The following is a 57671-nucleotide window of genomic DNA, read 5'->3' on the forward strand; positions in this document are numbered from 1 at the left end:
CACTGCGAAAGAAGAGTAGTGACAGCTTCTGTAAATCACGTTTCATTCGATCATCCGATTCCGGAAGGAGGAATTGTAGTGATGGAATCTAAAGTTTCCAGAGCTTTTTCTACTTCAATGGAAATTTATGTGGATGTCTGGTTGGATGATCCTATCAATCGTAAAAAAATTCAGACCAATAAAGGTATTTATACTTTTGTTGCGGTGGATGAATTCAACAGACCAATTCCGATTCCTGATATGGAGCCAGAGACAGAACTTGAAAAAGAAAGATTTGCCGCAGCTTTAAGAAGAAAAGAGTTATCATTAATTCTCTCAGGAAGAATGAAGCCAACAGAATCTGTGGAACTGAAAAAACTTTTCCAGGAAGAACCTAAATAATTTCTTTTATAGAAGTGCCGCAAAAAATTAACGTAATTATTACAGATAGAACCGACAGAAATATTTGTCGGTTTTTTATTGCCTCCTCAAAAGAGTTTTCTAAGAAATCTAAATGGTCGTCGGATTTTTTAAACATTTTCTGTGGGAAAAATATAACCATTCCTATAAAAGATAAAATGATGGCATTAATTTCAACCTCTAACCATAAAAACATTTTATTTCCAAATCCGTCTGCGCCTTCTGATGAATAGTGAATCGGAATGGTTTCCTGAATGTACGGAAATTTAATAATCAAAAAAGCAATATAACCTAAAAGCAGTAATACGGAAAAGCTGAAAATAATTTTATGCAGATTCATGAGATCAGAAATTGAAAAATTCTATCCTGCAAAAGCTTTTAATAATTCTTTGAAACTTACCTTTGCACAAACAAATATAAGAATTATGCCTTCTATGAGAATATTACTCCTCGATAAAAATCATCCGCTGATTACCAAGCAGCTTTTAGCCAAAAATTGTGTTTTGGAAGAAGATTTTACATCTTCATACGACGAGGTTTGTACAAAAATTGGAAATTATGATGGAGTTATTATACGAAGTAGAATTCCTTTAGATAAAAACTTTTTAGAACAGGCAAAAAATCTGAAATTCATCGCAAGGGTAGGGGCGGGAATGGAAAATATTGATATTCCTGTTGCTGAAAAATTAGGAATTCAATTGATAAATTCTCCTGAAGGAAATAGAGATTCTGTAGCGGAACATGTTGTTGGAATGTTATTAATTTTAATGAACCGACTTTTCATCGCATCTCAGGAAGTGAAAAATGGAATTTGGCTTCGTGAGGAAAACAGAGGTGACGAATTGTTAGGAAAAACTGTTGGTTTAATTGGCTACGGAAACATGGGAAAAGCCACTGCGAAAAGACTTTCAGGTTTTGGCTGTAAAGTGATTTTTCATGATATTCTGCCCAATCTTTCAGATGAATATGCAACTCAGGTTTCTTTGGAAGAATTGAAGGAAAAAGCTGAGGTTTTAAGCTTGCATATTCCTTTGACTGAAGAATCTTATTATCTCATCGACGGTCCGTTCATTTCTGATATGAAAAATGACTTCTATTTCGTGAATACAGCGAGAGGAAAAAACATTGAAACTAAGAGTTTAGTTGAAGCATTAAAAGCTGGTAAGGTAAAAGGTGCCTGTCTTGATGTTCTTGAATATGAAAAGGCATCTTTTGAAAAATTGGAAACAGAAAATGAAGATTTAAAATATCTTCTGGATTCTGAGAAAGTGATTGTTACGCCGCATATTGCAGGTTGGACGGTTCAGAGTAAAGAAAAATTGGCGCAGGTAATTGTTGATAAAATCATAGCTTCTTTTATTAATTAAACCCGAATCAGGATTATATGAATTTAACCTTTGAAAGATTATGTTAAATAATTCATAATATATACTCAAAGAGTAAAATTTATTTTGAGTTTTATTAAATTGCCGCTCATTTTGAAACCCATGCAGATGCGTAATTTTATACTTCTTTTAACTGTCTTTTTATCCCTTTTTTCCTGTAAAAATAAATCTGAGAGCAAAGAAGCTGTCGTAGAAAATACGACCAATCTTCCCAACTACGGAAATGTAGATTTGGCTAATGTTTTTACAAAGGCGGATAATCAGTTGTCTGACAAAGCGTCTCTTGTACAATACATTGATCATTATTACAAAAAAGTTTGGGATGGAGGTAATTTAAGTGGTGGAATTCTGGTGGCAAAAGGAGATGATATTCTGTATGAAAATTACAGAGGTTTTGCAAGAGAGGGCAATCAAAATCCGATTAATAAAGATACTCCACTTCATGTAGCTTCGGTTTCAAAAACATTAACGGCGATGGCAATGATGAAGTTGATAGAAGCTGGGAAAATAAAATTAACGGATCGGCTTACTCAGTTTTTTCCGGGATTTCCTTATCCGAATGTCACGGTTAAAACACTATTGTCCCAAAGAAGCGGTCTTCCGAAATACGAATATTTTATTACTAAAATTCAGCCGGCTCCGGCGGAACTTTCAAAGAAATTTATTACCAATCAGGATGTATTAAATATGCTTGTTAAATACAAGCCCGATCTGGCGAGAGAAACCGATACGGGGTTTATGTATTGTAATACCAATTTTGCATTGTTGGCTTTGTTAATTGAAAAGGTTACCAAAGTTTCTTTTCCTCAAGCAATGCAGGAAATGGTTTTCACTCCTTTAAAAATGAAAAATACCTATATTTTTCAAGAAAAAGATATTCCGACAGCTTCTCAGTCTTTTTATTATGGAGGAAGCAAGCTATATCCCTTAGACAGACTGGATCTTATTTATGGTGATAAAAATGTGTACACAACGCCGAGAGATTTACTTAATTTTTCGAAAGCAATGTTTTCAAAGGATTTTTTAAAGCCTGATTTGAAAGAAATGATTTTTACACCCTACAGCAATGAAAAATTCGGGATGAATAATTACGGGTTTGGTTTCAGGATGAAAATTTTTGATAATGGTGAAAAATTGACTTACCACAACGGCTGGTGGCACGGAACCAATTCTGTTTTTGCTCATTTGCTTAAATCTAAAGTGACAATTATTGCGATTGGTAACAAATATTCAGGAAAAGTATATTCTGCGCTGGCATTATCAGGATTATTTGAAGATTTCCCGCCTCAGAAAGCAAAACTTCAAAGTGTTATGAATGAGGATAAAGATACATTGAACGGTCATGGTGAAGTTTTTGGAGAATAATGTTTACTTTTGCCTAAACATCTTCATGAAAAGACTTCTTCTATTATTTGTTATCGGATTTCTTGTACAGTCTTGTGCGAGAGTAGGTTCTCCCGTTGGCGGACTGAAAGATACGATTGCCCCAAAATTTTTAGGATCCAATATTGATACGACAAGAATTAATGTTCCGAGAGATATTAAAGAACTGCGTATTGATTTTGATGAATATATAACGCTGAAAGATGTCAGCAAAAATCTAATTATTTCTCCGCCCATTAAGAATATTACAAGAATTATTCCTTCCAATATTGCGAATAAGTTTGTTTTAATTCAGTGGAGTGACACGTTGCAGGCCAATACAACCTACAATTTCAACTTTGGAAATTCTATCGTTGATAATAATGAATCGAATATTTTGCGTTATTTCAATTTTGCTTTCTCTACAGGTGAAAAGCTGGATGACCTTTACATCAGTGGTGAGATAAAAGATGCGATGGCGATCAAAAAAGCCAGTGAAAATAAGCTTGTTGTCGGTTTATATCAGGTAAAAGATACCATTAATTATAAGCAAAAACCTTATTATATCACCAAAGTTGATGATGATGGCTATTATGAACTCAATTATCTTTCACCCGGAAAATACAAAATTGTTGCTTTTGATGATGAGAATGGAAATTCTATGTATGATCAGGGGAAAGAAAAAATTGGTTTTCAAAAAGAAGCTGTAGATGTTGAAAAATCTATTTCAGGATTAAATCTGAAAGTTTATCCGTCAAAAAAGCCTTTAAAATATGTTGAAATGAAAGAAACTCCGGGAGGAGTTTTAATGACATTTGAAGGTAAACCGGATGATGTGAAAGTTCTTTCCATTAATGATAAACTTAAGGACATTAAAGTTACACACCGCCCAAAATCTGATTCTGTAAATATCTGGTTTGATGCTGTGAAAGACGATATCGGACAAACCGTAACGGAGAATTTGAAATTCAGTTATGATACTGGTAATAAGCAGGATACCGTTTCTGTTTTTTATAAGTACAATAAAAAGAATACAATGGATATCAATAATGATATTTCGGGAACAATGGCACCGTTCAGTGATTTCAGATTAAATTCTAACTATTATCTTGATAAACTGAATACAGATAAATGGACTTTAAAAGTGGCGGGAGACAGTATTAATACCATTCCTTTCACGGCAAAAATATCAGAATCAAATCCTTATCATATTTTAGTGAAATCAGAATTTATGGAAGGAAAAAAATATCAACTGACCGTTCCTAAAGAAACTGTTTCTTCTTTTTATGCTAAAAATTATCAGTCCAAACGTTTTGATTTCGAAGTTGATAAAGTAGAAAATTTCGGTAATGTAAAGTTTATCCTGCAGAATGCTCCGACTACAAGCTATTGGTTACAGTTATTGGACAGCTCTGAAAAGCCGGTCTATCAAAAATATACGAAAGGAAGCGAGGTACTGTTTCCTATTCTTAAACCCGGCGAATATATTGCAAGAATTCTGGTCGATCATAATGAAAATAAATATTGGGATGAATCTGATTTCCAAAATGAAATTTTTGCCGAAGATTCTTATATATATTACAAGCCTGTTATCGTACGTCCGTTGTGGGACAGTAATGAAACTTGGGATCTAAAAGATACGAGAACGCTGGATACATCAAAAATGACAACACCGAAAGCAGTAGAAACTCCTAAAAAGCCTCTTAATAAGCTTGGAACCGACAATGAAATGCTGACACCCGTTAAATAAATGAAAACATTTAAAAAAATACTTTTCTGGAGCTTGGTTGGTTTTGCTTTAATACAGTTTATTCCTACAGATAAAGTCAATAAACCGATTAATCACAAAGTAAATTTTGTTGAGGCTAAAAAAACGCCGGAAAAGATCGCCGGACTCATAAAATCTGCTTGCTATGATTGTCACTCGGATGAAACAGTTTATCCTAAGTATGCCTTTGTTGCTCCTATTTCATGGTCGGTAAAAAGTCATGTCAATGAAGGCAGAGAACATTTGAATTTTTCTACTTGGGACACTTATAATAAGGATTTAAAAGAAAGTATGCTCAACAGCGCAATTGCAACTGTGCATAATAAAACAATGCCGATGCCGGGATATATTGTGTATCACAAAGAAGCTAATTTGTCTGAAGCCGAAAGAAAACTACTTACAGATTATTTCGAAGAAATGTTGAAAACAAAAACGTATTAGTTAAATAAAAAATTCCCACAAATTCATTAAATCTGTGGGAATTTTATTTTAGTATATTGATTAAATATTCTTTAGATATTCTTCAAAAAACCTTTTCTGAGAATCAAAAGCGAGATCATTAAGATTCAATTCTTTTAAAGGAATCCAGATTGCTTCTGAGATTTCAGACAGTTCAAGATTTACCTTAAATTTGTCTGAAACATTATATTCATAAAAAAGATCAATCGTATTGTAATCTATTTCTTTGTATTGATATACGTTTGGAAGGCTTGTTAAATACTTTAAATTTGAAATATCAACATCTAGCTGCAATTCTTCGAAAAGCTCTCTTTTACAAGTTTCTTCTGCACTTTCTTTAGGATCAACAAAACCTCCCGCAAGATCGAGTTTTCCTTTTTTAGGATCTCTATTTCTTCTCGTAAGATAAATTTCATCATTATGTCTGATAACAACAGCAACCGCACCGGCAACGTTGTTGTATAAAGAGAATTGGCAGTTGGGGCAGCTCCATTTTTTTTCACCATCCCAATGTAAAGTTTCTTTACCGCAGCTTGGGCAATATTTCAATATTTTCATTAAGCAATATTAATGTTTCTTGGGTGATAAGTCAATATCACATCACGAAGTTCTTCTGTTTTCAGATGGGTGTAAATTTCCGTACTGGTAATACTCGAATGACCGAGCATTTCCTGAATATAACGAAGATCTGCACCGTTTTGAAGCAAATGCGTTGCAAAAGAGTGTCTGAATGTATGCGGAGAAATTTTCTTGCTTACACCTGCTTTATCAGTCAGTTCTTTTATAATTAAAAATACGATTACTCTGGACATCGAAGTTCCTCTGCTGTTAAGGAACAATGTATCCTCATACTTTTTATTGATTTTATTTTTCGGACGTACTTCTTTGATATAATCACGTAGCAGGTCTGCAGTATATTCCGCTAAAGGGACAAAGCGGGTTTTATTTCCTTTTCCGTTTACTTTGATATACTGTTCTTTAAAATTAATATTGGAAATTTTAATATCAATCAACTCAGAAACACGAAGTCCACATCCGTAGAGTACCTCTATAATACATTGGTTTCTTCTTCCAAGATCACAGTTAATTTCAATGGCGCTGATGATTTTATTAATATCAGGAAGGCTCAAGATATCAGGAAGGTATAATCCCAATTTGGGACCTTCAAGCAAGGCTGCGGGATTATCCTCACGATATTCATCCTCCAACAAGAATTTGAAGAATGCTTTAATAGAAGATATCCATCTAGCCTGAGACCTTTCGCTGAATTTTTGTTTTGAAAGGCTGAAGATGTACTCCTGGAGATTGTCATAGCAGATTTTATCCGGGCCGATATTTTCCAGAGATTCTTCTGCGTATTCTTTTAGCTTTTTAATGTCGCGTACGTAGGCGTCAAGTGTGTTTTCTGAAAAATTTCTTTCGAAACGAAGAAAAATTTCAAAATCTTTAATTTTTTCATCCCAAATCATTGTGTTTTATTTTTTTAGTTCACATTCCGAAATTTGTTCTATTTCAATATTATGGCCTCTTAAAAACGATATTCCGTCGTCGTCTGAATATTCATTAATGTACACTAATCTGGTAATTCCCGCCTGAAGAATAAGTTTACTGCATTCTTTACAAGGGGAAAGCGTTAAATATAACGTTGCGCCTTTTGCAGATTGTGTAGAAGCTGCTAATTTTAAAATAGCATTTGCCTCTGCATGCAGTACATACCAATGTGTTATTCCCTCTTCATTCTCACAGCAGTTTTCAAATCCTGAAGGAGTACCATTATAACCATCTGAAATAATCATCCTATCTTTTACAATAAGAGCTCCTACCTGCTTTCGTTTACAGTAGGAAAGTTTTGCCCATTCCTGAGCCATTTTTAGATAAGCTTTATCAAACTTATTCATACCGCTACATTGTTTTTTCGAAATAATTTGTATTAAAGGGTTGATAAATTAGAAGTTAGGTTTTCTTTTCTCTAAAAATGCAGAAACCCCTTCCTTTTTATCCTCCAGATCAAAAAGTTCTCCGAAATATTTAATTTCAGTTTCAAAACCTTTGTCTGTATCTGACAGATTAACAGCACTTATTGCTTTGGAAATCGCTAATGGCGAATTGCGGGCAATTGTAGTAGCTAATTCTTTTGTCTTTGTTAATAATTCTTCAATCGGAAATACCTCATTTACCAGTCCGGTTTCTTTTGCACGTTGTGCAGGAACCATTTTGGCAGAAAAGATCATTTCATTGGCAATACCTTTCCCTACAAGCTTCGGAAGCCTTTGAGTTCCGCCGTAACCGGGAATTAATCCCAATGTTACTTCCGGTAATCCCAATTTGGCATTCTCCGATGCATATCTGATGTGGCACGCCATGGCAAGCTCCAGACCTCCACCCAATGCAAATCCGTTTACGGCTGCAATTACAGGTTTGGTCATATTTTCAATTTTATTGAATAGCGTATTTTGTCCGTTTCTGGCAAGTTCTTCTGCATTTTCCTGTCCAAAATCGCTGAATTCTTTAATATCAGCTCCCGCAACGAACGATTTTTCTCCACTTCCTGTAAGAATAATTACTCTGCAAGAATTGTCAGCAGCCAATCCGTCCAATACTGAACTTATTTCACTGATTGTTTTAGCATTAAGCGCATTTAAACTCTCAGGTCTGTTTATTGTAATAATAGAAATTTTATCTTCCCTATTTAATAATATATTTTCGTAACTCATGTTTCCACATTAAAATATTATTCCGTGCAAATTATACATTTTTTATAAAAAAAAAGGAAAAAAGTTAGTATTTTTTTCCTTTTATCGAATTTATTCTATAGGATAGTTATTTCGGGTGATTCATCATATTAGCATCAATAACGACATTCAGTTGAGAAGCTACTTTCATACCAAGTTCAATATTAGCCCTGAAGAAATGGCATAATTGGCGATTAATGATCTCGTCTTTTTTAGGTCCGTCGATGCCTTTCATACTTTCTATGATATTATTAACAAGATTCTCCCTATCTTCTGCATTCATGGCTTTAGAATACAATAATCCAGGCTGAGTGTAGTGATCGTCGTCATTTTCATTTCTGTTGTAGCTGGCAACGTGGGCGCTATCCAGTTCATATTCATAGTTTTTATAAGAAGGATCAGGTTTAATATCATCAAAACTGTTTGGATGGTAATTTGGTTTATCCTGATATTCACTAGAATCTGCCATAAAACCGTCTCTCTGATAATTATTAATAGCAAAAGGACATCTGTTGACTTCCAGATGATGAGCGTTAACACCAACTCTGTAGCGGTGCGCATCCGGATAAGAAAATAATCTTCCCTGAAGCATTTTGTCTGGTGAAAAACTAATTCCGTTGATTAAATTACTTGGTGAAAAAGTAGACTGTTCCACATGAGCAAAATAATTTACAGGAACTTCATTCAGTTCCATTTCTCCCACTTCAATTAACGGAAAATCTCCCTGAAACCAAACTTTCGTTATGTCAAAAGGATTCCATCTGAAATCTCTCGCCTGCTCTTCGGTCATTACCTGAATATGCATTGTCCATTTCGGAAAATCACCATTTTCAATAGCATTGCAAAGATCTTCCTGCGCAAAATCTGGATTTTCACCCGCCATCTTTACAGCATCATCATTTGTGAAATTCTTAACTCCCTGTTTTGTTTTAAAATGAAATTTTACCCAAACTCGCTCATTTTTATCATTAATCATTGAGAATGTATGAGATCCGAACCCGTGCATATGTCTATAACCGTGCGGTGTTCCTCTGTCTGACATTAAAATTAAAACCTGATGAAGCGATTCAGGATTCAAGCTCCAGAAATCCCACATCATGGTGGCACTTTTTAGATTCGTTTTCGGAACTCTTTTCTGAGTATGAATAAAGTCGGGGAATTTTTTAGCATCTTTAATAAAGAACACGGGTGTATTATTACCCACCAAATCCCAATTTCCGTCTTCTGTATAGAATTTTAAAGCAAATCCTCTTGGGTCTCTTGCGGTATCAGCACTTCCTTTTTCTCCTCCAACAGTAGAAAAACGGGCAAACATTCTACATGAATTTCCTACGTTTGAAAATAATTTTGCCTTTGTATATTGACTGATATCGTGTGTCACAGTAAATGTTCCATATGCTCCGCTTCCTTTGGCATGAACAATTCTTTCCGGAATTCTTTCTCTTACAAAATGCGCAAGATTTTCCTGGAGTATAAAGTCCTGAAGCAGAACCGGACCTCTCGGTCCAACCGTTTGTGAATCCTGATGTTCATAATATGGAGCGCCATTGCCTAACGTTAATTTTTTAGAATCCATAGGGTTGTAATTTGTATGATTAATTTCTTGTTTAGGTTGTATTATGTAAAGGTACTAATTATCAAAATTACTTGAATTTTTAATTGCCAATAGCAAAAACATTTTATCTTTGTAATAGATAATATTAATCAAATGAACATTCAGCAACTGGAGTATCTTATCGCTGTAGATAAGTACAAACATTTTGGTAAAGCGGCACAGGCGTGCTTTATTACACAACCTACTTTAAGTGCAATGATACAGAAGTTTGAGGATGAACTGGATGTAAAGGTTTTTGACAGAACAACTCACCCGATTCGTACTACAGATGTCGGGCTTCAGATCATCGACCAGGCAAAGGTTATTATAGAATCTGTCAATGAACTGAAGAACAAAGCCAATTTGTTAAATAATATTTTGGGAGGAACGATTAATCTTGGGATTATTCCAACGGTTTCTTCTTTCATTTTACCGACTGAAATTTTCAAGTTTCTGGAAGATAATCCGAAAATTCAGATGAATGTAAAGGAAATGACGACTGATAATATCATTAAAGCTTTAAAAGCAGGAGAGCTAGACGCTGGAATTATTTCTACGCCTTACGATACGGCAGATGAGTTTTATCAAGATTTCTTATTTAATGAAGAATTAATGATTTATAGTTCTAATACTGAGGCTAATAAAAAGAATTCTTATGTAGTTCCGGAGGATCTTAATGTAGAAAAAGTTTGGTTGCTTGAAGAAGGGAACTGCTTAAGAAATCAATTTGAAAATATCTGTCATTTAAAGGAAAATACGTTGAAACCGAAGAATTTGGATTTCTTAGCTTCCAATATTCAGACGTTGGTTCATATGGTAGATAAAGTAGGCGGAATCAGTATTCTGCCGGAGCTTGCTTTAAGTCAGCTTTCAGAGCTTCAGAAGGAAAATGTTTTCAGATTCAAAAAGCCTTTCCCTTACAGAGAAATAAGTATTATTTACTACAAACCCACATTTAAGCAGAAAATTATTGATGAATTATCTCATTCTATAAGAATTTCATTACAGAAAAAACTGAATTATAATGAAAGTCCAAAAGAATTCGTAAGCATAAAACCGCAATAAATTTTCATGGCTAAGTGCTTTATAATTAGATAATTTAAAGAAAATTATAATTAGTAAACAAATATTTTTGAGTATTAAAAAATAGTACTTAAATTTGCAACTGTTTACGAACGAGGAAAAATTTGACCTGATTGCAACCTCTATAAAAAAATGCTAAAACAGTATTACTCTTTTTAGACATTCTTGCAATTATTCTTTTTTTTCTTCGTGATTTTTAATCTAAAAAAACAAATAGAATAATATGTCTTATTTATTTACATCTGAATCTGTTTCAGAAGGACATCCGGATAAAATCGCCGATCAGATTTCCGACGCACTAATCGATAACTTTTTAGCATACGACAAAACTTCAAAGGTGGCTTGTGAAACTTTGGTGACAACAGGGCAGGTAGTTTTGGCAGGTGAAGTAAAATCTGATGCTTATTTAGATGTTCAGACGATTGCAAGAGAGGTAATCAACGGAATCGGTTATACAAAGGGTGAATATATGTTCAATGGTGATTCTTGTGGAGTTATTTCTGCGATTCACGAGCAGTCTCCAGATATTAATCAAGGTGTAGACAGAGCCGTAACTGATGAATCTTTCGAAGCTAAAGCAAACGCACAGGGAGCTGGTGACCAGGGAATGATGTTTGGTTATGCAACGAACGAAACCGCTAACTACATGCCTTTGGCTTTAGATCTGGCACACACTATTCTTAAAGAACTTTCTGCGATCAGAAGAGAAGATTCTGAAATTAAATACCTTCGTCCTGATGCAAAATCTCAGGTGACTATTGAATATTCTGATGATCACAAACCGGTAAGAATCGATTCAATCGTAGTTTCTACTCAACACGATGATTTTGCAGCTGAAGAAGAAATGCTGAACAAAATCAGAGAAGACATTAAAAATATTTTGATCCCAAGAGTTGTAGATTTACAAACTGAAGAGATCAAAGCGTTGTTTAATGATCAGATCAAATATCATATCAACCCAACAGGAAAATTCGTAATCGGTGGTCCTCACGGAGATACGGGTCTTACGGGAAGAAAAATCATCGTTGATACATATGGTGGAAAAGGAGCTCACGGTGGTGGGGCTTTCTCCGGAAAAGATCCTTCAAAAGTTGACAGAAGTGCTGCTTACGCTACAAGACACATTGCTAAAAATTTAGTGGCTGCAGGAGTTGCTGACGAAGTTTTGGTACAGGTTTCTTATGCTATCGGTGTGGCTGAGCCTTGTGGTTTGTACATCAACACATACGGAACTTCTAAAGTTGATCTTCATGATGGTGAAATTGCTAAAAAAGTGTCTACAATTTTTGATCTTAGACCTTACGCAATCGAGCAAAACCTGAAATTGAGAAATCCGATTTACCAGGATACGGCTTCTTACGGTCATATGGGAAGAGAGCATTATGTTGCTGATAAAACGTTCAACAAAGGTCACAAGAATGAATTAACACTTACAGGATTAGAATTCTTTACTTGGGAAAAACTTGACAAAGTAGACGAAATTAAAGCTTCTTTCGGAATTTAATTTTTAAACTTATAGAATAATGACTGCTTTATCTTTTCGGTAAGGCAGTTTTTTTTAATTTTACATGAAATAAATAGAAGATGAACTACGCTAGACTTGCCATTACAATCCTTACCCTATTTTTTCTGAACACTTTTGCCAAGGCACAGGTGACGGTGCATAAAATGGTGAGCGCAGGATATACCTATCAAAACCAGAGTTTCGGTGAATTGGGCGGTAAATTGCTTTTCCTGAAAAATGATGATGTTATTTACCGCTTGGGAGGCTCTGCCTTGATGGGCTCTGCAAATTCGAAGTTTGCCATTATGCCGAAGCTTTCAGCTGATGTATTGTTTAACTTTCAAAAAGATGTTGATTTCTATCATTCTTACTACTTTTTGATCGGGGCAGAAGGCACAAATAAATATGTTGCACCAAAAATCGGCGTTACTCTTTTCGGAATGCTGGATCTTACCGGAGGATATGCTTTTCCAATAAACGATTTAAACGGTAAAGAATTGAAGGGTCTGAATATTAATTTTACACTAAATATCCCCACTGTGTTCATTCACGATATGTTTAATTAAATATTATTATCTTTTTCGTGTAAAAAGTTAATAATTGGTTAACAGTTATTAAAATTTTATTATATTTACAACATATAAAATTGTACACGCCTATCGATTGACTTTACTCTGAAGAATTGTTTTGTATTTACAGCTGAGACCAGATAAAATATCTGGATTTAAAGATTGTCAGCAAAAATATTTATTGAGAAGAAAGTTATGAAATCAAAAACGGATAGTTTACTAATTTCCCTTTATCAGAAAGGAGACGAACAGGCGTTGTCAACCCTTATCCACCGCCATCAGAGAGAACTGTTTACATTCATTTTTTATAAAATAAATGACGAAGATCTGGCAAACGATGTTTTCCAGGATACATTCATGAAGATTATTGTGATGTTGAAAGAAGGACGCTACAACGAAGAGGGCAAGTTCATTCTTTGGGCAAAAAGAATAGCATATAATCTTATCATAGACCATTTTAGGGCAAAATCTAAAAATATTAAAGTTTCGGAAACTACTTTCGAGACCGATGAATATTCTATTTTTGACTTGTTGAGAGAGCCTTCTGAAAATATTGAAGATCAATTGGTATCCAACCAGATTCAGGAGGACTTAATGAAAATGTTGCAGTTTCTTCCGGAAAATCAGCAGGAAGTGATCAGATTAAGATTTTTTGATGGGCTAAGCTTTAAAGAAATTGCCGATCATACGGACATGAGTATTAATACAACCTTAGGGAGAGTGCGTTATGCATTAATTAACCTGAGAAAAATCATGGAAGAAAATAATATTATCTTGACGAGATAGATAATAATTTCATAAAATTCTCGTTTTAAGGAAAAAACTTTTATTTGCCTATGAGAAAAAATGATTCCTTAAAAGTGAAAACTTTGAAACCTAAGAAACAAACGATTGATTTTCTGCTCAGCTTTTCAAAAAGCTTGGAAGTTGTAAAAACAAAGAGCAAGAATTACCCGATTTCCAAAAATTAAAATTACTAATTTTGTGCTGTATGAAAATTCAGCACATTTTTTTTGATCTCGACAATACGCTTTGGGATCACCGTAAGAACGCTTATCTTACCATCAAAGAACTTTTTGAAAAAGAAGAAATCAATTTAAAATACAATATCAATTTTGAAGAATTCCACTCTGTTTATCATGAGATTAATGAAAAACTTTGGGAAAATATTCGTGACGGAATTATTGATAAAGAATATTTAAGAAAACACCGTTTTTATGATACGTTCAAAAATTTTGGTGTTGATGATGAAGAATTGTCAATGTATTTTGAGGAGCATTTCTTAGATAAAATTCTCAATCATAATGAATTGGTAGAAGGTGCAACATATATTTTAGAATATCTTAAAGCTAAAAATTATACTTTGCATATTATTTCCAACGGATTTAAAGAAGTAACTGAAAGAAAGTGTATTTTGTCGGGAATTGACAAATATTTTCAAACCATCACAAGTGCAGATTCTGTTGGGGTAAGAAAACCCCGCCCTGAAATTTTTGAATATTCGTTAAGTCTTTCTGACGCTACAAAAGAAAACAGTATTTTAATTGGCGACGATTGGATTGCGGATGTTGTCGGCGCTCAAAACTTTGGAATGGATGTGATTTTCTTTGATGTTTATCATGAAAATAGAAAAGAAGAAGGCTTGAAATCAATTCAACATCTTTTGCAGATAAAAGAGTATTTATAAGAGTTTCGGCGGCACCAAAGGTGCCGCCGAAACTATATTATTAAGTTTAAAATTAAATTCCCAAACTTTCTCTTACTCTTTTCATTGTTTCTGTTGCAATAACTTTCGTTTTCTTTGCACCTTCCTGAAGTTTTGTTTCCAATTCATCAAGATTGTTCATATAATAAGAGAAAAGTTCTCTTTCTTTTTCAAATCTGGCTAAAATTAAATCTAAAAGCTCTTTTTTAGCATGACCATAACCGAAGTTTCCTGCTAAATATTTTGCTCTTAATTCTTCTGTCTGTTCGGGAGTTGCGATCAGTTGATAAATTGCAAATGTTTTATCTGTCTCAGGATCTTTTGGTTCTTCTAAAGATTTTGAATCAGACTCAATGCTCATAACCTGCTTTTTCAATTCTTTTTCAGGTAAGAAAATATTAATGATATTTCCTCTTGATTTAGACATTTTATGACCATCAACTCCGGGAACATATTTTGTGTCTTCCTGAAGTTCAGATTGTGGTAGTACAAAAACTTCACCCATCTGATTATTGAATCTTGAAGCGACATCACGCGCAATTTCCAAATGCTGAAGCTGGTCTTTTCCTACCGGAACAATTTCCGCATCGTACAGTAAAATATCTGCAGCCATCAAAATAGGATACGTGAACAAGCCTGCATTCACATCCTGCAAACGGTCTGCTTTATCTTTAAATGAATGCGCCAAAGTCAATCTCTGATAAGGAAAAAAACATGATAAATGCCAAGAAAGTTCACAGGTTTCAGGAATGTCGCTCTGTCTGTAAAAAAATGTTTTTTCGGTATCTAATCCACAAGCAAGCCAAGCCGCAGCAATCTCGTAGGTATTCTGTTTCAGTTCTTTCGCATCTTTAATCTGGGTAAGAGAATGAAGATTTGCGATAAATAAAAATGATTCATTTCCTTCCTGTTTAGATAATTCTATCGCAGGAATAATAGCACCCAACAGGTTTCCCAAGTGTGGTGTTCCGGTGGCTTGAATGCCGGTAAGAATTCTTGACATTTGTTTAAAATTTATATTTAAAAATTAATGAATTGCAAATTTAGTTAATTCTCCAGCAGATTTCACGAATTTACAAGGATGATTGTGTTTTTTATTCTTTGTGATATTGGTAAATATTTTTGCCGGGATAATTTAAACGCAAAGATTTAATTATTAATTTTTTTATTTTAGGATGCAAAGTCAAATAAAGTTTGCTTCGCAAAGCTTGAAAATAAACCTTCATCAAATCAACTTGTTGATTCACCTTTGCTCACTTAAAACTATTTATTATTTAATTGAAAACTTTGCGTCAAAAAATCTACGTAATCTACAGAATCTGCGAGACAGAAAAAACTAAGGAATCAAAATCTTTTTTCCTCCGAATTTCGGTTCAACTCCCAAAATCAAATCCAGATATGCTTTTGTTTTGGCTAAATATTCTCTCATATTGGTTTTAAAACCGGCATATTTATTAACGTCCTCAGCATTATATCCGAAAGCTTCAATACCGTTTTGTTTGGCTAAAAATACCGCTCTTTCATTATGGAACTTCTGAGAAACGATAACGATTTTTTGCTGTCCGAAAATTTCTTTCGCCCTTACTATAGAATCTAGAGTTCTGAAACCCGCAAAGTCCAGAAAGATATGATCTTGTGGAATTCCGTATTTCATTAATGCCAGTTGCATATCTTCAGGTTCGTTGTAATCTTTGGTGCTGTTATCGCCGCTTACGATGATGTATTGTATTTTTCTGCTTTTGTATAAATCTGCGGTTGCCTTAATTCTATTGTCGAAATAAGCGTTAGGAGAGCCATTATTTAAATTTTTGCTTGTACCTAAAAGTAAAGCGGTTTTTGTGTCAGGAACGTCTTTGATATTATAAGAAATGAAGCTTTCACTACTTTTCTTAATGCTGTAATTTGCCCAGACCATAAAAATAATTCCTGCAACAAAAAGAAGCAGGAAAATTTTAAATAGAGTTTTAATTAATTTTTTCATTCGTGTGAAATAGTTTAAAATTCCAGACCGTTCGGGAAAGCTTTTTTTCTGAAAGTTAACAGCAAAATTGCTCCAACCGTAATCGCCGAATCTGCAACATTAAAGATATACTTGAAAAACTCAATATGTTTTCCTCCAATTAAAGGCCAGCTTTCAGGAACATTCCAGTCTACCAAAGGGAAGTGGAGCATATCTACCACGCAACCTCGCATGAAAGTAGAATATCCGTGTCCGAAAGAAGTGACTTTGGAAATTCCGCCATAACCAATCCATCGGTCGATACTTGGATCATAAACCGTTCCGCTGTCGAAAATCAGACCATAGAACATTCCGTCAATTAAATTGCCGATAGCTCCTGCAAAAATCATCGCCATAGGAATCAGCAGATAATTAGATTCGCCTCGCTCTAACCATTTTCTGAATAAATAAATCATTCCGCCAATCAGAATAACTCTTACAATTACCAGGAAATATTTTCCGATAACGCCGCCAAAATGAAGCCCGTAAGCCATTCCAGGATTTTCTACAAAGGTTAATTTAAAACCCGGTAGAACAGAAATGCTGTCGTCTAAGTTGAAATGAGTTTTTATGTAAATTTTCGAAGCCTGATCAATCAATAAAATAAGAAAGGTTACCAATAAAATCTTTTTCATTACAGGTTCGTCTTTGGTTTGTCTTTAAAGTTTTTCCCCGTATTTTCTTTTTTGGCAGGAGTGCGTGGCTCGAAGGTTTGAGTTTTTGCTCCTCTTGTATGAAATTTTTCGTAACGAATTCCCATATCTTTCATCACACTTTTCAGTGCGTTCAGCTCCATTTGGTTCTTTGGGTGTACAATTAATGCCTCCATCTTTATTTAATTTATTTTTTTTTTTTTTGGACAATTCATCCAATCTTTTTCTGTCTTTTGCAGACAAATCATTGATTCCGTTTTTGCCCATTTTGCTTAAAAGACTGTCGATTTCTTTTTCCCTTTCCCGTTTATCAGAATTAAACTTATCATCAATCGTATAATTTCTTTTTTCATCGGGGAATAATCTGTTTTTGATCCATTCTCTGTTGAAAAATCCTACAATAGCAACGATGATAATTAATAAAATTAATAATTCGCTCATGGGTATATATTAAAAATTAGGTTTATAAAGTATTCCATGAAATACAATATAAACCCAAATTTATTCTAACTAACCTTTTACGGTTATTTCTGCATATTTTTCGCTTCAATGCTCAGCGTAGCGTGAGGAACGGCCAATAATCTTTCTTTAGGAATCAGCTTTCCTGTTACTCTGCAAACACCGTAAGTTTTGTTTTCAATTCTTATTAAAGCATTTTTCAGGTCACGTACGAATTTTTCCTGTCTTCCCGCCAAAATAGAATTCTGTTCCTTGCTCAACGTTTCAGCACCTTCTTCAAACGCTTTGAAAGTAGGAGAGGTATCATCTGTCCCGTTATTTTGGTCATTAATAAAACTTTCTCTGATCAACTGTAAATCTTTCTCAGCTTTCTCTATTTTTTCTTTAATAATTGCTTTAAATACTTGTAAATCAGCATCACTGTATCTTACTCTTTCGTCTGACATGTTCGTTTCTCTTTTTTAATAAAATTATGAAATGGGATTTGAATAAAAACCAACTGTATGTTAATTCTTTTCAACATTTATCTTAAAATTAACCTCATCAATTTCGATTTCGTTAAAATTTGAAAGTGAAGATACAATTTCTATTTTATTTGACAAGACTTCTGAAGAAATATATTCTTCATTCTTCTTGATGTCATTCAAGAACGGAGAATTTTCTTCCAATTTGATATTTATTCTGTCTGTTAAATCAAAGTCTTTCTCTTTTCTAAGGTTCTGAACTCTGTTGATAAATTCTCTTGCAATTCCTTCAGATTTTAATTCCTCTGTTAGCGTCAAATCTAATGCCACAGTTGTTTTCCCGTCAGAAGTTACGGTCCATCCCGGAATATCTTTTGTTGAAATTTCTACATCATCCAATGTGATTTCGTATCCTTGGATTTCAATTTTTCCTTCTTTCTCTAAACTCGAAATTTGTTCTGCAGAAAGATTAGCAATCTCACCACCAACCACTTTCATATCTTTTCCAAGTCTCGAACCTAACGTTTTAAAGTTTGGTTTTATCTGTTTTACAATTAAATGTGATGCTTCTTCAGCGTTAATTAATTGTAATTCTTTAACATTTACTTCCTGTTTAATTAATTCTGCAACCGCAGAAATTTGCTCCTCAGTTTTCTTGTCTAAAACAGGGATCAAAACTTTTTGTAATGGCTGACGAACTTTTACGTTTTCTTTCTTTCTCAAAGAGAAAACCATACTTGTAATAGATTGTGCTAAATGCGTTTTCTCAACCAAATCCTGATCGATCAAACTTTCATCTGCAACAGGGAAATCTGTTAAGTGAATAGATTCCGCAGTTTCTTTTCCTGTTACTTTATTTAAATCTTGATACAACTGATCCATAAAAAACGGAGCAATTGGTGCAGATAATTTAGCAACAGTTTCTAAGCAAGTATATAAAGTCTGATAAGCCGAGATTTTATCTTCTGAATAATCTCCCTTCCAGAAGCGTCTTCTGCACAATCTTACGTACCAGTTTGATAAGTTATCGTTCACGAAAGTGTTAATTGATCTTGCCACTCTTGTAGGCTCGTAATCTTCGTAAAATGCTTTTACTTCTTTAATTAATAAGTTTAATTCAGACAAAATCCATCGGTCGATTTCCGGTCTGTTTTGAACCGCGGGTTCAGCGAATTTAAATCCATCAACATTTGCGTATAAAGCAAAGAATGAATAGGTATTGTAAAGTGTTCCGAAGAATTTTCTTCTCGTTTCATCAATTCCTTCGATATCAAACTTTAGGTTTTCCCAAGGATTTGCATTCGAAACCATGTACCAACGTGTAGCATCAGGTCCGTAAACTGCTAATGTTTCAAATGGGTCAACTGTATTTCCTTTGGATTTCGACATTTTCACGCCGTTTTTATCCAAAACAAGACCGTTGCTCATTACATTTTTATAAGCAACTGAATCAAAAACTGCTGTTCCAATAGCATGAAGTGTGTAGAACCAGCCACGGGTTTGGTCAACTCCTTCCGCAATAAAATCTGCAGGGAATGCTTTATGATTGTCAATTAATTCTTTATTCTCAAAAGGATAGTGAAGTTGTGCATAGGGCATCGAACCTGAATCAAACCAAACGTCAATCAGGTCGCTCTCACGTTTCATTTCTCTTCCTGAAACTGAAACCAATACCACTTTATCAACAATGTTTTTGTGTAAATCAACTAAAGAATAATTTTCTTCAGACATATTTCCAATCTCAAAGCCTTTGAACGGGTTTTCTGTCATGAATCCTGCTTCAATAGATTTTTCGATCTCGTTATATAATTCTTCTACAGAACCAATGATGATTTCTTCTTTTAAATCTTCAGTTCTCCAAATTGGCAACGGAATTCCCCAGTATCTTGAACGGGAAAGATTCCAGTCATTTACATTTTCCAGCCAGTTTCCAAAACGTCCTTCTCCGGTTGATTTTGGTTTCCAGTTGATTCCTTTATTTAAATCTACCAATCTGTCTTTTACAGCGGTCATTTTTACAAACCAGGAATCCAATGGATAATATAAAAGAGGCTCATCAGTTCTCCAACTGTGTGGATAGCTGTGAACATATTTTTCAACTTTGAAAGCCTTATTTTCTTTTCTTAATTTTAAAGCAATTCTTTCATCAACAGAAAGATAATTTTTTAAATCTGCAATGATTGATTTTAACTGCTCTTTCTGAATGTTGAATTCCTTACTTTTTTCTTCGTCATTAAGATATTCTGCTTTTACATATTCATTGGCAAAACCGTAGACTTCATCTTTTACTAAAGACAAAAATCTACCTTGTAAATCTACCAAGGGAACAGGATTTCCATTTTCATTTAAAACTAACATTGGTGGAACTTCAGGTGTAGCTTCTTTCGCTACTTTAGCATCATCAGCACCAAACGTCGGAGCGGTATGAACGATTCCCGTACCGTCTTCTGTCGTTACAAAATCTCCTGAAATTACTCTGAAAGCATTTTCGGGATTTTGATAAGGTTTAGCATAATCTAATAACTGCTCATATTTGATTCCAACCAAATCAGAACCTTTGAATTCTGCTAGAATTTTATAAGGAATAACTTTGCTTTCTGAAGTATAATTTGAAAAATCTTCGTCAGTCCCTTCACTATATTTTTTCGCAAACTGCTTTCCAACCAAAGCTTTAGCCAAAACAACATTAATCGGCTCAAAAGTATATTGATTGAACGTTTTAACTAAAACATAATCGATTTTTGGTCCTACAGTCAAAGCGGTATTTGAAGGCAGTGTCCAAGGAGTTGTCGTCCAAGCCAAGAAATGTACATCTCCAAAACCTTGTAAAAATGAAGGCAATGTTTCTGGTAATGTCTTAAATTGTGCAACAACCGTTGTGTCGGAAACATCACGGTAAGCCCCGGGCTGATTTACTTCGTGTGAAGATAATCCTGTTCCTGCTTTTGGAGAATAAGGCTGGATCGTGTAACCTTTGTACAATAATCCTTTATCATACAATTGCTTCAACAGCCACCAAACCGTTTCCATATATTTTGACTTGTACGTGATATACGGATCTTCAAGATCAACCCAATATCCGATTTTCTCGGTAAGGTTGTTCCAAACATCTGTGTAACGCATTACCGCTTCACGACACGCCTGATTGTAATCTTCAATAGAAATTTTTTTGCCAATATCTTCTTTAGTGATTCCTAATTCTTTTTCCACGCCAAGTTCTACAGGAAGTCCGTGTGTATCCCAACCCGCTTTACGGAAAACCTGCTTCCCATTTTGGGTTTGATAACGACAGAAAATATCCTTTAATGCTCTGGCCATTACGTGGTGAATTCCGGGCATGCCGTTTGCTGAAGGCGGACCTTCATAAAAAACAAACTCAGGTTGCCCTTCACGAATCTCAACACTCTTATTGAAAGTTTTATTCTGTTTCCAGAACTCCGCTACATTCTCTGCTACGTCAATAAGGTTGAGGTTTTTGTATTCTTTAAATTGGCTCATTGTAATATATCAATATCGTTGATTAATTAAGTTGGCAAATTTACTAAAATTTGTCGGTTTATAATATATGTTTTATTTTGGAATCAATGATCAAAATATTCAGTTTCAGAATGGAGTATAAAAACTCGATATTTTTTAATGTTGAAATCCCCGAATCTTTTCATTTTAATTAAATAAATTTGTCTCTTAAAATCAAAACCATTGGAAATCGAAAAATCAGACCGTCAGGAAATAAAAAAGTTTCAGGAGCAAAAACTTCAGGAACTCTTGGCTTATCTTGAAGCTTATTCGCCTTTTTATCAAAGATCATTTAAAGAAAACAATATCAGAATTGGTGATATTCAGACGTTAGAAGATCTACAGAAAATTCCGACAACGACAAAGAATGATATTCAGGAGAATAACGACGATTTCTTCTGCATCACTCCAGATAAAATTGTTGATTACAGTACTACTTCAGGAACCTTGGGTGATCCGGTAACTTTCGGATTATCAGATAATGACCTCGAAAGACTGGCTTACAACGAAGCAATTTCTTTTGCCTGTGCAGGAATCAAAAAAGGGGATGTGGTACAAATGATTACAACCATTGACAAAAGATTTATGGCAGGTCTTGCTTATTTTTTAGGATTGAGAAAAATGGGAGCGAGTGTCGTAAGGATGGGTCCGGGAATTCCGGAACTGCAATGGGATTCAATTTTCAGATATAAACCTAAATATCTGATTACCGTTCCTTCGTTTTTATTAAAGATGATCGATTATGCAGAGAAACATGGAGTTGATTACAAAAATTCAAGTGTTTACGGTGCAGTTTGTATCGGGGAAAGTATCAAGAACCAGGATTTTACAGATAATATTCTTTCTCAAAAAATTAAAGAAAAGTGGAATATTACATTATTCTCAACGTATGCATCTACAGAAATGAGCACCGCTTTTACAGAGTGTGAATTTCAAGCCGGTGGACATCAGCATCCGGAATTAATTATTACAGAAATTCTTGACGATGAAGGAAATATCGTAAAAGAAGGAGAAAGCGGGGAATTAACGATTACAACATTAGGTGTTGAAGCGCTGCCTTTATTAAGGTTTAAAACGGGAGATATTGTAAAAGCGCATTATGAACCTTGCGAATGTGGAAGAAATACAATGAGATTAGGTCCGGTTGTTGGAAGAAAGCAGCAGATGATCAAATACAAGGGTACGACTTTGTATCCACCGGCGATGAATGATATTTTAAATGACTTCAATAATATTTTATGCTATCAGATCGTTATTCAGTCGAATGAAATTGGTTTGGATGAAATTATCATTAAAATAAGTACAGACAGTGATTCCGAAAACTTTGTGAATGAAGTGAGAGATCATTTTCGTGCAAAACTGAGGGTAAGTCCGAAAATTGAATTGATTGAGTTTGATATTTTGTCTAAAGTTGTCTTTAACCCAAATAGCAGAAAACCAATTACATTTACAGATTTAAGATAAAACAAAAAGCGGTCTGAAAATCTCAGACCGCTTTTTTATGATTGCATTTTTTCTGTTTTAATAAATTCTGCAAGATTTTTTATGGCAGTGTCATGTATTCTCACAAATGTATTTTTCTTATCCCAAACGTAGCCTGCTAAAACTGCACATATTTTTCTTTTTACATCGGGATTTTCCGGCTGGTGGAAAAATAATTCCTGAAGATTTCCAGTGTACCATTCTTTAACATATGTTGTAAAAACATCAACTCCATATAAAATATAATCTGCAAATTCTGTTTGCCAGTCGACTTTTTCACCGTTTAACTGTCTTAATGCCAATTTTGCTGCCGTCATTCCGCCTTCTGTTGCAAAAGCCATTCCCGAGGAAAAAACCGGATCAAGGAATTCCGAAGCATTTCCTGTTAAAGCGAATCCGTCTCCGAATAAACTTTTAACGGAACAAGAATAATCTTTTAAATGTCTTGGTTCAAAAAGAAAATCTACATCCCCAAAACGTTTTACATAATAATCAGAAAGAGAAATTGCTTTTCTTAATGCTTCTGCGGTGTCTCCGTTTTTGGATAATTTGTCAATATATTCAGTTGGTCCAACGATTCCTACGCTAGTATTTCCATTAGAGAAAGGAATTACCCAAAGCCAGACTTCAGTTTCAATAATATCAAAAGAAATCAAAGTTCCTTCTGTTCCTTCTTCTCTGTTAATGTCTTCTACATGAGAAAAAATAGCGGAGTGAGGAGATAGTTTCGAAGGTTTTTCTAAATCTAAAAGTCTCGGTAAAACTCTTCCGTAACCGCTGGAATCAATGACAAATTTTGCATGAATTTCTTTTGTTTCACCCTCTTTATTTCTTACGGTCGTGATAGAATCTGTTCCGTTAAATTCAATTCCGATTACTTCGGTTTCAAATTCAAGATCAATTCCTTTATTAATCACTTCCTGAGCCAAGACATTGTCGAAATCTGCTCTGGGAACCTGCCAAGTCCAGTCCCAGCCTTCACCGAATTTATTACTGAAATCAAAGATACAGACTTCATCGCCTCTTAAAAAACGAGCTCCCAATTTTTTTTCAAAGCCCATTTTATCTAAAGCCGGAAAAAGCCCTGCTTCGTCAAAATGATCCATTACTCTCGGAATCAGGCTTTCACCCACAACCAATCTTGGAAATTTTGTCTTTTCAACAACTTTTACGTTGACATTGTTCTTCTTTAAGTATGAAGAAGATACGCAACCCGACGGTCCTGCGCCGATTACGAGCACGTCAACAAATTCTTTGCTCATCTTTGATTTTTTATTTTAATAATAACTTCTATCTTTGCCGCAAAATTAATGACAATTAATTAATATTTACAAAATTATATACTATTACTTTTTAATTCAATGAAAATAAATAACTTTTTAGAACTGAACGACTTTAAAAAAATCATCATTGAGAATGAGAAAATAGAACTGGATGAAACACTTCTTGCCAGAGTGGATAAAAGTTTTCAGTTTTTGAAGGAATTTTCAAAAAATAAAGTAATATATGGTGTGAATACAGGTTTTGGACCGATGGCACAGTTCAAAATCAGTGATGAAGATACGCATCAGCTTCAGTATAATTTAATCAGAAGCCATTCATCAGGTATAGGAAATCCGCTTCCTGCTGATGAGGTGAAAGCTTGTATGCTGGCAAGATTAAATACATTGTCTCTTGGAAATTCGGGAGTTCATCAATCGGTAGTTAATTTGCTTAAAGAATTAATAAACAGAGATGTTACACCGTTGATTTTTGAACACGGAGGTGTCGGGGCGAGTGGTGATTTAGTACAATTAGCTCATTTAGCTTTGGTTTTAATTGGTGAAGGCGAAGTTTTCTATCAGGGTGAAAGAAAATCTACAAAAGAGGTTTTTGAAGTTGAAAATTTGCAGCCTATTCAGGTTGAAATCCGTGAAGGTCTGGCCTTAATGAACGGAACTTCTGTAATGTCGGGAATTGGCGTTGTTAATGCGCATAAAGCGAATCAATTAACGAATATTTCGATTAAATTATCTTGCGCCATCAATGAAATTGTTCAGGCATACGACGATCATTTATCTCAAGCACTGAACGGAACAAAACTTCACGAAGGCCAGCAGGAAGTTGCGGCAAGAATGCGTGAACATCTGGCCGATAGCCAATTAATCAGAAAAAGAGCAGATCATTTATATACTCACTTTGAAGAGCAAGAGAAAGTTTTCAAAGAAAAAGTTCAGGAATATTATTCTATAAGATGTGTTCCGCAGATTTTGGGACCTGTTTTGGATACCTTGGAATACACTGAAAAAGTGTTGGAAAACGAAATCAATTCAGCGAACGATAATCCGATTATTAATGTTGAAGATCAGCACGTTTATCACGGAGGAAACTTCCACGGAGATTATATTTCTTTGGAAATGGACAAACTGAAAATTGTGGTGACTAAACTGACGATGCTTGCTGAAAGACAGTTAAACTATCTTTTGAATGCTAAAATCAACGAAATTTTGCCTCCATTTGTGAATTTAGGTAAATTAGGGTTTAATTTCGGGATGCAGGGTGTTCAGTTTACGGCAACATCCACGACGGCAGAAAGCCAGATGTTGTCGAATCCGATGTATGTTCACAGTATTCCGAATAATAATGACAATCAGGATATTGTAAGCATGGGAACGAATGCTGCGGTAATTTGCAGAAAAGTGATTGAAAATGCTTTTGAAGTATTGACGATTGAAGCCATCACGATTGTTCAGGCAATTGAGTATCTTGGTTTTCAGGATAAAGTTTCATCTTCAACGAAAGAATTGTATGATGAAATAAGAAAGATCATTCCGGCGTTCTCAAATGATATGGTGATGTATCCGTATTTGGAAAATGTGAGAAAATATTTAAAAGCAATGTAATTTTTTATTGAAATTAATTGTCTTATATAAGGAAGAAAAAAAGTTATACTTAAAACTAACATAAGTAACACATGAAATGTGCAATTGTAACAGGAGGCTCCAGAGGAATTGGAAGAGCAATCTGTATAAAACTGGCAGAAGATAAAATTGAGCATATTTTAATTAATTATACTTCAAACGAAGCCGCAGCGAAAGAAACGTTGGCGAAAGTTGAAGAATTGGGTTCTACAGGAGAAATTCTTAAATTCGATGTAGGAAATGCTGAAGAAACTCAAAAGGTTTTAACCGAATGGCAGGAAAATAATCCAAAAGCGATTGTTGAAATCATTGTAAATAACGCCGGGATCACAAGAGACGGATTATTTATGTGGATGCCAAGCGAAGACTGGAACGCTGTGATCAATACGAGCTTAAATGGATTTTTCAACGTAACCAATTTCTTTATTCAAAAATTATTGCGTAACAAATACGGCAGAATTATCAATATGGTTTCTGTTTCCGGAGTAAAAGGAACAGCAGGTCAGACGAATTATTCTGCGGCAAAAGGTGCTTTGGTGGGAGCTACAAAAGCTTTGGCACAGGAGGTTGCGAAAAGAAATATTACGGTAAATGCAGTAGCGCCGGGATTCATTAAAACAGATATGACTCAGGAATTTAATGAAGATGAATTGAAAGCAATGATTCCTGTGAACCGATTTGGTGAAGCGGAAGAAGTGGCAGATTTGGTAGCGTTTTTAGCTTCCAAAAAATCTTCTTACATTACAGGTGAAGTAATTAATATTAACGGTGGAATTTATTCATAAAATCAGTGAGCAGATAATAGGTTATAGTAAATAGCTGAAAACTGCAACCTAAAACTTAAGATTTTAAATGGAAAATAGGGTAGTCATTACCGGAATGGGAATTTATTCCTGCATCGGAACTTCTCTGGAGGAGGTGAAAGAATCTCTTTTTCAGGGTAAGTCCGGTATTGTTTTGGTGGATGAAAGAAAAGAATTTGGTTTCAGATCGGGATTAACGGGCGTAGTTCCAAAACCGGATTTGAAGAATCTTTTGAACCGAAGACAACGCATAAGCATGGGCGAAGAAAGTGAGTATGCTTATATCGCTACGCTTGATGCTTTAAAACAGGCAAATATTGACCAAGACTTTTTAGATAATAACGAAGTCGGAATTTTATACGGAAATGACAGCGTTTCTCAAGCAGTTGTAGAATCTATTGACATCGCAAGAGAAAAAAAAGATACGACTTTAATGGGTTCGGGAGCGATTTTTAAATCGATGAACTCCACAGTGACGATGAATCTTTCTACAATTTTTAAATTAAGGGGAATCAATTTAACTATCAGCGCAGCTTGTGCAAGCGGGTCACATTCTTTAGGGCTGGCTTATATGATGATTAAGAACGGTTTTCAGGATATGATTGTTTGTGGTGGAGCTCAGGAAACCAATAAGTATTCAATGGCAAGTTTTGATGGATTGGGTGTTTTTTCTGTGAGAGAAGACGAACCGACAAAAGCCTCAAGACCTTTCGATAAAGATAGAGATGGCTTGATTCCAAGCGGTGGTGGTGCTTCTTTAATTGTTGAAAGTTTAGAATCGGCACAAAAAAGAGGAGCAAATATCATTGCAGAAATCGTTGGTTATGGTTTTTCTTCAAATGGAGGACATATTTCTACGCCAAATGTCGACGGACCTGCTTTGGCAATGGGCAGAGCATTAAAACAATCAGGTTTTACGGCAAATGAAATCGATTATATTAATGCTCATGCGACTTCCACACCGCTTGGTGATGCAAATGAAGCTAAGGCGATTTATGAAATTTTCGGGAGTGAAATTCCGGTGAGTTCTACAAAATCTATGACAGGGCATGAATGCTGGATGGCAGGTGCAAGTGAGGTTATTTATTCCATTTTAATGATGCAGAATGATTTCGTAGCGCCAAATATCAATCTGGAAAACCCTGACGATGAGGCTAAAAAGATAAATATTGTGACTGAAACAAAAAGTCAAAAAATTGACGTATTTTTGTCGAATTCTTTCGGATTTGGGGGAACTAATTCCGCATTAATTATTAAAAAATTTAACTAAAAACATGGAAAGGGGAAAAATTGTTGCGATTGTCGACGACTTTTTAGTGAATGAATTCGAGGTAGACGGCGATGAAATCAGCAATGATGCACACTTTAAAAAAACATTAGGCTTAGACAGCTTAGATTATATTGATTTGGTAGTGGTGATCGAATCTAATTTCGGTGTGAAATTGGGTGAAGCTGACTTTAAGGAAATCATCACTTTTGAAGATTTCTATTCAACGATCGAAAGTAAAATCGCTGAAAAAAACGCATAATTATCGATTAAAAATTTACTTTAAATAACAGAACAATATACCAATTTAACAGTTTGCCAATGCTTTTGAAGACTGAATTGTTACTGTTTAAATTGCTGTATTGCTGAATTAAAACTATGAACAAGTGGAAAGGTAAATCTAAAGGGACGATTCTGGGATACCAAATTTTCGTCTGGTGCATTAGAAATATCGGAATCAGAAGTTCATATTTTGTGCTTTATTTTGTTGCTTTTTATTATTTTCTGTTTGAAAGAAAGAGCAATTGCTACTTTACCTATTACTTTCAGAAAAGACTGAATTACGGATTTTGGAAAACAAAAATCTCTCTATTTAAAAGTTACTTCACCTTCGGAACAATTTTGATTGATAAAACGGCTATTTCCGCCGGATTGAGAGAAAAATATACCTACGAATTCGACGGAATTGATAACCTGCGAAATCTTTTAGCAGAAAAAAAAGGTGGCGTTTTAATAAGTGCCCACATTGGTAATTTCGAAATTGCAGAACATTTCTTTGCAGATATTGATTTTGATTGTCAGATTAATTTAGTGACAACAGATCAGGAAGTTACAGTCATTAAAGAATATCTGGAAAGTGTTTCAGTAAAAGCGAGCAGCATTAAATTTATCTATGTTAAAGAAGATATGTCGCATATTTTCGAGATCAATGAAGCGCTGTCGAAGAACGAATTGATCTGTTTTACGGGCGACCGTTATTTTGAGGGATCTAAATTTCTTGAAGGAGATTTGCTTGGGAAAAGTGCAAAATTTCCTGCCGGTCCTTTTATGATTGCTTCTAGATTGGGCGTTCCCGTTGTGTATGTGTATGTAATGAAAGAGAAAAATCTTCATTATCATTTATACGCAAGAGTTGCCCAAAACATTAAAAAGCGCGATGCTCAGGGACTTTTAAACTCTTATACTCAGAATCTTGAGACCATGATCAAGAAATATCCTCTTCAATGGTTCAATTACTTTGATTTTTGGGATGATATTGATTAAATTTCCTACTTTTACTCCTGAAAAAACTAATTTTAAACTCAACCTATTTAAGATTTAGGATTAATTTTAATTTGTAGCTGATTATTATTTGCATAGTTTGTCATTCTGTAGGAATATAAACGGTGTTGAATACTAACGGCAAAATCGTTAATTTCTAAATTTATCTTTAAAGAAACCCATTCTTTCCTTTTGAAAACAGAATTTGACATACTTATAATCGGCAGCGGATTGGGAGGTCTTGTTTCGGCTCTAATCTTGGCGAAGGAAGGTCTGAAAGTCTGCATTCTGGAAAAAAATAATCAATACGGAGGAAATTTACAGACTTTTTCCCGTGATAAATTGATTTTTGATACTGGAGTTCATTATTTGGGAGGACTTTCAGCAGGTCAGAATCTTCATCAGTTTTTTTCTTATCTGGAAATTATGGATGAGTTAGAGCTTCAGAAAATGGATGAAGATGGGTACGATAAAATCACATTCGGAGAAGACGAGATAGAATATCCTCACGCTCAGGGTTATAAAAATTTTATTGAACAGTTGTTTCACTATTTTCCGGAAGAAAGAGAAAATCTTGAAAATTATTGTGAAGAAATTCAACGGGTTTGCAATCAGTTTCCGAGATATAATGTGGTCGGGAAAGATCATTACAATGAAGAAATTCTGCATCTCAATACCAAAAGATTTATTGAATCGATTACGCAGAATAAAAAACTACAATCTGTCTTATTAGGTTCAAATTTTTTATACGGTGGAGATTCTGAAAATATTCCATTTTACGTGCATGCTTTGACGGTCAACTCGTACATTCAAAGTGCTTACAAATGTGTAAAAGGCGGAAGTCAGATTTCAAAATTATTAATTAGAAAACTTCGTCAATATGGTGCAGAAATTCATAAGCATTCTGAAGTTTCCGAATTTATTTTTAATGAAGATAATTCCTTAACAGGCGTAAAAACGAAAGGTGGAAAAGAATATTCAGCGAAACAATTTATTTCCAATATAGAAATTCGTTCGACGATTAAACTAATTGGTGAAAAACGTTTAAAAAAATCCTTTTTGAATAGGGTTTTGAGCTGGGAACCCGTGTCGTCTTGTTTCAGTGTTTATTTGGTTTTAAAACCTCAGACTATTCCGAATTTTAATTATAATATTTACCATTATTCAAACGAAAAATTGGTTTGGAATGCGTATCGGTATAAGAAAAATTCATGGCCGGAAACGTATATGCTTTCTTGTACTCAATCGAAATATGAACCTGAATTTGCAGAAAGTCTGACCGCCATTTCATACATGGATTTTAATGAAGTGAAAGAATGGGAAAAAACGGTTAATACCGTTGTAGATGAACATGAGAGGGGGGAACTGTATGGGAAATTCAAGATGGGGAAAGCGGAAAAAATGATTACTGCTTTAGAAAAAAAAATCCCGAATATCAGAAATTGTATTAAAAATATTCATACCTCTTCTCCGTTATCCTACCGTGATTATATCGGAAGCTTTGAAGGAAATATGTACGGCTATATCAAAAACTCTGAGAATCCTTTGCAAACAATGGTTTCTCCAAGAACGAAGATCAATAATCTTTTTCTTACGGGTCAATCTGTGAATATGCATGGAATTTTAGGCTGTACGATTGGTGCTTTCAATACCTGTGCTGAAATTTTAGGGAAAGAATTGCTTGAGGAGCGATTGACACAAATGATTAATAAAAATAAAGGTGAAGAAAACTAATATATACCCTGTCATCAATACAGAAACGAAGCGTAGTAAAGAATCTCATTTTTTAAGAGAAGATTTCTCTTTTCGTCGAAATGACATAAATAAGTTAATATTTTTCATTGCTTTAACTCTTAGTATAGTGTCGTGTGGAATAAGAAAATCCATTAAACACATTCCTGAGGTAAAACAATATTCCCTTGAAATTCCGAAGGTTAATAAAATCAACGATTCTACTTTTAGCTTTAATCAAAATTATTTAACAAAGAATAAACAGCAGCTGTGGGAGCTATATATTAAAGGAAATCCTTTGCAGTTGGGTTATAATAATGGAGCTTTAACGCAAAATCTGATGCAAAAACAGGAAGAAATTTTCTTTTCTAAAGTTGAAGGTTTTGTTCCGTCAAAATTTAAGCAAAATCTTTTAAGAGGTTTTTTAAAATGGTACAACAGAAAAATGTTTTTGAATGTAAGAGAAGATTATCAGGCAGAATTGTACGGTTTGTCTCAATATTCATCAGATAAATATGATTTTATTGCTCCGAAATTTTTACGGAATATGTACTTGCATGGGGCGCACGACATTGGTCATGCAATGCAGGATTTGATGGTCGTTGGCTGTACTTCTCTTGCAGTTTGGAATGAAAATACGGAAGACGGAGATTTGCTGATTGGAAGAAATTTTGACTTTTATGTAGGTGATGATTTTGCGAAAAATAAATTGGTTCAATTTGTAGAACCGGAAGAAGGAATTCCTTACCTGTCTGTAAGTTGGCCTGGCATGATCGGGGTCGTTTCAGGAATGAATAAAGAAGGAATTACGGTAACCATCAATGCAGGAAAATCTAAAATTCCGTTGACGGCAAAAACTCCGATTTCATTGGTGACAAGGGAAATTCTGCAATATGCAAAGAACATTGATGAAGCGATTGCGATTGCCAAAAAGCGAAAAGTTTTTGTTTCAGAATCCATTTTGGTTGGAAGTGCGAATGATAAAAATGCGGTGATTATTGAAGTCTCTCCGGATAATTTTGGAGTATATAAAGTAGAAAATACAAGTCAGATTTTTTGTACCAATCATTTTCAATCGGATGCTTATAAAGATGATAAGAGAAATCAAAAGCATATTGTAGAAAGTCATTCTGAATATCGCTACGAAAAACTGCAGGAACTTTTGCAGGAAAATAAGAAGTTGAATCCTGAGAAAATGGCTTCAATTTTAAGAGATAAATCAGGATTAAAAAGTGAGAAAATAGGTTTTGGAAATGAAAAGGCTATCAATCAATTGCTGGCACATCATGCGGTGATCTTTTCGCCTCAAAAAAAGTTGGTTTGGGTGTCTTCGAATCCTTATCAATTGGGCGAATTTGTCTGTTATGATCTCAATGAAATTTTTTCCGAGAAAAGATTGAAAAGCGGGAAATTTTCAAGATCAGATTTAAATATTGCGAAAGATCCATTTGTAGATTCTCAGGAATTCAAAAATTATGAGGAATATAAAAAGCTGAGTTCTCAGATTGAAGATGCCATCGATCATAAAGAACAAATGCTTTCAGAAGAATTTATCAGTCATTATCAATCTTTGAATCCGGATTTTTGGCTTGTTTACTATCAAGCTGGAAAATATTATTTTAATCAAAAAGAATATGCTAAAGCAAAAACAGAATTCGAAAAAGCATTGACTAAAGAAATCACAACCGTTCCAGATAAAGAAAATGTGGAAAAATATTTATATAAAACATTAAAAAAGTTAAAATAATTTCAGATTTAGTGTAATAATTTTGGGCTGAAAGTTATTTGTATTCATTCTATTTACTTAAAATTCTTAAAGATTTGATTTGTGTTTTATTAATGTTTTGTGGGTTTTTGTTGTTGAATTTATTTTAATTTAATCGTTGTGTTTTTGTATTTTAACTGAATTGTCGTTTTTGTTGATAAAAATGTTTGGTGGAAAGTAGATTTATTATTTATATTCGTTTTTTAAATTGAATGTGAATGAAAAAATTTTACTTATTATCTTTATTGTGTTTTTTAATCCTGTTTTCCTGTAAAAGTGACGAAAAAATAGAAAGCGTTGAAACTGAAACTTCATTTGTTAATTTCAATATTGATGCAGTTCCTTATACAAAATTGTCAACCTACGCGTTCTTTACGGGAGATCTTAAAAATCTGATTCCTAATACAAAAGTGATTCCTTACGAGCCGGCAAGCTCTCTTTTTACAGATTATGCATCGAAAAAAAGATTTATCTGGATGCCAAGCGGCGTGAAAGCAAGTTATGATGCAGATGATAAGACATTGAATTTCCCTGTAGGAACGGTTTTAATCAAAAACTTTTATTACAATACGATACAGCCGGGTAATACTACAAAAATTATTGAAACCCGATTGATGATTAAAAAATCAAGTGGCTGGATTTTCGCAGAGTATTTATGGAATGATGCTCAGACAGAAGCAGAACTGGTAACCGGAACAGATTTTACAAGCGGAAGCTCCAAAAATATTACATTTAAAAAAGATAATAACGAAGTTGTTACCACCGATTACAGAATTCCATCTGAAACAGAATGTTTGGCGTGTCATAAATTAGATAACAAACCAATTCCCATTGGTGTAAAACCGCAAAACTTAAATGTTTCCTACAATTATCCGAACGGAATTAAAAACCAGCTTCAGAAATTAGTGGATGAAGGTTATTTGCAAAGTTATCCTTCCAATATCGTTTCTACTGTAAATTATAAAGATACGGGCAAGCCTTTAGATATCAGATTGAGATCTTATCTGGATATCAACTGTGCACACTGCCATCAGGACAATGCACGCTGTGATTATCGGGCAATTCGTTTAAGCTTCAGCCAGACAACTGCTTTGTCAAAATTAGGGGTTTGTGTAATGGCTGACGAACCGATTGATCCTTCATTAGAAAGAATTATCACACCGGGAAATTCTAATAAATCTGTTATGCATTTCAGGCTTAATTCTGTCAATGAAAATACAAGAATGCCTTTACTGGGCAGAACGATTGTTCATGATGAAGGGGTTGATCTTTTAAAACAGTGGATCAATACGTTAAATCAGAACTGTCCATAAAAATTAATAATAACCAATAAACGAACTGATTAAAATGAAACGAAATCTATCCCTTTTTGTAGTCATGCTAAATGTTGCATGGGGAACCGCACAATTAACATGTGCCACCGCAGTTCCTTTGGCCGTAGGAACAGTTACAGCCCCGGCCGTTACAGGAGATGCACCGATAACGGCGTGTTCTTTGGGAGCACCGGGCTTGAAAGGATTATGGTATAAATATACTCCTACAGAAAATAAGACAATAAAAATTACCACATCTGCAGCCGGACAGAATGCAGATACCCGTATGATGGTCTTTACGGGGAATTGCGGAGCGCTAACCTGTTTGACTGCCAATGATGATTTTACAGGAACATTTTCTCAGGTGACTTTTAATGCAGTTGCCGGGACAACGTATTATATAGCCTTTGACAACAAATATTCTTCTTTAGGTTTTAATATTAATCTCTCTGAAGTCGTTATAGTGGTTACTCCGGATCGTCTGTCTTTTGTTTCGCAACCAGTATCGATTACCGGAAATTTTAATAATTGTATCGTAGACATGAACGGAGATTATCTTGATGATATTGTTTCTGTGGTAAGTGCTACACAAATTATGATTTCTTATCAACAGCCAGGAGGTGGATTCAATAATATTACCTATACAGTCCCAACAACAACGATAACGCCTTCTTGGAGTATTGCTGCGGGAGATTATGATAATAACGGCTATAATGATCTCGTTTATGGCTCAGGAAGCGGAATTGCTTTGGTGAAAGCTAATGCAAATGGTACAGGATTTACTTCTGAGAAAAAGCCACAATCTTTTTTAGTACAGAGAACAAATTTTATCGACATCAATAATGACGGAAGACTGGATGCTTTCGTGTGTGACGATAATGGTCCGAACAGATATTATATGAACGACGGAACGAATATGAATCACAACCAAGGTGGATTGGGAGATTTCCCTTCCGGCGGAAACTACGGTTCTATCTGGATTGATTATGATAACGATGGTGATATGGATTTATATATCGCTAAGTGTAGTGGCGGCGGTTCAGGTCCCGGCGGAAACATCGATGAACTTCACAAAAACAATGGAAACGGAACATTCACGAATGTGGCTGCTACGGCAAATATGGCAAATGCTACTCAGACATGGTCTTCGGCATGGGGAGATTTTAATAATGACGGCTGGATGGATGCCGTTATCGGTATTAATTCTACAAGCAACGGTCTGAGCAAAGTCATGAAAAATAATGGCGACGGAACATTTACAGATAAATCAGCAGGTTCAGGTTATGATGCAACAAATGCTTTAAGCCGAGAATATGTTACTCATGATTTTGATAATGATGGATTTTTAGACATTTTGGGTGCAAGTAACACAATCATGTTCGGAAATGGTGATTTTACGTTTACTCCAAACCCAAATGCTTATAATTTAGGTTATTACGATCGTCCTATCGGAGACTTAAATAATGACGGATTCCTCGATATTCAGAATGGAAACAGTGTTTTGATGAATGCCGGAAATACCAATAAATGGCTGAAAGTAACCTTAAAAGGAACTCAAAGTAACAGAAACGGAATCGGTGCAAGAGTTGAGATTTATGGTGCCTGGGGAAAACAGATCCGTGATGTACAAAGCGGAACAGGATTCGGAAATATGAGTACACTAAACGCACATTTCGGAATCGGTCAGGCTACGGCAATTACAAAAGTGGTGGTAAAATGGCCTTCAGGATTGGTTGATATTATTAATAATGTAACTCCGAACACGACGCTAAACGTAATAGAAGGATCATTCTTAAATACTAAAGAAGTTGAAGCGGCTCAGGAAGTTTTCACGGTTTATCCAAATCCAACGGATGATTTGATTAATTTCAAAACTAAAAAAGATTTTGTTCCTGTAGATGCTAAAGTCTATGAAATGAGTGGAAGAATGGTTTTACAAACGAAGATAGAAAGAAATTCAATTTCAATTAAAGAATTAAACGCAGGGAATTATATGTTGATCGTAATAGATAAAAACGGACAGAAATATTCTCAAAAAATAACAAAGAAATAATCAATTAAATAACAACTATTCTCATGCTGCAAGGTCGAAAGGCTTTGCAGTTTTTATTGATTAATCGTTCTCCGGGCTTAGTTTATTCAAGAAAAGAAAAGTCGCAACACCGGAAATTACCGACATTGAAGTGGCTAAAATAAAACTTCCGATAATATATTGAACAAGATTATTTTTTATGAGTTCAAAATTAAGTTCCTGGCTCAGAAGGTTGCTTTCTCCATGCACGAATGGAGATCCGAGAAACAAAGATGCGGCAATAATAAACGGAATAAACGGTGGTAAACTCACATTGGAAGAAACAAAAGCCAAGACTTTATTCAGCTTAAAAAGGACAGATAGGGAAATCACCAATAATGTATGGAATCCCCAAAACGGAGAAAACCCAATGAAAACACCCAACGCAATAGAAAATGCTTTAATGCGATTGCTTCCGTCGCTTTCTAAAACATCTTCTTTTATGAATCTTTTAAAACTTTTTTTTTTGAAATTATTCACGAAGTTTCTCGGAATAATATAGACTAAAGTAATCGTTACTAAAATCGTATTCAAAATACTGATTCTTGTAAAATCCTTAAATGGTCGGAAATGCGAAACCCTTTCAGCAGGATCATACAATACTTTTATCGGAACATTTTTTACATGAACGTGCCGCCACGCAGTTCTTACAATAATTTCAATCTCGAACTCAAATTTGGGCGTAAAATATTTTTTTGGAATTTTATGTAAAGGATATAATCGATAACCGGATTGAGTATCTTCCAGCTTAGTGCCCGTCTCAAACCAAAACCAGAAATTAGAAAAACGATTTCCGAAACTGCTTTTTTTCGGAATTCCGTCTTGAGACATATTTCGGTTCCCGATTAATAAAACATCTTCTTTTTCATTTAATAAAGCTTCAACGAAGACAGGAATGTCATCAGGATAATGCTGTCCGTCAGAATCAATCGTGATAGCGTAATGATAACCTAATTCTTTTGCTTTTCTGAAGCCAATTTTCAACCCATTCCCTTTTCCTTTATTCTCAGGTAAATTAATTACATTTATTTGTGAATAATGATGTAAAATATTCTGAGTAGAATCGGTTGATCCGTCATTTACAACAATAATGTTTTCAGTGTAATCTAACACACCATCAATCACTCTTTTCAGAGTTTTTTCATTATTGTAAGTAGGTATTAAAACACATATTTTCTTTTCAGAAATTGCATTTTGTACTTCAGGAAGGGTCATTGTTTTATTTTAATGTTGCTCTTTCTTCAGCAGTCATTGTTTTAGACTGAGCAGCAAATCTTTTAATATAGTTTTTTAAAGCCGTATTTTGCTTTCCGTAATTAGCAAGAATAAATACTTTATCATCTTTAAGACTTCCGCGATATCCGACAATTTTGGGAATATTTTCCTGAACACTCATTCTAATTATCCTTAGCTCGATGTTATTAGAATTAGATTTAATAACAGATTCCAGATCTGTCGCTCCGGATTTCACAAGTGCTTTTCTGTTCTGTTTGGTAATTTTGGCTTCCATAATCTTTGCAGCGGCTTTATAACCTTGGATCACAGGGTCAGAGCCTGAAGTTTTTTCTGCTGTATTAATAAAAGCCTCGGTATTGGCATTCGAAGAATTTGCTTTTGCATAACTTTCTCTCAACGATTCAAGACCCGATTGAAAGAAAAGGAAGAAGGCTGTTAAAAATGAAAAGATAAGTTTCATTATGTCAATTTTTTATAATTTACTGACAATTTTAATGCAATAGTCTCGCCAAAAGAAGTTGTATTTTTTACTTTCACTTCTTCATCACTTTCGTTGATATCCAGTTGAAGTTTTAATTCAGGCGTTTCAAAAGGATTGATGATCGCCATAAACTTCACATTGGAAGCCGTCTTTAAAAATAATTCTCTGCCTGTAAATTCTTCAGTAAGTTCTTTTACGATCTGCATCATACAAACGCCCGGTGTTACAGGATTTCCCGGAAAATGACCTTTGAAAATGTCATGGTCTTGATTTAATGTAATATTGGCGACAAAACTTCCGCTTTCTGCCTTTTCGTATGATTTTAATGTATAAAAATCTGTAAGGATGGTCTGCATATTATTCTGTTTCAGTTATTTGAAATAGTTTTATATTGATCTTGAAATCTTTGTGTTGAAGATTCAAACTATCAGCGAAGATATGTTTTTTTGCATCAAAAGTAAAATCGATTTTTTCCTTATTATTTTTAGTATAAACGATTTGTTTCAGTAAACCATTTTCTTTATCAAAGAATAAGTAATATGTTTTTTTATCAATTTTTGAAAGATAGATATTAGAATTTTCGTTTTCGAAACTTTTACTCACAGGATATTTTCTTTTTAAAAGTTCCTGAAAATCATTCTTTAAAAAATTAATGACCATTTTTTTATCTAAATCGGGAAGAACATAATTCAGTTTAAAATTATTATCTGAAATTTCAAAATCAATTAATTTATTTCCGAAATCTGAAGTCATAACAACACGGTGAGTGCTTTCGTTAAGCTTTTTTACTATTAAAATTCCACTTACGTGATTGCTGTAAATGTCCATCTGGCATTTATAAACATAATCTTCATCGGAAGAAAAATATAAATTTTCAACTGTTTTTTCAGAATTGGAAACAAGTTTTGCGTCCGTTAATCTGTACGTTTTACACGAAACGAACAATAAGAAAATCAGGCTATAAACTGAATTCTGAAGCAGCAATCGGCGCATTGATCTTTGTATTTTTAAAAACAATATTCGTAGTGTCACCCGAAGCCTCAGTCATATTAACCTGCGAAACCGTTGACTGACCTTTTGGAAAACTCAGTTCGATCTGCTTAATATATTTCAGCAACTGTGCTGATTTCGGGGTAAATTTTGCAATATTGTAATTGACATTTTTAAAATAAGAAACTGAAAATTCAGGATCATTAAACATCTGTCCGTTTGAACTTCCCACAATCAGTTTGTTGATTTTTTCAAAAGTTTTGCTTTTTGCATCCACAGAAGATTTTTTGCCCTGATCGTTGATGAAAATTTTATTATCCTTAAAAATAATGCTGTACTGATAAGGTTTCGTATACTTCCAGCTTAGCATATTTGGAGTTTTTAAAGACATTTTTCCGTACGTTACGATGCTCTTATCCAAAAAATCCATTTTCTTGGTCTGGGTGAAATCACTTTGCAAAGTTTTTATTTCTTTGGTTTCCGACGAAACTTTGGCTACAAATGCTTTTGCCTCCGTTCCAGACATTGCTGTATTTTGAGCAAAAAAGAAACTGGAAACTAATAAATAGGCGAGGAAAGCAATATTTTTAATCATTTTTTTTGATTTTTATTCATTGAATCAACTGTAAAAGTTGAGTAATTCTTCTCCTCCAAAAATACTAATAAATCTCTCAACACATTGTACGTTTTTTCGGAAGTGTCGTGAAGAAGAATGATACTTCCTTTTTTTAAGCCTTTTGTGACTTTTCGGTAAATTTTTTTCTCATTATCTGTAATCGTATCTAACGAGCGAACATTCCAACCGATGCTTTGTTTTTGAGTCTTTTTGATTGCTTTTGCAATACTTGGATTAGTGACTCCGAAAGGAGGCCGGTACAAATTGGTCTTTAAATTTCCCACATTTAACATCACTTCATCACATTTATCAATTTCCTCAATCATTTTTGAAGTTGATAAAAATCCGGTGTTGTTGGAATGTGAAAGTGTGTGATTTCCAATGGTATGACCTTCGGCAATAATTCTTTGAAAAGTTTCAGGATATTTTTCAATCTGTTTTCCGATACAGAAAAAGGTAGCTTTTGTATTGTTTTCTTTTAATAAATCTAAAAATTTCGGAGTAAATTCAGTCGGTCCATCATCAAAAGTCAAAGCAATTTCTTTAATTTTTGTTATTTTGTGAGTAACGCTGTTGATGAAATATCCTAAAGTTATATCAAAAGAACCCCAAACAACCACCGCAGAAAACAGTAAAAAACAAAATAAATAAACCCAGAAAGTTCCATGAAACGCATAAATAAAAACGTTACAGAAAAGATAAAATAGGATAAATTGATAATGTTTCATCTTTTATTGTTTTGAATTTTTGGTTTAAAATTTTTTGTTTCAGGATCCAAACCTCACATGTTTATTACATTTAAAAAATTAAGCTTTCCCCAACAAAACCAAACTATGATCACTCCCACCCAAATGATTATAAAGAAGAATGTTTTTGATTTCTTTCGTCTTCACAGAATTAATCATCATCACTTCTGGAATCTCCTGATTTTTAAGAATATGACAAGCTATAAATGTTGAAAAACCACTTGCTGTATTGAATTCTCCACTTAAATGTTTGTAATATACTAATGCAGAATTTTCAAATAAATCCATTGCTTTTGTATAATAAACATCCGATTTTGCATCTCCGCTGAAACCTAAAATTACAGCATCAATATGATCTGTTTTCAAATTATTTTTAACTAAGAAATCTTCAATAAATTTTGGAGTTTCTTCTAAATCTAATGTATTAATGATTTGAATATCTTTTAATTGAGCGTAAGAAGTTTCTGTTTTATCTTTTCCTAAAACAAAAAAACTTGCCCCTTCTCCCCAAATTGACCCATCAGTTGTTGAATTCAAATAGTCAACGGGAAGATTTTCTTCTTTTTTAATGGTTTTGTTTAATTTATACAATTCCATTGTTCGGTCGGTTTGCTCGTCTGTTGAACCTACCAGAACGTTTTCTGCTTCGCCATCATTAATCTGCAATTTTGCATCCAACAATGAAAATTCCAGAGATGAAGAAGTATTTACATACGTGAAATTATAACCGTGACACTGTAATCCCAGAGCAATTTGTCCTGCAACGGTATTGTGAGTAGATTGAATAAAAAACGTCGGAGTCAAAAACTCTTCATTATTATCCAATACATTTTTTAAGAATTTTTCAGAATCCTGAGAACAGCCGATTCCTGTTCCCACGATAACAGCATCGGGCTTTTCAATTCCGGCTTCTTTTAAAGCATATTGTGAAGCTACTGAACTCATTTTTACGGTTTTAGACATTCTTCTGATCATTGCAGGCGGAATGAATTCTTTGTAAATCGGTTCGATAGCTTTTAATACCTGAGGTGAATTGACAGGTTTAAGATTGGTGAAAAAATTTTCATTTAAAGTATCCTGAACAGAGATACAAGCCGTACTGTTAATATAAACTGGAATCATGATTTTGAGAAAATTAAAGTTGAACAATTTCCTCCAAAACCAAATGAATTGGAAAGAACATGATTGATGTTTTTCTCTTTGAGTTCAGTCACTGGTGTTAAATTAAATTCCTCCATTTTTGTTTTAAAATTCAGATTCGGAAAAATTACATTGTTATTCATTGCCAATAATGAATATACTGCTTCAATTCCCGCAGCAGCAGCCAAAGTGTGACCTGTAAATGCTTTTGTAGAACTGAATTCAGGAACATTGTTTTCTCCAAAAATTCGGATCATTGCAATTCCTTCCGATAAATCATTATTCGGAGTTGCCGTTCCGTGAACATTAATATAATCGATGTTTTCTTTCTCTAAACCAGAAACTTTTAACGCTTTTTCCATCGCTAAATAAGCACCTTGTCCGTTTTCCGAAGAAGCGGTTTGATGATGAGCGTCATTGGCATTTCCGTATCCTGAAAGATAACCTAAAACTTTTTTATTTTGTTTTTTAACAACTTCATCAGATTCTAAAACAATGAAAGCGGCTGCCTCACCCAAATTCAGACCTTTTCTGTCGTTATCAAATGGAGTATTATAAGAATCCGTCAAAATCATCAGGGTATTAAAACCATTCAAAGTAAATTTTGAAAGTGAGTCTGTACCGCCGACAATCACACGATCTAAAACTCCGTTTTTAATCAGTTTTGCACCCATCATAATCGCATTGGCAGCAGACGAACAGGCCGTACTGATGGTTGAAACCATACCTTTTAAGCCCAGATAATCTGCAATCAATAATGATGAATTTCCCGCATCATGTGAGTCAATGTATTTTTGCTTATCAGGGAAGTCTTCGTAAGTGTAGAAATATTTTTCCGTAATATCCATTCCGCCAACGCTGGTTGAGGAAATCAGTCCGGTTTTATATTCATTAATGTTAGAAATTCCGGCACTTTCTACAGCTTCTTTTGCGGCAACCATTCCTAATAAAGAAGTTCTTGTCGCATTATTATCTTCATTTAGCTGAAGTTTTTCAACAAGCTCTTTATTAGACAATTTTATCTCGCCCGTTTTGATATTTCCGGCGTGGCGGGTTTCAAAAAGGCTAATGTCTGAAATTCCGTGCTTTCCGGTCGTCAACGAAACAAAATTTTCTTCCACATTGTTCCCAATGGCGGAAATGATTCCCATTCCTGTTATGGCAATTTTTTGACTCATCTTTTAATAATGTACCAGTGTGTCAATTTACCAGTGTACCAAAATTGTTACATTGATATATTGTTAGATTGAATTATTTCGTTCTGTTTTCTTCAATGAATTTAGCCATTGTATCGATAGACGTAAAAATTTCCTTTCCTTTTTTCGGATCGGCTAATTTGATTCCGTATTCTTTATCAAGAAGTACGATCAATTCCAAAGCATCAATAGAATCCAAACCAAGACCTCCTCCGAATAAAGGATCTGTATCTTTGATTTCTTCTACTGCAATGTCTTCAAGATTAAGGACTTCTACGATTTTGTGTTTTAATTCTTCTCTTAAGTTTTCCATAATTTCTTTAATTTACAATGTATCAGTTTACCAATTTTAAGATTGTTATAGTGTTACACTGTTATATTGTTACATTTATAAAGTCAGCAAATATACGAAAGCATTATAACTTTCCTGATATAGTTCTACCCAGCCACACAATACTTTATCAGCCTTTCCAGACTGTAAAATCTGTTCCGAGTAATCGGTTAAAAATTTTTCATCAAATTCATCCAAAACGAAAAAAGCGTTCTCTGTCTGCATTTTATGTCTGATACTGATTTCACCCACACAAATATTGGGTAGGGTGTATACAAAAACTGCAGGACTCGGAAAATAATTTTCCTGAGAATTAATGCTTTCCTGATATTTAAAATCAGTATCTAAACTTGATGATTTGTTGGCAAAAACTAAAGCGGTTCTGCTATGGTCTTCATCCTTTAAAATCATTTCAGAAGCTAGAAAAGCCAATTTGCTCAAATTATCCATTTTATGAAATTTAGGATAATTCAGTTCTAAACTTTTATAAGCTTCTTTCGCAAAATCTGAAAAATTTTCGGTTTTGGTTTCAAAAATAATTTCGTTGTTGAGAATTATCTTTGAATTTTCTATGCTGCAAATGTCTGTTTTCTTCATCATCTTCATTTTAACATTTTTCCAAAACAATGGCTGCATTACACCCGCCAAAACCTGAAGCTGTTTTCAAAATATATTTGATTTCCGCAGGTTGGTTTTCTTTTATAATATTCAAAGGTTGGGAAGTTCCCGTTTCTTTAAAATTTTTCGATGGAATTAAAGTATTTTTTAAAGCAGATTCCATTGAAATAATGCTTTCCAATAAACCTGATGCTCCCAAACAATGTCCGTAATACCCTTTCATACTATTTAAAGGAACATTCTGTAATTCCATTCTGTTGAAAGCGATAGCTTCCATTTCGTCGTTATAGATTGTCGCCGTTCCGTGTGCAGAAATAAAATCTATTTGTTTTGCTGAAACGTTGGCTTCTGTCATAGCATTCCTGATACTCGCAAATAATCCGTCACCAGTTCTTGACGGTCCGGAAATGTGGTTGGCATCGTTAATCGCTGAATCTCCCAAGACTTTAAAACTAAACTTTTCGTTTTTATTTGATTCCGAAGTGATATAAACTGCTGCTGTTGCTTCACCAATATTGATTCCGTCACGGTTTTTATCGTAAGGTTTACAAATTTCAGTTCCGATTGCGTGAAAAGAATTAAAGCCTGAAATCACAAACTCTGAAATTTCATCGCCGGCAATTACAAAAGCGTCTTTGTATTTTCCTGCCTGAATCATATTTTTAGCAACAGCAATCGCCATTACTCCGGAAACACAGGCATTGGAAACAACAATTGGTTTTGTTTTAAATCCAAAAAAATCAGCAATTTTCTGAGCTAAGGTTGAAAGGAAAACACTTTCGGGTAAAGTTTTTTGATTTTTTAATAAACTGATATTTCCTTTTGTTGTTGATAAAATAAAAGCCGTTTCTTCTGAAATGTTATGTTTTTCAACCAAAGGTTTTAAACTTAATAAAAACATTTTTTCCAACCTTGTAAAATCCTGATTGTCATTCTGAGCTCCGTCGAAGTTTTTATTGAACTCTTCATTCAACTTTTCAGAACTAATCATAGAAGCGTAAAATGGCTCCTGATTTTCTATAATTTTATGTAAAGCTACGCCGGATTTTCCTTCTAAAAGGGCATTCCAATTGGAAAGAACATCAAAACCTAAAGGTGTGACGCAGTTGTAATCTGTAATATACACTTCCTTCGTCATTATAATCCCATTTTATCTTTCCACACCTGAAAAAATTCAGGATTATATAAACATAAATTGTTGTCAGAATCAAGAAAAACCTGGATTGTTTCTCCCGAACAGACCAGTTTGTTTTCTTCGTTAAAAAGTTCGTATCGGTAAATTAATTTCGCTGAAGCTGAATTCACGAAAGTGGTTACAATATTGAAGGTTTCTCCGTATTTTAAAGGAAGAAAATGTTCGCAAGTACTTTTTACAATCGGGGTTACATAACCTGCTTTTTGAATGTCAAGATAAGTTAAACCGTGTTCACGACCAAAAGCTTCTCTGCCGTCTTCAAAATAGACGATATAATGCCCATGCCAGACAATTCCGAGAGGATCTGTTTCGTTGAAACGTACCCGAACTTTCTCTGTATAACTGATTATATCTTCTTTAGACTGCATTTTGTTTTCTTTCGTAAATTAATGAAATTCCGACCATTGCAAGGTAGAATAAAAATAAGAATGTCAATTCTTTTGCTATTCCGCCGATTCCGCTGTTTCTTAAAATAATGTCATAATACGCATTTAATCCCCAATTCATCGGAGAGAATTTCGCAATAGTCTGCATGAATTCTGGCATTAAAAAAACAGGAACCCAGATTCCACCAACTGCAGCTAAAACAACTACGGAAGTTGCTCCAAATGGCGCAGATTGTTCCTGGGTGTCAGCAATTGTTCCTAATAAAACTCCAAATCCAATTGCTGCTAACCCTGAAAATAAGGTGACAACGATAAGTTGGAACATTTTTCCAGTGACATCAAATTGCGGTAAATCCATGTAAGGGAAAAGGTAAATTCCCACAGCAACCATCAGCAAAAACTGAATGATGCAGATGATCAAATAAGTAAACGTTTTTCCTAAAATATGAACAAAGTAAGGCGTCGGGCTAATTCTTGCTCTCACGCTCGTTCCCTGACTTTTTTCTTTAACCAAATTAATCGACAAAGGTACGACGATAAAGAAAATGGCAAACAGCGCCCAAGCCGGAACATTGTGCTGAACCGAATTTGGCATCACATCCATTTTTCCTTTATGAGGCGTAATTTCTTTAAAGCTGATTAAATTTTTATTCTCTTCAAGATTTTCGGTTGTTCCCAACTGATCCTGAAATGCTTTGTAAATCTTTTTATTCTCGATCTCAAAAACCATTTTATTAACGGCATTCATCACGTTATTTTTGAAACCGATATTGGTAGCGGGGTCAAAATAAAGATGAATGTCTTTGGCTTTCACCGCTGGTAACTGAGCTTTATCAGAATTTTCTTCCAGACCAAACGAGCTTACAATCGTCTGAACTTTGGAATCAATATTTGAATTTAAATCTTTCGTTAAATTTTCAGGAATAACAATTGCCATCTGATAATCTCCTCCAAAAACCGCATCTTGGGCGGATTTTTCAGTATAATTGGTCAAAAGCTCGAAAGTTTTACTGCTTTCAAGTTCGTGCTTTATATTTTTTGAAATTTCAGATTTGTCGTTATCAATAAAAATAATCGGGATTTTAGAACCTTCCAAGTTTTTGAAAGTTGAATCCTGAATCAAGGTAATCGTGATAATCAGCAATAAGGGCATCACGAAAATGATGACGATTCCTCCAATATCTCTTTTCAATAAAAGAATTTCTTTAACGAAGCTTCTCCACAATTTATACAACAACATCTCTTAATTCTTTTCCGGTTAATGAAATGAACACATCTTCTAAATTTTCGGCACTCGCCACTCTGTTCACCAATTCTTCAGGCGTTCCGACAGCGTGGATTTTCCCGTGATCGATGATAGCAATTTTTGTACAGAACTCCTCCGCTTCCGAAAGGTGGTGCGAAGTGTAAATGATGCAAGTTCCTTTTTTATTTAAATCCAAAAGGTAATCGATGATTGCTTTTTTAGACTGAACATCAACACCAACAGTCGGTTCGTCAAGAAACAGAACTTTCGGATTGTGAAGTGTTCCGGCAATCAAATTACAACGGCGCTTCATTCCTCCTGAAAACTGTTCTACTTTTTTATCAGCAAATTTTGATAAACCCATAATTTCTAAGGATTCATCAATCGCATTTCTTAGTTTTTTGTGGCTTAAACCGTACAGACTTCCGAAGAACATTAAGTTTTCTTTAGCTGTTAAGGTCGGATATAAAGCATATTCCTGCGGAACAATTCCGATGATTTGTCTTAATTTAAAACCCTCTTTTTGAGGTGATAAACCGTTGATTTTAAAGCTTCCTGAAGTAGGTTTTATCAACCCCGAAAGCATGGAAATCAATGTTGTTTTTCCGGCTCCGTTGGGTCCGAGAATTCCGTAGATTTCATCTTTTTCAATCGTCAACGAGATATCATTTACAGAAAATTCTTCTGCATTTTTATATTTTTTATATAAATTTTTAATCTCAATAAAATTCTCCATTTAGATCGCTTTTTTCAGTTTTTTATAGAAAGCTTCTTCCAGATCTGCGATATGGAGCATTGTTTTTGCAAGTTGATTGTAAATATCGCTTTTGGAATTTCTGTTTTTGTAAACTCTTGCAATATCTACTGCAAAATCTCTCCAAAGGTCGCCAATTGCTGTAATTTCTTTAGATAACTCTCTCAATTCATCATTTTTAAGAATTACCGCCGCTTCCTGTAAAAATGCACCATAAATAAACCTGAAACCACCACCGCCGGTACCGATTTCTTCCTGCATCCTGATTAATTGACCTAAATAATGATTAGTTGTTTTTGTTCCTTTTTTCGCAGCCCATTTCGGGATACTTTTGGCTACCCATCTCATTGCTTTTACCCCAATAATAGGAACTGGAGCCAACATATTTTTACAGGTATCCTTAATTCCTTTTTTAATGGCTGATTCAAGATCCACATTTTCGGGAATATAAGTGGGGTAGTACATATGACCTTTCGGAGGAAGTGCCCCTTTGGCATATCTTACTTTTTCCAGTTCGGCTTCGGTCAGCGTTGTTGTGTAATCCATTACGGGATCACTGATCAGGAATTTTCCGTCTTCTTTTCCGTAAACGACTAAGTTGTGCGCATTGAAATGGAATTTATATTCTTCTGGGAAATAAGTCAGGTTAAAAACTCCAACCTGAAGTCCTGTCGGGATATTGTTTTCTAAATTTTTTTCTAATGCTTTTTGAGCTTCTGCCGGATTTGAGAATTTTATTCTTTTAATTTTAATTCCGAGTCTTTTTGCTGCTTTGCTGAAAATAGCACCGGGCATCGGACGATAACTGAAACCGGGAGCAAAATTTACTTTTAAAAAAGGCAGATATACAAAGAATAATCCCGAACCGATTCCGAAGATCATCGGTTCGCTGAGTTTTAAGCCTTTGTTTAATAATAAATTAGAGGCAACACCGTTTTCGCAATGTGCTGTCTGGTGATGTTCAAAATTAAGTTCCATTATTTTCCGTCGAAGTTTTTTAATTCATCCACTGAAATTCCGAATGCATCGGCATATTTTTTCAGTACAGATTCGCTTAGTGTCTTAAAAATTTTTGGTTTTGCGTGTCTTTTCACTCGCCACTGCCACATTCCGACATAGGCTGCAAGAACCTGTAAATCCATCTTATTGAGTTCCATGAAATAAATAATAGGACTTACGATATTACTGGCAACATTTTGTTTTGCTTCTTCAATTCTTTCGTTAATCAACGCTAAAGATTCGTCCAACGCTGCTTTTTTAACTTCCCAACCGATGCTGTTGGCTGTTGTATAATTATTATTTTCATCAGTCACGTACAAAACCTCGGTCATGTTGGCCGATTTTAGATTGCTTTCGTCTTGAGGAAGGTCTTGCTTTTTCATCTAAATATTCTTAAGTTTTAGATTTCAGATGAAAAATATTCATCTGTTTTGTGATTAACTTTATCAATCGGCTAAAATAGTGAAAATAGATTATATGTAACTCATATTTATTTTTCATAAGATCAAAACACAATTCATATTCATCTCAATTAAGCATGAAAAATATCTCATATTTGTAAAATGGATAATCTGTAACAAATGCGAGATTAATTCAGACTAATCCATTTGAAATTTGATTAATATAAAATAATACTATGAAGAAATTTTTCATTTCTGTTTCTGTTTTTTGCATGATTAATGCAATGGCTCAGAAATTTGAAACACAAAAACTAACAGATAATCAAGGTTATGCTTATGAAACTGTAAAAAATGACCAATCAGGCGTTAGGGTGTATACTTTAAAGAACGGTTTGAAAGTATATTTGGCTAAAAATGAAGATGCTCCGAGAATTCAGACGTACATTCCGGTAAGAACAGGTTCTAACAATGATCCGAGCGATAATACAGGATTGGCTCACTATCTTGAGCACATGGTTTTCAAAGGAACATCCCATTTGGGAACTCAGGATTGGGCTAAAGAGAAAGCATTGCTTCAGCAAATCTCTGATCTTTATGAGCAGCACAAAGCAGAAAAAGATCCTGTTAAGAAAAAACAATTATACAAGAAAATAGACGAAGTTTCTCAGGCTGCTTCAAAATTTGCCATCGCCAACGAGTATGATAAAGCGATTTCATCGTTAGGTGCAACGGGAACCAACGCTCACACTTGGTTGGATGAAACTGTTTATAAAAACAATATTCCTTCTAACGAATTGGAAAAATGGTTGACCATAGAAAAAGAACGTTTTTCTGAATTGGTTTTAAGACTTTTCCATACAGAATTGGAGGCGGTTTATGAAGAATATAACAGAGCGCAGGATAACGACGGCCGTTTAGTAAATTATGCTTTAATGGAAGCGTTATTTCCAAAACATCCAAATGGACAACAAACGACAATAGGAACTTCGGAACATTTGAAAAGTCCTTCAATGGTTGCGATTCACAAGTATTTTGATACGTATTATGTTCCTAATAATATGGCGGTTGTTTTGGTTGGTGATCTGGATTATGATAAAACGATAAAATTAGTTGATCAATATTTCGGAACTTTCAAATATAAAGAATTGCCAATGAAAAAAATGGTAACAGAAGCTCCGATGACTTCAATCGTTACCAGAACAGTGAAAAGCCCATCGGCACCGAGAATGACAATGGCTTGGAGAACGGATTCTTACGGAACTCAGGAAGCAAGATTGGCTGATGTTGTCGCTGAAATTCTAAGTAACAGAGGTGATGCAGGTTTAATTGATCTTAATATCAATCAAAAACAAAAAACGTTAGGAGCGGGTGCTTATGAATCTCCTTTTAAAATGTACGGATCTTTTGCGTTATCTGTAACTCCAAAAGAAGGGCAGAGTTTCGATGATGCTAAGAAATTATTGTTAGATCAAATCGATTTAGTTAAAAAAGGTCAATTCCCGGATTGGATGTTAAAGGCAATCGTAAATGATAAGAAAGTTCAGAGAATGAAAACTTGGGAAACTGCGGATGGATTGGCAACCAATCTTTACGATACCTATATCAACGGAAGAACCTGGCAGCAGGAATTAGACGAAATTAATGAATATGAAAAAATCTCAAAAGCTGATGTTGTAAAATTTGCCAATGAGTTTTTCAAAAATAATTATGTTGTTGTTTACAAAGAAAAAGGAGTTAACGATAAATTGGTAAGGGTAGAAAATCCTGGAATCACTCCGATTGAACTGAACAGAGGAGCGCAGTCGCCTTTCCTTGAAGATGTTTTAGCAGTAAAACCTACACCGATTCAGCCTGAATTTATTGATTATAAAACGGCAATCCAGACTTCTCAAATCAAAGATAAAAAAGTAAGTTTCGTTAAAAATAAAGATAATGAGATTGCTCAGGTAAATTATATTTTCCCTTTCGGAACCGATAATGATAAAGAATTATCCCTTGCTATTTCTGTTTTAGAATACTTAGGAACAGATAAATATACGCCTGAACAGTTAAAAGAGGAATTCTATAAACTAGGAATTTCCAACAGTTTCAGAACTTCAAATGACCAGACGGTGATTACTTTAAGCGGTCTTGAAAGCAATATGAAAAAAGGGGTCGAATTGATGAACCATTGGCTTGCCAACGTAAAAGCAGACAAAGCAATCTATGATCAGACTGTAAAAACAATTCTTGAAGCAAGAGATGTTGCTAAAAAAGATAAAGGTAGAATTATGATGGCTTTAAGTAATTATGCGAAATACGGGAAAGATTCCAGAATGACGGATATTGTTTCCAAGGAGCGTATGCAAAGCATCAACGTAGTTGATCTGATGAAAAAAATCAAGACGATTAACCAATATCCTTATGAAGTTTTCATTTATGGACAGGATCAAAGTAACTTAGAGAAAGCAATTAAGTCTTACATTGCCAATACAACTTTACAGCCTGCAAAAGCAAAAATATATGCTGAGCCAGCTACAGAAGGTAAAGTATATTTTACTAATTATGACATGGTACAAATGGAAATGTCTAAAATTGCGAAAGGAAGCAACGTGAATCTAGGAAACTTCGGGAAAGCCAATGTTTTCAATGAATATTTCGGACGTGGATTATCTTCTATCGTTTTCCAGGAAATCAGAGAAAGTAAGTCACTGGCATATTCGGCGTATGTTTCTTTTGCCAATGCTAATGAAATGAATCACCCGAATTATGTGACAAATTATATAGGAACTCAATCTAATAAATTACCGTTAGCCGTGATAGCCATGAATGACTTGATGGCACAATTGCCTCAGATTCCGGCACAGTTCGAGAACTCAAAAGGGTCTGCATTAAAGCAAATCGCATCCAACAGAATCAACAGAACAAGTATTTATTTTAATCAATTGGCATTGAAAAAATTGGGTGTTGATTATGATATCAGAAAAGATATTTATGCTGAAATTCAAGGGCTGACTTTGCCTCAGCTGACGAGTTTTTATGATACTGAAATCAAGCCATTGAAATACAACACAGCCATCATCGGGAAAAAAGAAAACCTGAATATGGAGTCTATTAATAAAATGGGTGAATTTAAAGAGGTTTCTCTTGAAGAGATCTTCGGATACTAATCTTCAGATTTAAATATTATTGAAAGTGGGGTAGAAATACCTCACTTTTTTTGTTTGGAGAGCGTTTAATCGTTTTCAGTATGAAATTTTATCGAAGATAAAATCCTTGCGCCTTAATGAAGTTTAAGAAATAAAAAACTTTGCGCATTTGCGTTTTTCCAGCAATTAGAAAAAACAAAAGCTGCACGTTTTGTGCAGCTTTATATATTTAAAGTAAATTTTCTATGATTTTACTTCCTGAATAAATAGATTAATTTCACCTCTTATCAACAATTCATTCTCAAGAAAAGTTTCACAAAAGATATGGCAGATATTTTCGTATTGCGCAATCAATGAGGCTTTTGAAATGATTTTGTCACCTACTTTCGGCAACGCGAAAATTTCAATTTTTTTGATATTGGTAATAAAACCGATTACTTTTGTATCTGCGTCAGGATTTTCGAAGAAACTTTGTCCAAGAATCGATGAACAAGTCTGTGCGAGATTTTCAATCAAGCCCGCTTCAACGAATTCATTATTATGAACAAAAATGTTGTCTTCTTTTATTTCAAAGGAAGTAATTACTTTTTCCGGAGTTAATTCCAGAATATAATCCGTCATCAGCATCGGTTCACGATGAGGTAAAAAATTGTGTATGTTGATGATATTTTCTTCCTTGATTTCCATTAAAAATTATTTTACAACCGTTTTCATCTGAGATTTTGCGATAACTGTATCATTAATTTTGGTAATAATCTCCACCAAAGTTACGCCCATCATTTCGTTAAGTATCGTAGCTTCTGTTTTCAGAATATCTCCAACTTTGGGCAATGTATCTGCTTCAAAAGTTTTGATGGCGCCAATATATCCTGTCGGAGCTTCTTTTCCCAGTAAATAATATTTGTAACCGGTGTGTAAAGCCACACTCTGCGCCTGATGCTCAATTAAACCGGAAGCCTGAAAAACTCCGTTCTGAACAAAAATATTTTCCTCTTTTACTTCGAATCCTGAAATTAATTGTGTCTCAGAATAATCTGCAATGCTGTTGACCATCACAAAAGGAAATCGCTGCGGAATTAAACTTTCCACAAAATTCTGATCAGATGTCGGCAATTTGTTTTCCATTAGCAAACTGTTAAAAGAGCACATGAGTAAGCAAATCTTCCACTTTCAGGCACGCAAAGAAGTATTTTTTCTCCTTTTTTCAAATTTCCTGAATTCATCAGTTGTTCCAAAGCGATGAAAATAGAACCTGCCCCGATATTTCCAACTTCGGAAAGATTATAAAACCATTTTTCCCATGGGAAATCTAATCCTACATTGGCAAATTCTTCTTTTAAGCCTTCTTTAAAGTAGCCTGAAGAAATATGAGCCAATACGTGATCAATAGAATCCGGATCTAAGCTGTGCTTATCAAAAGATGATCTTAAACTTTCTGCACCTTTTACCAGAATATATTTATCTAAAATTTTAGTGTCTTGTTTTAAAGCAAAAATAGATTGCTTCAGCCATTCATCAGACGGGTAATCTGCCCATGATTTTAAACTTCCGTCTTCCTGTTTTTCGCAACCGGCATACATACAGGCTTCGATTTCGTGAGCGTATGAATAGAAATCAATCCATTCTAATTTTAGATTGGTTTCGTTTTCTCTGGGCTTGTTTTCTAATAAGAAAGCTCCGGCTCCGTCAGAAAGCATCCATCTCAGGAATTCTCTTTTGAAAGCAATAATTGGTCTTTCCTCTAATAAAACCAAATTCTCTGCCTCATGATTGAATTTATCAGCGGTCATCCATGCCGACATTCTTTCGGAACCAACACAAACTGCATTGTTGTTGGCACCTGCTTTTATTGAAAGAAATCCGTAATTCAGTGCATTCATACCGGAATTACAAAGTCCTGATGCGGTATTAATTGCCAAAGATTTATTAATATCAAGCTCACCATGAATCATGGAAGCATGCGAAGGTTGAATCTGGTCAGGCGAAGAAGTCCCTACGGAAAGCAGTTCCATATCTTCTTTTTTGAATTTGTCATCAAAAAGCTGCTTCACGGCATTTGCTGCAATCTGAGCGTTGGTATGGGTAGGATTTCCTTCTTTGTCTAAAGCGTAATATCTTGTCGTGATTTTGTTATTTCTTAAAATAAGAGCTTTTGCTTTAGATTTTGCGTCATTTATATAACCAAGATACGTTTCCATTTCATCATTTGAAACCGGCTCATTGGGTAAGTATGTTGATGCTTTTGTTATAAATACGTCGTACATTCTATTTTAAATTAATTCCTTGTAAATATTCTCTTTGTTTTTTTCTTTTTGCCCAAAAAATAGGTGTTGTCAGCAGGTGTAGAACCAATACGATTGGTGATATAATCCAGATCGCTGCCATCAAATATACCTTAAAGAATTTAATAAGCAATGGGCGTTTCTCTTTTTTCTTGATGATAAGATTAGACCAGATTGTGAAAATTTTATTTCCCACTTTCTCTACTCTTACCAGGAATGCCCTGATTTCTACGGCTCCGTTTTTCACCAAATCCGGCTGAAGGTTTTCCAGCGTGTTATCAGAAAAATGTTTTTCAATGATATTTCCGTATTTCACAGAACCTGTAATTTCTTCATCAGAAACTCCTGCAGCAGGAAGAATTCCTGATTTTTCTTTCTGTCCGGTGGTCATCCAGCGAAGAATTGTTAATACACTTGTATAATTATCGTGTCTGTCTACTAATGCAATATTTCCAACCAGTTTTGCTTTCAGATCTCTTAAATATACTTTTAGTTTTTCCTGAGAAAGCATCCACATATTTCTTGTACCGGAAATGGTAACCATCGGAGTGTTTTGCAGAATACTTTCGGCATATTTGCTTTTCAGAAAAGAAATGATCGGGATAGACGGTGTTAAATACCAAACCTGATACCCAAAAATAATTAAGTCAAATTTTTCATTTAAAACCTCTTCCGGCGGCGGAAGAATTTCGCTGGGGATCTGAAGATAAGATTCCGGAAAAGTATTGAAGAACACATCACCAGACCAAGGAAAAGGAAAATCTTCCTTCAGCTTGATGTTGTAATAAGTGACGTCATATTCTTCTTTTTTATTTTCAAACGGCTTGGCGACATTCTTTACAATATCCTCAAGTTGCCCCGTTTGTGTATAATATATAACCAGTATCCTTTTTTTCATTACTATTTTTTCGCGATTACAAAAATATGCTTTTCATATTTATTATGCAGACTTATATACTTTTATTGATTCTGAGCTGTATTCCAGCATATAATTACTGTTTTCAGGCAGATTATTTTTCACATTTACAAAAATGATTGTTTCAGGAAGTACTGCCCAATCATTTAGATGAAAATTTTCGTCAGAAATTAAAAGTACATTGATGTTTTTATTAATTTCAGTCAAACTTTTTATATAGGTGATCTTTCTTTTCTTTACCAAATAGGTCTGTTTGGCGGTTTGCCTTTTTTCATCATTTGCAATCAAACTGAAAATTCTTCTGTCCGCCTGCTGTAGGGTTAACAAAATATCTTTCTGTCCGAAATCATTGGCTAAGTGTAAAATACTCGCATCTTTCGGAATGTGTTTATTGAGTTCAAAGTAAACCGATTTGTTTTTATTAAAATCATCTTTTACTGCTTTTACGACTTCGCTGTCTTTATATAAATAACTTAAAAACAGTTTTTTCTTAAAATAATTTTCGTCTTCAAGTTCATTCCTCAGCTTTGCAAACTCATTTCTGAAATAGAAATTGATTTTTTTTGTTCTTTCCGAGTAATTTTTTCCAAAACTCAAATCATCTTTATCAATTCTTTCACCAACTTTTACTGTGATGGCTCCGTCATAGATAATAAAATCACCTTTCGGAAGGACTTCTGAGTTCCCATGAATATAGACAGGCACAACATCCAACCCGAATTGTTCTGCAATATAAAAAGCTCCTTTATGGAATCTTTTAACATCATTGGTATAAGAACGTTCGGCTTCAGGAAATACCATTAAAGAATAGCCTTGATCAATTTTTTCCTTTAGCTTGTCCATTCCATTTTCTATGCCTTGAGAAACAGGGAAGAAGCCTAATGCTCTTACCAATTTTCCAAAAACCGGAGAATCGTATACCCAATCATTCACCAGGTAAATAATTTTATGAGTTGCCATTGCGAGCGCCAAAGTATCTAAAAACGAAGTGTGATTAGCAATAATGACACAAGGTTTGCTGAAATCTTCATGAGGATTTCTAATCACTGTTTTCTTTACAAAAGGCGTAAGATGCAGCACTGATTTCAAAAATAACGCAATCGCTTTTTTGATGTTTTCTAACGTTTTTCCTTTTGCTTTTTTTACAAAGAAATGTCCGAAGAAAGAAAAGATAAGTCCACCTAAACCGTAATAGATAAATGATACTACCGAACGAACAAATAATCTGAAAGTTATTGGTGAAAGTCCTTTTTTTGCTCTGTTGGTAATCAGTAATCTAAACCAGAACGGGTATAATGTTGAGGTAATAATAATTACAGAAAACATTCCTATCAAAGCGACTAACGCTAATGAATGCAACGCCGGATGTTTGGCAAAAATTAAAGAACCGATGGATAATATGGTTGTAAAAACCGCAAGAATAATAGACGTTCTGTACGTCGGAAGCTCGTTTTTTCCTGTCGTATGTTCCTTTTGCATGGCTTGAGTAAGGAAAATACTGAAATCATCTCCAACTCCGAAAACCAGTGTACAAACAACGGTACTGAAAATATTTAATTCCAAGCCTAAAAAATAGAGAATTCCTGCCGTTACAATTCCCGTCAACACGATCGGAAACATCGTCAAAAGAGTCAATTCAAAATTTCTGAAGAAAACAATAATTGTTAAAACAATGGCGAGAAGCGAATAATTAATCAAGGTATTAAAATCTCTTTTTAATAAACCTAAAAAGTTCTCATTCATCTGTTGACGGTCTATTGCCAAAGCATCATGTTTCTTTTCAACATCTTTAATGAACGCGTCTCTTTTCTTTTCGTCCACTTTTACGACATTGGAAACGGTATAAAAACCATTTTCTTGACTTAAAAATTCAGAAATCTGTAAAGCTTTTATACTTTCATAATTTTTCAACGTTAACGTAGAATAGTTTTTGTTCAGATTTTCATTAAACTGATCAAACGCAGAACTGTTGAAGCCAAATTTATTTCCGTTACTGATTAATTCAGAAATCGTTTGATTCTTTTTATTGGAATCCCAGAATTTCTGCCATAATTCTATCTTTTTTTGTTGATCTTTTTTTGATAAGACAACATTTCCGAGAGAATTATAACTTAAAATTTTTCCTTCGTTCTTTTCCTTTTCTAAAAACTGACTCAATTGAGAATTTCTTGCCAAAGCTTCATCTTCAGAATCTCCGTAAGAAATCGTATAAATGGATTTTGAAGTAATGTCTGAAAGTTTCTCCAATTTTGCCTCGCTGATTTTTAAATCTTTAGGAATATAATTTAAATCTCCGATATCTTCATTAAAACCAACGTGTCTGAAACCGAAAAGGCATGCCACAATAATGATCGAACAAATGATGATTAATGGCTTATTCTTTTCATAAGGATAAGACCCGATTTTATCAATAAAATTGGTGTTGGTTTGTTTTTCTTTTGTCTTGGGTTTATATAATTGCGGAACAATAATTAATGCCGTAATCGAAGAAAATATCACGGTGATCGCTGCAAAAAGTCCTAAATCTTTTAACGCTTCAGAACGTACAAAAACCAGACATAAAAACGAAACTGCCGTCGTCGCACTGCTTAAAATAATCGGTTGCGTGATTTCTTTGTAAAGTTCTTCAATATTGTTATTGTGTTTGTAATGCGTCAAAATATGCAGCGCATAATCAATTGTAATTCCGATCAGAATGGCTCCGACACTTAAAGAAATGGCAGAAATTTTATCTTTAATAAAATATAAAATCAACAAAGCCAGCAAG

At 34.4% G+C, this 57671-nt stretch carries 55 protein-coding genes and 1 pseudogene (2 of these 56 running past the window's edge); 21 read left to right on the plus strand and 35 right to left on the minus strand.

Annotated features, from left to right (window positions below):
* Nucleotides 1–381, plus strand: the 3' portion of a protein-coding gene (locus tag ASG22_RS15470) for an acyl-CoA thioesterase (RefSeq protein WP_055986537.1). 144 nt of this gene lie to the left of the window's left edge; the window shows 381 of its 525 coding nt (coding positions 145–525); the start codon falls outside the window, past its left edge; the stop codon is at nt 379–381.
* Here ASG22_RS15470 and ASG22_RS15475 read toward each other — a convergent pair.
* Entirely contained in the window at nt 374–739 is a 366-nt protein-coding gene (locus ASG22_RS15475) for a DUF1648 domain-containing protein (RefSeq protein WP_055986540.1), read from the minus strand. The two genes, ASG22_RS15470 and ASG22_RS15475, sit on opposite strands and share 8 nt — an antisense overlap.
* A 94-nt stretch (nt 740–833) precedes the next feature.
* Here ASG22_RS15475 and ASG22_RS15480 point away from each other — a divergent pair, with 94 nt between their 5' ends.
* The 4 genes from ASG22_RS15480 (at nt 834) to ASG22_RS15495 (ending at nt 5355) form a co-directional block, all read left to right on the plus strand.
* Nucleotides 834–1766: a 2-hydroxyacid dehydrogenase gene (locus ASG22_RS15480; protein ID WP_055986873.1), complete on the plus strand. Its 933-nt coding sequence runs from the start codon at nt 834–836 to the stop codon at nt 1764–1766.
* A 120-nt stretch (nt 1767–1886) separates the two neighbouring features.
* Nucleotides 1887–3149 carry a serine hydrolase domain-containing protein gene (locus ASG22_RS15485; protein WP_055986543.1) on the plus strand — a complete coding sequence of 421 codons (1263 nt, stop codon included), beginning with the start codon at nt 1887–1889 and terminating at the stop codon, nt 3147–3149.
* A gap of 25 nt (nt 3150–3174) precedes the next feature.
* The gene (locus ASG22_RS15490) at nt 3175–4896 is read left to right on the plus strand and encodes an Ig-like domain-containing domain (protein WP_055986547.1); all 1722 of its coding nucleotides are present in this window, start codon (nt 3175–3177) and stop codon (nt 4894–4896) included.
* On the plus strand, nt 4897–5355 hold the full coding sequence (locus tag ASG22_RS15495; RefSeq protein ID WP_055986550.1) for a heme-binding domain-containing protein: 459 nt from the start codon (nt 4897–4899) through the stop codon (nt 5353–5355).
* Nucleotides 5356–5415: 60 nt separating this feature from the next.
* Here ASG22_RS15495 and ASG22_RS15500 read toward each other — a convergent pair whose 3' ends face one another.
* The 5 genes from ASG22_RS15500 to ASG22_RS15520 form a co-directional block, all read right to left on the minus strand.
* The gene (locus ASG22_RS15500) at nt 5416–5931 is read right to left on the minus strand and encodes an NUDIX hydrolase (RefSeq protein ID WP_055986553.1); all 516 of its coding nucleotides are present in this window, start codon (nt 5929–5931) and stop codon (nt 5416–5418) included.
* A complete protein-coding gene (gene xerD, locus ASG22_RS15505) occupies nt 5931–6842 on the minus strand; it encodes a site-specific tyrosine recombinase XerD (protein WP_055986556.1) in 912 nt (303 codons plus the stop codon). The genes ASG22_RS15500 and xerD overlap by 1 nt, the downstream gene beginning before the upstream one ends.
* A 6-nt stretch (nt 6843–6848) precedes the next feature.
* Nucleotides 6849–7271, minus strand: a complete 423-nt coding sequence (locus ASG22_RS15510) for a deoxycytidylate deaminase (protein WP_055986561.1) — start codon at nt 7269–7271, stop codon at nt 6849–6851.
* A gap of 48 nt (nt 7272–7319) precedes the next feature.
* Nucleotides 7320–8087, minus strand: a complete 768-nt coding sequence (locus tag ASG22_RS15515) for an enoyl-CoA hydratase-related protein (protein ID WP_055986564.1) — start codon at nt 8085–8087, stop codon at nt 7320–7322.
* Between the two features lie 106 nt (nt 8088–8193).
* Complete coding sequence (locus ASG22_RS15520; RefSeq protein ID WP_055986567.1) at nt 8194–9681, minus strand: catalase; 1488 nt, start codon at nt 9679–9681, stop codon at nt 8194–8196.
* 132 nt (nt 9682–9813) lie between these two features.
* Between ASG22_RS15520 and ASG22_RS15525 the strand changes: the two genes are divergently transcribed.
* The 5 genes from ASG22_RS15525 to ASG22_RS15545 all read left to right on the plus strand — a co-directional run bounded on the left by ASG22_RS15525 (nt 9814) and on the right by ASG22_RS15545 (nt 14542).
* The gene (locus tag ASG22_RS15525; protein WP_055986570.1) at nt 9814–10764 is read left to right on the plus strand and encodes a LysR substrate-binding domain-containing protein; all 951 of its coding nucleotides are present in this window, start codon (nt 9814–9816) and stop codon (nt 10762–10764) included.
* 241 nt (nt 10765–11005) lie between these two features.
* Nucleotides 11006–12286: a methionine adenosyltransferase gene (metK, locus tag ASG22_RS15530; RefSeq protein ID WP_055986572.1), complete on the plus strand. Its 1281-nt coding sequence runs from the start codon at nt 11006–11008 to the stop codon at nt 12284–12286.
* 80 nt (nt 12287–12366) lie between these two features.
* Nucleotides 12367–12852, plus strand: coding sequence for a hypothetical protein (locus ASG22_RS15535; protein ID WP_055986575.1), 486 nt, complete (start codon nt 12367–12369; stop codon nt 12850–12852).
* A gap of 198 nt (nt 12853–13050) precedes the next feature.
* Complete coding sequence (locus ASG22_RS15540) at nt 13051–13641, plus strand: RNA polymerase sigma factor (RefSeq protein ID WP_055986875.1); 591 nt, start codon at nt 13051–13053, stop codon at nt 13639–13641.
* 205 nt (nt 13642–13846) lie between these two features.
* Entirely contained in the window at nt 13847–14542 is a 696-nt protein-coding gene (locus ASG22_RS15545) for a YjjG family noncanonical pyrimidine nucleotidase (protein ID WP_055986577.1), read from the plus strand.
* A gap of 52 nt (nt 14543–14594) precedes the next feature.
* Here ASG22_RS15545 and trpS read toward each other — a convergent pair whose 3' ends face one another.
* The 7 genes and pseudogenes from trpS to ileS all read right to left on the minus strand — a co-directional run bounded on the left by trpS (nt 14595) and on the right by ileS (nt 21633).
* Nucleotides 14595–15563: a tryptophan--tRNA ligase gene (trpS, locus tag ASG22_RS15550; RefSeq protein WP_055986580.1), complete on the minus strand. Its 969-nt coding sequence runs from the start codon at nt 15561–15563 to the stop codon at nt 14595–14597.
* Between the two features lie 333 nt (nt 15564–15896).
* On the minus strand, nt 15897–16541 hold the full coding sequence (locus tag ASG22_RS15555) for a vancomycin high temperature exclusion protein (RefSeq protein WP_055986583.1): 645 nt from the start codon (nt 16539–16541) through the stop codon (nt 15897–15899).
* 14 nt (nt 16542–16555) lie between these two features.
* A complete protein-coding gene (locus tag ASG22_RS15560; RefSeq protein ID WP_055986587.1) occupies nt 16556–17194 on the minus strand; it encodes a lipoprotein signal peptidase in 639 nt (212 codons plus the stop codon).
* The gene (locus tag ASG22_RS21680; protein ID WP_047398649.1) at nt 17194–17388 is read right to left on the minus strand and encodes a DUF2683 family protein; all 195 of its coding nucleotides are present in this window, start codon (nt 17386–17388) and stop codon (nt 17194–17196) included. The genes ASG22_RS15560 and ASG22_RS21680 overlap by 1 nt, the downstream gene beginning before the upstream one ends.
* A 34-nt stretch (nt 17389–17422) precedes the next feature.
* Nucleotides 17423–17653, minus strand: a pseudogene (locus ASG22_RS21685) (DUF6576 domain-containing protein); the annotation flags it as partial.
* Nucleotides 17654–17736: 83 nt separating this feature from the next.
* The gene (locus ASG22_RS15570; protein WP_055986589.1) at nt 17737–18117 is read right to left on the minus strand and encodes a TraR/DksA family transcriptional regulator; all 381 of its coding nucleotides are present in this window, start codon (nt 18115–18117) and stop codon (nt 17737–17739) included.
* Between the two features lie 60 nt (nt 18118–18177).
* Nucleotides 18178–21633, minus strand: coding sequence for an isoleucine--tRNA ligase (gene ileS, locus ASG22_RS15575; protein ID WP_055986592.1), 3456 nt, complete (start codon nt 21631–21633; stop codon nt 18178–18180).
* Nucleotides 21634–21834: 201 nt separating this feature from the next.
* Here ileS and ASG22_RS15580 point away from each other — a divergent pair, with 201 nt between their 5' ends.
* The gene (locus ASG22_RS15580) at nt 21835–23115 is read left to right on the plus strand and encodes a phenylacetate--CoA ligase family protein (protein ID WP_117590801.1); all 1281 of its coding nucleotides are present in this window, start codon (nt 21835–21837) and stop codon (nt 23113–23115) included.
* 35 nt (nt 23116–23150) lie between these two features.
* Here ASG22_RS15580 and ASG22_RS15585 read toward each other — a convergent pair whose 3' ends face one another.
* A complete protein-coding gene (locus tag ASG22_RS15585; protein ID WP_055986597.1) occupies nt 23151–24395 on the minus strand; it encodes an NAD(P)/FAD-dependent oxidoreductase in 1245 nt (414 codons plus the stop codon).
* Nucleotides 24396–24494: 99 nt separating this feature from the next.
* Here ASG22_RS15585 and hutH point away from each other — a divergent pair, with 99 nt between their 5' ends.
* The 9 genes from hutH (at nt 24495) to ASG22_RS15630 (ending at nt 36225) form a co-directional block, all read left to right on the plus strand.
* Nucleotides 24495–26015 carry a histidine ammonia-lyase gene (hutH, locus tag ASG22_RS15590; protein ID WP_055986599.1) on the plus strand — a complete coding sequence of 507 codons (1521 nt, stop codon included), beginning with the start codon at nt 24495–24497 and terminating at the stop codon, nt 26013–26015.
* A 71-nt stretch (nt 26016–26086) separates the two neighbouring features.
* Complete coding sequence (gene fabG, locus ASG22_RS15595) at nt 26087–26818, plus strand: 3-oxoacyl-ACP reductase FabG (RefSeq protein ID WP_055986602.1); 732 nt, start codon at nt 26087–26089, stop codon at nt 26816–26818.
* Nucleotides 26819–26885: 67 nt separating this feature from the next.
* The gene (locus tag ASG22_RS15600; protein ID WP_055986605.1) at nt 26886–28106 is read left to right on the plus strand and encodes a beta-ketoacyl-[acyl-carrier-protein] synthase family protein; all 1221 of its coding nucleotides are present in this window, start codon (nt 26886–26888) and stop codon (nt 28104–28106) included.
* 4 nt (nt 28107–28110) lie between these two features.
* A complete protein-coding gene (locus ASG22_RS15605) occupies nt 28111–28365 on the plus strand; it encodes an acyl carrier protein (protein WP_055986608.1) in 255 nt (84 codons plus the stop codon).
* Nucleotides 28366–28481: 116 nt separating this feature from the next.
* A complete protein-coding gene (locus ASG22_RS15610; RefSeq protein ID WP_055986611.1) occupies nt 28482–29366 on the plus strand; it encodes a lipid A biosynthesis acyltransferase in 885 nt (294 codons plus the stop codon).
* A 189-nt stretch (nt 29367–29555) separates the two neighbouring features.
* Nucleotides 29556–31097, plus strand: a complete 1542-nt coding sequence (locus tag ASG22_RS15615) for a phytoene desaturase family protein (RefSeq protein WP_055986614.1) — start codon at nt 29556–29558, stop codon at nt 31095–31097.
* A 127-nt stretch (nt 31098–31224) separates the two neighbouring features.
* Nucleotides 31225–32841 carry a C45 family autoproteolytic acyltransferase/hydolase gene (locus tag ASG22_RS15620; protein WP_238586929.1) on the plus strand — a complete coding sequence of 539 codons (1617 nt, stop codon included), beginning with the start codon at nt 31225–31227 and terminating at the stop codon, nt 32839–32841.
* Nucleotides 32842–33077: 236 nt separating this feature from the next.
* Complete coding sequence (locus tag ASG22_RS15625; RefSeq protein ID WP_055986616.1) at nt 33078–34172, plus strand: hypothetical protein; 1095 nt, start codon at nt 33078–33080, stop codon at nt 34170–34172.
* A 34-nt stretch (nt 34173–34206) separates the two neighbouring features.
* A complete protein-coding gene (locus tag ASG22_RS15630; protein ID WP_082505020.1) occupies nt 34207–36225 on the plus strand; it encodes an FG-GAP-like repeat-containing protein in 2019 nt (672 codons plus the stop codon).
* Between the two features lie 60 nt (nt 36226–36285).
* Here the strand turns inward: ASG22_RS15630 and ASG22_RS15635 are convergent, their stop codons facing one another.
* The 16 genes from ASG22_RS15635 to ASG22_RS15710 all read right to left on the minus strand — a co-directional run bounded on the left by ASG22_RS15635 (nt 36286) and on the right by ASG22_RS15710 (nt 48560).
* Entirely contained in the window at nt 36286–37458 is a 1173-nt protein-coding gene (locus ASG22_RS15635) for a DUF2062 domain-containing protein (RefSeq protein WP_055986620.1), read from the minus strand.
* Between the two features lie 4 nt (nt 37459–37462).
* Nucleotides 37463–37939, minus strand: a complete 477-nt coding sequence (locus tag ASG22_RS15640; RefSeq protein WP_055986623.1) for a hypothetical protein — start codon at nt 37937–37939, stop codon at nt 37463–37465.
* Nucleotides 37939–38316, minus strand: a complete 378-nt coding sequence (locus ASG22_RS15645) for a 3-hydroxyacyl-ACP dehydratase (protein WP_082505021.1) — start codon at nt 38314–38316, stop codon at nt 37939–37941. The genes ASG22_RS15640 and ASG22_RS15645 overlap by 1 nt, the downstream gene beginning before the upstream one ends.
* Nucleotide 38317: 1 nt before the next feature.
* Nucleotides 38318–38953 carry a hypothetical protein gene (locus tag ASG22_RS15650; protein WP_055986626.1) on the minus strand — a complete coding sequence of 212 codons (636 nt, stop codon included), beginning with the start codon at nt 38951–38953 and terminating at the stop codon, nt 38318–38320.
* Nucleotides 38919–39545 (minus strand): LolA family protein, encoded by a 627-nt coding sequence (locus tag ASG22_RS15655; RefSeq protein ID WP_055986628.1) that lies wholly within the window; start codon nt 39543–39545, stop codon nt 38919–38921. Before ASG22_RS15655 ends, ASG22_RS15650 begins: the two co-directional genes overlap by 35 nt.
* Nucleotides 39542–40294 carry a polysaccharide deacetylase family protein gene (locus tag ASG22_RS15660; RefSeq protein WP_055986631.1) on the minus strand — a complete coding sequence of 251 codons (753 nt, stop codon included), beginning with the start codon at nt 40292–40294 and terminating at the stop codon, nt 39542–39544. The genes ASG22_RS15655 and ASG22_RS15660 overlap by 4 nt, the downstream gene beginning before the upstream one ends.
* A gap of 78 nt (nt 40295–40372) precedes the next feature.
* Complete coding sequence (locus ASG22_RS15665) at nt 40373–41434, minus strand: beta-ketoacyl synthase N-terminal-like domain-containing protein (RefSeq protein ID WP_055986636.1); 1062 nt, start codon at nt 41432–41434, stop codon at nt 40373–40375.
* Nucleotides 41431–42630, minus strand: coding sequence for a beta-ketoacyl-[acyl-carrier-protein] synthase family protein (locus ASG22_RS15670; RefSeq protein ID WP_055986639.1), 1200 nt, complete (start codon nt 42628–42630; stop codon nt 41431–41433). The genes ASG22_RS15665 and ASG22_RS15670 overlap by 4 nt, the downstream gene beginning before the upstream one ends.
* Nucleotides 42631–42703: 73 nt before the next feature.
* Nucleotides 42704–42961, minus strand: coding sequence for a phosphopantetheine-binding protein (locus ASG22_RS15675; RefSeq protein WP_055986641.1), 258 nt, complete (start codon nt 42959–42961; stop codon nt 42704–42706).
* Between the two features lie 75 nt (nt 42962–43036).
* On the minus strand, nt 43037–43579 hold the full coding sequence (locus tag ASG22_RS15680; RefSeq protein WP_055986882.1) for a hypothetical protein: 543 nt from the start codon (nt 43577–43579) through the stop codon (nt 43037–43039).
* Between the two features lie 7 nt (nt 43580–43586).
* On the minus strand, nt 43587–44735 hold the full coding sequence (locus ASG22_RS15685; protein ID WP_055986644.1) for a beta-ketoacyl synthase N-terminal-like domain-containing protein: 1149 nt from the start codon (nt 44733–44735) through the stop codon (nt 43587–43589).
* Nucleotides 44735–45160 carry an acyl-CoA thioesterase gene (locus ASG22_RS15690; RefSeq protein WP_055986646.1) on the minus strand — a complete coding sequence of 142 codons (426 nt, stop codon included), beginning with the start codon at nt 45158–45160 and terminating at the stop codon, nt 44735–44737. The genes ASG22_RS15685 and ASG22_RS15690 overlap by 1 nt, the downstream gene beginning before the upstream one ends.
* Nucleotides 45150–46418, minus strand: a complete 1269-nt coding sequence (locus ASG22_RS15695; protein WP_055986648.1) for an ABC transporter permease — start codon at nt 46416–46418, stop codon at nt 45150–45152. Before ASG22_RS15695 ends, ASG22_RS15690 begins: the two co-directional genes overlap by 11 nt.
* Nucleotides 46405–47160: an ABC transporter ATP-binding protein gene (locus ASG22_RS15700; RefSeq protein ID WP_055986651.1), complete on the minus strand. Its 756-nt coding sequence runs from the start codon at nt 47158–47160 to the stop codon at nt 46405–46407. The genes ASG22_RS15695 and ASG22_RS15700 overlap by 14 nt, the downstream gene beginning before the upstream one ends.
* Nucleotides 47161–48156 carry a BtrH N-terminal domain-containing protein gene (locus tag ASG22_RS15705; RefSeq protein ID WP_055986654.1) on the minus strand — a complete coding sequence of 332 codons (996 nt, stop codon included), beginning with the start codon at nt 48154–48156 and terminating at the stop codon, nt 47161–47163.
* A complete protein-coding gene (locus ASG22_RS15710) occupies nt 48156–48560 on the minus strand; it encodes a hypothetical protein (protein WP_055986656.1) in 405 nt (134 codons plus the stop codon). Before ASG22_RS15710 ends, ASG22_RS15705 begins: the two co-directional genes overlap by 1 nt.
* Before the next feature lie 254 nt (nt 48561–48814).
* On the opposite strand from ASG22_RS15710, the gene ASG22_RS15715 reads away from it, so the two are divergent.
* Complete coding sequence (locus ASG22_RS15715; RefSeq protein ID WP_055986660.1) at nt 48815–51727, plus strand: M16 family metallopeptidase; 2913 nt, start codon at nt 48815–48817, stop codon at nt 51725–51727.
* Between the two features lie 222 nt (nt 51728–51949).
* On the opposite strand, the gene ASG22_RS15720 is transcribed toward ASG22_RS15715, so the two are convergent.
* The 5 genes in view from ASG22_RS15720 to ASG22_RS15740 are tightly spaced (at most 42 nt apart) and all read right to left on the minus strand, a layout consistent with a single transcriptional unit that may run on beyond the window.
* A complete protein-coding gene (locus ASG22_RS15720) occupies nt 51950–52393 on the minus strand; it encodes a hypothetical protein (protein WP_055986664.1) in 444 nt (147 codons plus the stop codon).
* A gap of 6 nt (nt 52394–52399) precedes the next feature.
* Entirely contained in the window at nt 52400–52831 is a 432-nt protein-coding gene (locus ASG22_RS15725) for a hypothetical protein (RefSeq protein ID WP_055986665.1), read from the minus strand.
* Complete coding sequence (locus tag ASG22_RS15730; RefSeq protein ID WP_055986668.1) at nt 52831–53970, minus strand: beta-ketoacyl-ACP synthase III; 1140 nt, start codon at nt 53968–53970, stop codon at nt 52831–52833. The genes ASG22_RS15725 and ASG22_RS15730 overlap by 1 nt, the downstream gene beginning before the upstream one ends.
* 1 nt (nt 53971) lies before the next feature.
* Complete coding sequence (locus ASG22_RS15735) at nt 53972–54886, minus strand: hypothetical protein (RefSeq protein WP_055986669.1); 915 nt, start codon at nt 54884–54886, stop codon at nt 53972–53974.
* A gap of 42 nt (nt 54887–54928) precedes the next feature.
* On the minus strand, nt 54929–57671 hold the 3' portion of the coding sequence (locus tag ASG22_RS15740) for an MMPL family transporter (protein ID WP_055986671.1). 911 nt of this gene lie beyond the right edge of the window; only the last 2743 of its 3654 coding nucleotides appear in the window; its start codon lies off the right edge, out of view; the stop codon is at nt 54929–54931.

Source organism: Chryseobacterium sp. Leaf405 (assembly GCF_001425355.1).
GTDB lineage: Bacteria > Bacteroidota > Bacteroidia > Flavobacteriales > Weeksellaceae > Chryseobacterium.

Bases quoted from the DNA above. Each gene is read 5' to 3' on its own strand.
- ASG22_RS15475 (WP_055986540.1), bottom strand. From the start codon at position 739: ATGAATCTGCATAAAATTATTTTCAGCTTTTCCGTATTACTGCTTTTA.
- ASG22_RS15480 (WP_055986873.1), top strand. From the start codon at position 834: ATGAGAATATTACTCCTCGATAAAAATCATCCGCTGATTACCAAGCAG.
- ASG22_RS15485 (WP_055986543.1), top strand. From the start codon at position 1,887: ATGCAGATGCGTAATTTTATACTTCTTTTAACTGTCTTTTTATCCCTT.
- ASG22_RS15490 (WP_055986547.1), top strand. From the start codon at position 3,175: ATGAAAAGACTTCTTCTATTATTTGTTATCGGATTTCTTGTACAGTCT.
- ASG22_RS15495 (WP_055986550.1), top strand. From the start codon at position 4,897: ATGAAAACATTTAAAAAAATACTTTTCTGGAGCTTGGTTGGTTTTGCT.
- ASG22_RS15500 (WP_055986553.1), bottom strand. From the start codon at position 5,931: ATGAAAATATTGAAATATTGCCCAAGCTGCGGTAAAGAAACTTTACAT.
- xerD (WP_055986556.1), bottom strand. From the start codon at position 6,842: ATGATTTGGGATGAAAAAATTAAAGATTTTGAAATTTTTCTTCGTTTC.
- ASG22_RS15510 (WP_055986561.1), bottom strand. From the start codon at position 7,271: ATGAATAAGTTTGATAAAGCTTATCTAAAAATGGCTCAGGAATGGGCA.
- ASG22_RS15515 (WP_055986564.1), bottom strand. From the start codon at position 8,087: ATGAGTTACGAAAATATATTATTAAATAGGGAAGATAAAATTTCTATT.
- ASG22_RS15520 (WP_055986567.1), bottom strand. From the start codon at position 9,681: ATGGATTCTAAAAAATTAACGTTAGGCAATGGCGCTCCATATTATGAA.
- ASG22_RS15525 (WP_055986570.1), top strand. From the start codon at position 9,814: ATGAACATTCAGCAACTGGAGTATCTTATCGCTGTAGATAAGTACAAA.
- metK (WP_055986572.1), top strand. From the start codon at position 11,006: ATGTCTTATTTATTTACATCTGAATCTGTTTCAGAAGGACATCCGGAT.
- ASG22_RS15535 (WP_055986575.1), top strand. From the start codon at position 12,367: ATGAACTACGCTAGACTTGCCATTACAATCCTTACCCTATTTTTTCTG.
- ASG22_RS15540 (WP_055986875.1), top strand. From the start codon at position 13,051: ATGAAATCAAAAACGGATAGTTTACTAATTTCCCTTTATCAGAAAGGA.
- ASG22_RS15545 (WP_055986577.1), top strand. From the start codon at position 13,847: ATGAAAATTCAGCACATTTTTTTTGATCTCGACAATACGCTTTGGGAT.
- trpS (WP_055986580.1), bottom strand. From the start codon at position 15,563: ATGTCAAGAATTCTTACCGGCATTCAAGCCACCGGAACACCACACTTG.
- ASG22_RS15555 (WP_055986583.1), bottom strand. From the start codon at position 16,541: ATGAAAAAATTAATTAAAACTCTATTTAAAATTTTCCTGCTTCTTTTT.
- ASG22_RS15560 (WP_055986587.1), bottom strand. From the start codon at position 17,194: ATGAAAAAGATTTTATTGGTAACCTTTCTTATTTTATTGATTGATCAG.
- ASG22_RS21680 (WP_047398649.1), bottom strand. From the start codon at position 17,388: ATGGAGGCATTAATTGTACACCCAAAGAACCAAATGGAGCTGAACGCA.
- ASG22_RS15570 (WP_055986589.1), bottom strand. From the start codon at position 18,117: ATGTCAGACGAAAGAGTAAGATACAGTGATGCTGATTTACAAGTATTT.
- ileS (WP_055986592.1), bottom strand. From the start codon at position 21,633: ATGAGCCAATTTAAAGAATACAAAAACCTCAACCTTATTGACGTAGCA.
- ASG22_RS15585 (WP_055986597.1), bottom strand. From the start codon at position 24,395: ATGAGCAAAGAATTTGTTGACGTGCTCGTAATCGGCGCAGGACCGTCG.
- hutH (WP_055986599.1), top strand. From the start codon at position 24,495: ATGAAAATAAATAACTTTTTAGAACTGAACGACTTTAAAAAAATCATC.
- fabG (WP_055986602.1), top strand. From the start codon at position 26,087: ATGAAATGTGCAATTGTAACAGGAGGCTCCAGAGGAATTGGAAGAGCA.
- ASG22_RS15600 (WP_055986605.1), top strand. From the start codon at position 26,886: ATGGAAAATAGGGTAGTCATTACCGGAATGGGAATTTATTCCTGCATC.
- ASG22_RS15605 (WP_055986608.1), top strand. From the start codon at position 28,111: ATGGAAAGGGGAAAAATTGTTGCGATTGTCGACGACTTTTTAGTGAAT.
- ASG22_RS15610 (WP_055986611.1), top strand. From the start codon at position 28,482: ATGAACAAGTGGAAAGGTAAATCTAAAGGGACGATTCTGGGATACCAA.
- ASG22_RS15625 (WP_055986616.1), top strand. From the start codon at position 33,078: ATGAAAAAATTTTACTTATTATCTTTATTGTGTTTTTTAATCCTGTTT.
- ASG22_RS15630 (WP_082505020.1), top strand. From the start codon at position 34,207: ATGAAACGAAATCTATCCCTTTTTGTAGTCATGCTAAATGTTGCATGG.
- ASG22_RS15635 (WP_055986620.1), bottom strand. From the start codon at position 37,458: ATGACCCTTCCTGAAGTACAAAATGCAATTTCTGAAAAGAAAATATGT.
- ASG22_RS15640 (WP_055986623.1), bottom strand. From the start codon at position 37,939: ATGAAACTTATCTTTTCATTTTTAACAGCCTTCTTCCTTTTCTTTCAA.
- ASG22_RS15645 (WP_082505021.1), bottom strand. From the start codon at position 38,316: ATGCAGACCATCCTTACAGATTTTTATACATTAAAATCATACGAAAAG.
- ASG22_RS15650 (WP_055986626.1), bottom strand. From the start codon at position 38,953: ATGCGCCGATTGCTGCTTCAGAATTCAGTTTATAGCCTGATTTTCTTA.
- ASG22_RS15655 (WP_055986628.1), bottom strand. From the start codon at position 39,545: ATGATTAAAAATATTGCTTTCCTCGCCTATTTATTAGTTTCCAGTTTC.
- ASG22_RS15660 (WP_055986631.1), bottom strand. From the start codon at position 40,294: ATGAAACATTATCAATTTATCCTATTTTATCTTTTCTGTAACGTTTTT.
- ASG22_RS15665 (WP_055986636.1), bottom strand. From the start codon at position 41,434: ATGATTCCAGTTTATATTAACAGTACGGCTTGTATCTCTGTTCAGGAT.
- ASG22_RS15670 (WP_055986639.1), bottom strand. From the start codon at position 42,630: ATGAGTCAAAAAATTGCCATAACAGGAATGGGAATCATTTCCGCCATT.
- ASG22_RS15675 (WP_055986641.1), bottom strand. From the start codon at position 42,961: ATGGAAAACTTAAGAGAAGAATTAAAACACAAAATCGTAGAAGTCCTT.
- ASG22_RS15680 (WP_055986882.1), bottom strand. From the start codon at position 43,579: ATGATGAAGAAAACAGACATTTGCAGCATAGAAAATTCAAAGATAATT.
- ASG22_RS15685 (WP_055986644.1), bottom strand. From the start codon at position 44,735: ATGACGAAGGAAGTGTATATTACAGATTACAACTGCGTCACACCTTTA.
- ASG22_RS15690 (WP_055986646.1), bottom strand. From the start codon at position 45,160: ATGCAGTCTAAAGAAGATATAATCAGTTATACAGAGAAAGTTCGGGTA.
- ASG22_RS15695 (WP_055986648.1), bottom strand. From the start codon at position 46,418: ATGTTGTTGTATAAATTGTGGAGAAGCTTCGTTAAAGAAATTCTTTTA.
- ASG22_RS15700 (WP_055986651.1), bottom strand. From the start codon at position 47,160: ATGGAGAATTTTATTGAGATTAAAAATTTATATAAAAAATATAAAAAT.
- ASG22_RS15705 (WP_055986654.1), bottom strand. From the start codon at position 48,156: ATGGAACTTAATTTTGAACATCACCAGACAGCACATTGCGAAAACGGT.
- ASG22_RS15710 (WP_055986656.1), bottom strand. From the start codon at position 48,560: ATGAAAAAGCAAGACCTTCCTCAAGACGAAAGCAATCTAAAATCGGCC.
- ASG22_RS15715 (WP_055986660.1), top strand. From the start codon at position 48,815: ATGAAGAAATTTTTCATTTCTGTTTCTGTTTTTTGCATGATTAATGCA.
- ASG22_RS15720 (WP_055986664.1), bottom strand. From the start codon at position 52,393: ATGGAAATCAAGGAAGAAAATATCATCAACATACACAATTTTTTACCT.
- ASG22_RS15725 (WP_055986665.1), bottom strand. From the start codon at position 52,831: ATGGAAAACAAATTGCCGACATCTGATCAGAATTTTGTGGAAAGTTTA.
- ASG22_RS15730 (WP_055986668.1), bottom strand. From the start codon at position 53,970: ATGTACGACGTATTTATAACAAAAGCATCAACATACTTACCCAATGAG.
- ASG22_RS15735 (WP_055986669.1), bottom strand. From the start codon at position 54,886: ATGAAAAAAAGGATACTGGTTATATATTATACACAAACGGGGCAACTT.